47 protein-coding genes and 1 riboswitch are annotated in these 50,006 nt (G+C 68.9%); of the genes, 24 read left to right on the forward strand and 23 right to left on the reverse strand.

Going from position 1 to position 50,006, the window contains the following annotated elements:
• Nucleotides 1-115: 115 nt before the first annotated feature.
• On the reverse strand, nt 116-949 hold the full coding sequence (locus ACZ5ZX_RS13730; RefSeq protein ID WP_465502330.1) for an SGNH/GDSL hydrolase family protein: 834 nt from the start codon (nt 947-949) through the stop codon (nt 116-118).
• A gap of 273 nt (nt 950-1,222) precedes the next feature.
• On the opposite strand from ACZ5ZX_RS13730, the gene ACZ5ZX_RS13735 reads away from it, so the two are divergent.
• Nucleotides 1,223-1,942: a DUF3159 domain-containing protein gene (locus ACZ5ZX_RS13735; RefSeq protein ID WP_465502331.1), complete on the forward strand. Its 720-nt coding sequence runs from the start codon at nt 1,223-1,225 to the stop codon at nt 1,940-1,942.
• Nucleotides 1,943-2,050: 108 nt separating this feature from the next.
• Here ACZ5ZX_RS13735 and ACZ5ZX_RS13740 read toward each other — a convergent pair whose 3' ends face one another.
• Together ACZ5ZX_RS13740 and ACZ5ZX_RS13745 are read right to left on the reverse strand one after the other, a co-directional pair.
• Nucleotides 2,051-3,007: an N-acetylglucosamine kinase gene (locus tag ACZ5ZX_RS13740; protein ID WP_465502332.1), complete on the reverse strand. Its 957-nt coding sequence runs from the start codon at nt 3,005-3,007 to the stop codon at nt 2,051-2,053.
• A complete protein-coding gene (locus tag ACZ5ZX_RS13745; protein WP_465502333.1) occupies nt 3,004-4,047 on the reverse strand; it encodes an SIS domain-containing protein in 1,044 nt (347 codons plus the stop codon). Before ACZ5ZX_RS13745 ends, ACZ5ZX_RS13740 begins: the two co-directional genes overlap by 4 nt.
• Nucleotides 4,048-4,187: 140 nt before the next feature.
• On the opposite strand from ACZ5ZX_RS13745, the gene ACZ5ZX_RS13750 reads away from it, so the two are divergent.
• Together ACZ5ZX_RS13750 and ACZ5ZX_RS13755 are read left to right on the forward strand one after the other, a co-directional pair.
• Nucleotides 4,188-4,943: a GntR family transcriptional regulator gene (locus ACZ5ZX_RS13750; protein ID WP_465502334.1), complete on the forward strand. Its 756-nt coding sequence runs from the start codon at nt 4,188-4,190 to the stop codon at nt 4,941-4,943.
• A gap of 180 nt (nt 4,944-5,123) precedes the next feature.
• Complete coding sequence (locus ACZ5ZX_RS13755; protein WP_465502335.1) at nt 5,124-6,629, forward strand: MFS transporter; 1,506 nt, start codon at nt 5,124-5,126, stop codon at nt 6,627-6,629.
• A gap of 56 nt (nt 6,630-6,685) precedes the next feature.
• Here the strand turns inward: ACZ5ZX_RS13755 and ACZ5ZX_RS13760 are convergent, their stop codons facing one another.
• Nucleotides 6,686-7,627: a threonine ammonia-lyase gene (locus tag ACZ5ZX_RS13760; protein ID WP_465502336.1), complete on the reverse strand. Its 942-nt coding sequence runs from the start codon at nt 7,625-7,627 to the stop codon at nt 6,686-6,688.
• A 150-nt stretch (nt 7,628-7,777) separates the two neighbouring features.
• Here ACZ5ZX_RS13760 and ACZ5ZX_RS13765 point away from each other — a divergent pair, with 150 nt between their 5' ends.
• Nucleotides 7,778-8,491, forward strand: a complete 714-nt coding sequence (locus ACZ5ZX_RS13765; RefSeq protein ID WP_465502337.1) for a hypothetical protein — start codon at nt 7,778-7,780, stop codon at nt 8,489-8,491.
• Nucleotides 8,492-8,502: 11 nt separating this feature from the next.
• On the opposite strand, the gene thiE is transcribed toward ACZ5ZX_RS13765, so the two are convergent.
• Nucleotides 8,503-9,168: a thiamine phosphate synthase gene (gene thiE / locus ACZ5ZX_RS13770; RefSeq protein ID WP_465502338.1), complete on the reverse strand. Its 666-nt coding sequence runs from the start codon at nt 9,166-9,168 to the stop codon at nt 8,503-8,505.
• A gap of 30 nt (nt 9,169-9,198) precedes the next feature.
• A riboswitch (TPP riboswitch) is annotated at nt 9,199-9,306 on the forward strand.
• Here thiE and thiO point away from each other — a divergent pair.
• The 4 genes from thiO (at nt 9,300) to ACZ5ZX_RS13790 (ending at nt 11,878) form a co-directional block, all read left to right on the forward strand.
• Complete coding sequence (thiO, locus tag ACZ5ZX_RS13775; protein WP_465502339.1) at nt 9,300-10,373, forward strand: glycine oxidase ThiO; 1,074 nt, start codon at nt 9,300-9,302, stop codon at nt 10,371-10,373. (Overlaps the previous riboswitch by 7 nt.)
• Nucleotides 10,373-10,573 carry a sulfur carrier protein ThiS gene (gene thiS, locus ACZ5ZX_RS13780; RefSeq protein WP_465465270.1) on the forward strand — a complete coding sequence of 67 codons (201 nt, stop codon included), beginning with the start codon at nt 10,373-10,375 and terminating at the stop codon, nt 10,571-10,573. The genes thiO and thiS overlap by 1 nt, the downstream gene beginning before the upstream one ends.
• Before the next feature lies 1 nt (nt 10,574).
• Nucleotides 10,575-11,333: a thiazole synthase gene (gene thiG / locus ACZ5ZX_RS13785; protein ID WP_465502340.1), complete on the forward strand. Its 759-nt coding sequence runs from the start codon at nt 10,575-10,577 to the stop codon at nt 11,331-11,333.
• Nucleotides 11,334-11,443: 110 nt separating this feature from the next.
• Nucleotides 11,444-11,878 (forward strand): MarR family winged helix-turn-helix transcriptional regulator, encoded by a 435-nt coding sequence (locus ACZ5ZX_RS13790; protein WP_465502341.1) that lies wholly within the window; start codon nt 11,444-11,446, stop codon nt 11,876-11,878.
• Nucleotides 11,879-12,040: 162 nt separating this feature from the next.
• On the opposite strand, the gene ACZ5ZX_RS13795 is transcribed toward ACZ5ZX_RS13790, so the two are convergent.
• The 6 genes from ACZ5ZX_RS13795 to ACZ5ZX_RS13820 form a co-directional block, all read right to left on the reverse strand.
• Nucleotides 12,041-12,844 (reverse strand): ion transporter, encoded by an 804-nt coding sequence (locus tag ACZ5ZX_RS13795; RefSeq protein WP_465502342.1) that lies wholly within the window; start codon nt 12,842-12,844, stop codon nt 12,041-12,043.
• 26 nt (nt 12,845-12,870) lie between these two features.
• Nucleotides 12,871-13,701 (reverse strand): bifunctional hydroxymethylpyrimidine kinase/phosphomethylpyrimidine kinase, encoded by an 831-nt coding sequence (thiD, locus tag ACZ5ZX_RS13800; protein WP_465502343.1) that lies wholly within the window; start codon nt 13,699-13,701, stop codon nt 12,871-12,873.
• Between the two features lie 122 nt (nt 13,702-13,823).
• Nucleotides 13,824-14,249, reverse strand: a complete 426-nt coding sequence (locus tag ACZ5ZX_RS13805; RefSeq protein ID WP_465502344.1) for a hypothetical protein — start codon at nt 14,247-14,249, stop codon at nt 13,824-13,826.
• Nucleotides 14,250-14,458: 209 nt separating this feature from the next.
• Nucleotides 14,459-15,280 (reverse strand): bifunctional hydroxymethylpyrimidine kinase/phosphomethylpyrimidine kinase, encoded by an 822-nt coding sequence (thiD, locus tag ACZ5ZX_RS13810; protein ID WP_465502345.1) that lies wholly within the window; start codon nt 15,278-15,280, stop codon nt 14,459-14,461.
• Nucleotides 15,277-16,920 carry a phosphomethylpyrimidine synthase ThiC gene (thiC, locus tag ACZ5ZX_RS13815; protein WP_465502346.1) on the reverse strand — a complete coding sequence of 548 codons (1,644 nt, stop codon included), beginning with the start codon at nt 16,918-16,920 and terminating at the stop codon, nt 15,277-15,279. The genes thiD (ACZ5ZX_RS13810) and thiC overlap by 4 nt, the downstream gene beginning before the upstream one ends.
• Nucleotides 16,921-16,958: 38 nt before the next feature.
• Nucleotides 16,959-17,678, reverse strand: a complete 720-nt coding sequence (locus tag ACZ5ZX_RS13820) for a LysE family translocator (protein WP_465502347.1) — start codon at nt 17,676-17,678, stop codon at nt 16,959-16,961.
• Between the two features lie 155 nt (nt 17,679-17,833).
• On the opposite strand from ACZ5ZX_RS13820, the gene ACZ5ZX_RS13825 reads away from it, so the two are divergent.
• Nucleotides 17,834-20,008 carry a glycoside hydrolase family 15 protein gene (locus ACZ5ZX_RS13825; protein ID WP_465502348.1) on the forward strand — a complete coding sequence of 725 codons (2,175 nt, stop codon included), beginning with the start codon at nt 17,834-17,836 and terminating at the stop codon, nt 20,006-20,008.
• Nucleotides 20,009-20,084: 76 nt separating this feature from the next.
• On the opposite strand, the gene ACZ5ZX_RS13830 is transcribed toward ACZ5ZX_RS13825, so the two are convergent.
• On the reverse strand, nt 20,085-20,657 hold the full coding sequence (locus ACZ5ZX_RS13830) for a peptide deformylase (RefSeq protein WP_465502349.1): 573 nt from the start codon (nt 20,655-20,657) through the stop codon (nt 20,085-20,087).
• A gap of 158 nt (nt 20,658-20,815) precedes the next feature.
• Here ACZ5ZX_RS13830 and ACZ5ZX_RS13835 point away from each other — a divergent pair, with 158 nt between their 5' ends.
• Nucleotides 20,816-21,124 carry a DUF3263 domain-containing protein gene (locus ACZ5ZX_RS13835; protein WP_465502350.1) on the forward strand — a complete coding sequence of 103 codons (309 nt, stop codon included), beginning with the start codon at nt 20,816-20,818 and terminating at the stop codon, nt 21,122-21,124.
• The gene (locus ACZ5ZX_RS13840) at nt 21,124-21,777 is read left to right on the forward strand and encodes a LytR C-terminal domain-containing protein (RefSeq protein WP_465502351.1); all 654 of its coding nucleotides are present in this window, start codon (nt 21,124-21,126) and stop codon (nt 21,775-21,777) included. The genes ACZ5ZX_RS13835 and ACZ5ZX_RS13840 overlap by 1 nt, the downstream gene beginning before the upstream one ends.
• A gap of 369 nt (nt 21,778-22,146) precedes the next feature.
• On the opposite strand, the gene ACZ5ZX_RS13845 is transcribed toward ACZ5ZX_RS13840, so the two are convergent.
• The 4 genes from ACZ5ZX_RS13845 to ACZ5ZX_RS13860 all read right to left on the reverse strand — a co-directional run bounded on the left by ACZ5ZX_RS13845 (nt 22,147) and on the right by ACZ5ZX_RS13860 (nt 27,361).
• Nucleotides 22,147-24,426 (reverse strand): AAA family ATPase, encoded by a 2,280-nt coding sequence (locus ACZ5ZX_RS13845; protein WP_465502352.1) that lies wholly within the window; start codon nt 24,424-24,426, stop codon nt 22,147-22,149.
• Between the two features lie 461 nt (nt 24,427-24,887).
• The gene (pssA, locus tag ACZ5ZX_RS13850; RefSeq protein ID WP_465502353.1) at nt 24,888-25,859 is read right to left on the reverse strand and encodes a CDP-diacylglycerol--serine O-phosphatidyltransferase; all 972 of its coding nucleotides are present in this window, start codon (nt 25,857-25,859) and stop codon (nt 24,888-24,890) included.
• A 3-nt stretch (nt 25,860-25,862) separates the two neighbouring features.
• Nucleotides 25,863-26,591 (reverse strand): phosphatidylserine decarboxylase, encoded by a 729-nt coding sequence (locus tag ACZ5ZX_RS13855; protein ID WP_465502354.1) that lies wholly within the window; start codon nt 26,589-26,591, stop codon nt 25,863-25,865.
• 479 nt (nt 26,592-27,070) lie between these two features.
• Nucleotides 27,071-27,361 (reverse strand): GlsB/YeaQ/YmgE family stress response membrane protein, encoded by a 291-nt coding sequence (locus ACZ5ZX_RS13860; protein WP_465502355.1) that lies wholly within the window; start codon nt 27,359-27,361, stop codon nt 27,071-27,073.
• A gap of 188 nt (nt 27,362-27,549) precedes the next feature.
• Here ACZ5ZX_RS13860 and ACZ5ZX_RS13865 point away from each other — a divergent pair, with 188 nt between their 5' ends.
• Nucleotides 27,550-28,113: an ArsR/SmtB family transcription factor gene (locus ACZ5ZX_RS13865; RefSeq protein ID WP_465502356.1), complete on the forward strand. Its 564-nt coding sequence runs from the start codon at nt 27,550-27,552 to the stop codon at nt 28,111-28,113.
• Nucleotides 28,110-29,354: an MFS transporter gene (locus ACZ5ZX_RS13870; RefSeq protein ID WP_465502357.1), complete on the forward strand. Its 1,245-nt coding sequence runs from the start codon at nt 28,110-28,112 to the stop codon at nt 29,352-29,354. The genes ACZ5ZX_RS13865 and ACZ5ZX_RS13870 overlap by 4 nt, the downstream gene beginning before the upstream one ends.
• Nucleotides 29,355-29,368: 14 nt before the next feature.
• On the opposite strand, the gene moeA is transcribed toward ACZ5ZX_RS13870, so the two are convergent.
• Entirely contained in the window at nt 29,369-30,562 is a 1,194-nt protein-coding gene (gene moeA, locus ACZ5ZX_RS13875) for a molybdopterin molybdotransferase MoeA (RefSeq protein WP_465502358.1), read from the reverse strand.
• A 74-nt stretch (nt 30,563-30,636) separates the two neighbouring features.
• On the opposite strand from moeA, the gene ACZ5ZX_RS13880 reads away from it, so the two are divergent.
• The 5 genes from ACZ5ZX_RS13880 (at nt 30,637) to groL (ending at nt 35,663) form a co-directional block, all read left to right on the forward strand.
• The gene (locus ACZ5ZX_RS13880; RefSeq protein WP_061985035.1) at nt 30,637-31,314 is read left to right on the forward strand and encodes a TIGR00266 family protein; all 678 of its coding nucleotides are present in this window, start codon (nt 30,637-30,639) and stop codon (nt 31,312-31,314) included.
• Between the two features lie 3 nt (nt 31,315-31,317).
• The gene (locus ACZ5ZX_RS13885; protein WP_465502359.1) at nt 31,318-31,941 is read left to right on the forward strand and encodes an AIM24 family protein; all 624 of its coding nucleotides are present in this window, start codon (nt 31,318-31,320) and stop codon (nt 31,939-31,941) included.
• A gap of 114 nt (nt 31,942-32,055) precedes the next feature.
• Nucleotides 32,056-32,262 carry a cold-shock protein gene (locus ACZ5ZX_RS13890; RefSeq protein ID WP_005164266.1) on the forward strand — a complete coding sequence of 69 codons (207 nt, stop codon included), beginning with the start codon at nt 32,056-32,058 and terminating at the stop codon, nt 32,260-32,262.
• A 67-nt stretch (nt 32,263-32,329) separates the two neighbouring features.
• Nucleotides 32,330-33,784: a serine/threonine-protein kinase gene (locus tag ACZ5ZX_RS13895; RefSeq protein WP_465502360.1), complete on the forward strand. Its 1,455-nt coding sequence runs from the start codon at nt 32,330-32,332 to the stop codon at nt 33,782-33,784.
• Between the two features lie 250 nt (nt 33,785-34,034).
• Nucleotides 34,035-35,663 carry a chaperonin GroEL gene (gene groL / locus ACZ5ZX_RS13900; protein ID WP_125782140.1) on the forward strand — a complete coding sequence of 543 codons (1,629 nt, stop codon included), beginning with the start codon at nt 34,035-34,037 and terminating at the stop codon, nt 35,661-35,663.
• 554 nt (nt 35,664-36,217) lie between these two features.
• Here groL and ACZ5ZX_RS13905 read toward each other — a convergent pair.
• The gene (locus ACZ5ZX_RS13905) at nt 36,218-37,915 is read right to left on the reverse strand and encodes a hypothetical protein (RefSeq protein ID WP_465502361.1); all 1,698 of its coding nucleotides are present in this window, start codon (nt 37,913-37,915) and stop codon (nt 36,218-36,220) included.
• Between the two features lie 219 nt (nt 37,916-38,134).
• Nucleotides 38,135-38,359 carry a PspC domain-containing protein gene (locus tag ACZ5ZX_RS13910; protein ID WP_061985027.1) on the reverse strand — a complete coding sequence of 75 codons (225 nt, stop codon included), beginning with the start codon at nt 38,357-38,359 and terminating at the stop codon, nt 38,135-38,137.
• A gap of 130 nt (nt 38,360-38,489) precedes the next feature.
• Between ACZ5ZX_RS13910 and ACZ5ZX_RS13915 the strand changes: the two genes are divergently transcribed.
• From ACZ5ZX_RS13915 to ACZ5ZX_RS13930, 4 genes are all read left to right on the forward strand, one after another.
• Nucleotides 38,490-39,260, forward strand: coding sequence for a nucleotidyltransferase domain-containing protein (locus tag ACZ5ZX_RS13915; protein WP_465502362.1), 771 nt, complete (start codon nt 38,490-38,492; stop codon nt 39,258-39,260).
• Nucleotides 39,260-40,054: a transporter substrate-binding domain-containing protein gene (locus tag ACZ5ZX_RS13920; protein ID WP_465502363.1), complete on the forward strand. Its 795-nt coding sequence runs from the start codon at nt 39,260-39,262 to the stop codon at nt 40,052-40,054. Before ACZ5ZX_RS13915 ends, ACZ5ZX_RS13920 begins: the two co-directional genes overlap by 1 nt.
• 78 nt (nt 40,055-40,132) lie before the next feature.
• Nucleotides 40,133-40,738 carry an RlpA-like double-psi beta-barrel domain-containing protein gene (locus ACZ5ZX_RS13925; protein ID WP_465502364.1) on the forward strand — a complete coding sequence of 202 codons (606 nt, stop codon included), beginning with the start codon at nt 40,133-40,135 and terminating at the stop codon, nt 40,736-40,738.
• A gap of 110 nt (nt 40,739-40,848) precedes the next feature.
• Complete coding sequence (locus tag ACZ5ZX_RS13930) at nt 40,849-41,757, forward strand: M23 family metallopeptidase (protein WP_465502365.1); 909 nt, start codon at nt 40,849-40,851, stop codon at nt 41,755-41,757.
• 59 nt (nt 41,758-41,816) lie between these two features.
• Here ACZ5ZX_RS13930 and ACZ5ZX_RS13935 read toward each other — a convergent pair whose 3' ends face one another.
• On the reverse strand, nt 41,817-42,761 hold the full coding sequence (locus tag ACZ5ZX_RS13935) for an o-succinylbenzoate synthase (RefSeq protein ID WP_465502366.1): 945 nt from the start codon (nt 42,759-42,761) through the stop codon (nt 41,817-41,819).
• Nucleotides 42,762-42,828: 67 nt separating this feature from the next.
• Between ACZ5ZX_RS13935 and ACZ5ZX_RS13940 the strand changes: the two genes are divergently transcribed.
• Complete coding sequence (locus ACZ5ZX_RS13940; RefSeq protein WP_465502367.1) at nt 42,829-45,651, forward strand: AfsR/SARP family transcriptional regulator; 2,823 nt, start codon at nt 42,829-42,831, stop codon at nt 45,649-45,651.
• Between the two features lie 114 nt (nt 45,652-45,765).
• On the opposite strand, the gene ACZ5ZX_RS13945 is transcribed toward ACZ5ZX_RS13940, so the two are convergent.
• The 3 genes from ACZ5ZX_RS13945 to ACZ5ZX_RS13955 form a co-directional block, all read right to left on the reverse strand.
• The gene (locus ACZ5ZX_RS13945; RefSeq protein ID WP_465502368.1) at nt 45,766-46,581 is read right to left on the reverse strand and encodes a DUF72 domain-containing protein; all 816 of its coding nucleotides are present in this window, start codon (nt 46,579-46,581) and stop codon (nt 45,766-45,768) included.
• 52 nt (nt 46,582-46,633) lie between these two features.
• Complete coding sequence (locus ACZ5ZX_RS13950; protein WP_465502369.1) at nt 46,634-47,389, reverse strand: DUF4253 domain-containing protein; 756 nt, start codon at nt 47,387-47,389, stop codon at nt 46,634-46,636.
• Between the two features lie 128 nt (nt 47,390-47,517).
• A complete protein-coding gene (locus ACZ5ZX_RS13955; protein WP_465502370.1) occupies nt 47,518-49,164 on the reverse strand; it encodes a DNA repair helicase XPB in 1,647 nt (548 codons plus the stop codon).
• A gap of 84 nt (nt 49,165-49,248) precedes the next feature.
• Between ACZ5ZX_RS13955 and ACZ5ZX_RS13960 the strand changes: the two genes are divergently transcribed.
• A complete protein-coding gene (locus ACZ5ZX_RS13960; RefSeq protein ID WP_465502371.1) occupies nt 49,249-49,890 on the forward strand; it encodes an LppU/SCO3897 family protein in 642 nt (213 codons plus the stop codon).
• Nucleotides 49,891-50,006 lie beyond the last annotated feature (116 nt).

The raw sequence follows: 50,006 nt of genomic DNA on the forward strand, positions 1-50,006 counted from the left end.
CCTTGGTTGTTGACAGGGGGGCGGGGGCCGGGTCCGGGTTGGTTCGGTTTTGGCTTGAGGGCCGATTGGTTTTTTAACCCTTATCCCAAATCACGACCAGCGGTACCGACGCGGGTCAGCTCGCGTGGTGGTGGATCGTCCGCTCGGACGGCAGCGTGACGGTCGCCGTTTCGATCTGCTCCAGCGGAAGCAGCGGCGCGAGCTGCGGGCGCTTCGGGGACAGGCCGTCGCCCATCGACTCACCCTTGAGCTGACGCCGGATCCACGGCAGCAGGTGCGCCTTCGTCCATTCGAGGTCGGAGCGGCGGGAGGTGATCCAGGTACTCGGCTCGTCGGACGCCGGCCACGGCTCGCGCCAGTCGTCGGCGACCGGGACGCCGAGGACTTCGGCCGCGCGCAGCGCGATCCGCCGGTGGGCCTCGGGGGTGAAGTGCAGCCTGTCGTCGCTCCAGGCGCGACGGTCGTGCAGCGGGTCCATCGCCCACAGATCGACCATCTTCGCGCCGTGGCGGTGGGCGATCGCCCACAGATGCGCGTTGTAGATACCGACCTTGCCGCGCAGGACGTGCATCACAGACAGGTACTTGGTGTCCGGTCCGTTGAAGATGAGCACCGGGATCCCGGCCTCGCGCAGCTTGGCGACCCCCGCCTCCAGCCGCGCGGCGACGGCGTCCACGTCCGCGCCGGGCACGATGATGTCGTTCCCGCCCGCGCACAGGGTGACCAGGTCGGGTTTCACCGCCAGCGCGATGGGCAACTGCTCTTCGAGGATCTCGTCGAGCATCTTTCCGCGGAGGGCGAGGTTCGCGTACTGGAAGTCTGGCCTGCCTTCGGCGAGGATCTCGGCGAGCCGATCCGCCCAGCCCCGAAAGGTGCCGTCGGGCAGATCGTCGTTGAGTCCTTCGGTGAAGCTGTCACCGATCGCCACGTAGCTGTCGAATCCGTACACGTTGGGTCCCCTTCCGTCCGTGTGCCCCCGGTTGATACTTGTACACCACAACTAACAGCTGAGAGCGCCCCTGCAATCCCACCTTGCTGAAACCCATGGTTCAGTCCGTTGACACAGTCTCTTATTTTGTCGGACGTCCATGCATCTCCATTACTGGGATGTACACTCCTGGGCTGCCGAGATTCACCTCAAGCAGGCGTAAAACGGACAGTGTATGTGGCGAACATCTCCCCGACCGGGTGTCGATGCTCATAGATCCGGCAGGCTGTAAGGGTGACCTATCGACCCCCGCGTGAGTCGCTCGCCCAGATCCTCGGCGGGCGGCGTGGCGCCCTCGACGCGAGCATCCCGCCCGCGGCCTTCGTCGCCGGCTGGCTGATCGCCGGCCAGTCGATCGCCTGGGGCGCCGGGGTGGCCATCGGTGTGGCGGTGCTGCTCGGTGCCTACCGGGTCGCGCGCGGTGACAAGGCCCGCGCTGTCTTGGTGAGCCTCGCCGCGGTGATCGCCGCCGCGCTGATCGCACTGCACACCGGCCGCGCCGAAGACTTCTTCCTCATCCAGCTGCTGTCCAATGTGGCCAGCGCGCTGCTGTGGGCGGCCAGCATCGTGATCCGATGGCCGTTGCTCGGCGTCGTGGTCGGGCTGGTCATCGGGCAGAAGACGCGTTGGCGCCGTGATCCCGCGCTGCTGCGCGCGTATTCGCGGGCGAGCTGGGTGTGGGTGTTCCTGCAGTACACGCTGCGTGTGGTCGTGTACGGCTCGTTGTGGTGGAGCGGGCAGGTGGTCGCGCTCGGCATCGCGCGGACGGTGCTGTCCTGGCCGCTGGTCGCGGTGACGGTCGCGGTGAGCGGCTGGGTGCTGTATCGCACGCTGCCCCCGGAACATCCCGGTCTGCGGGTCGTGGAAGGCCGGGTCGTGGAAGACGGGGGCGACGCGGACGCGGCGGGCAAGAACCCCTCCGGCTCCGAGCCCGACGGGCTACCCAGGACATAAGGCGGCCCCCGGCGAGGGGGGAGGGTCCGGGGGCCGGGTCCTACGGTACCCGGACTTCGGGCCCGGAGTCGATGGTTTGGTCTTTTAGGGACCGTTTTCGGTGTTTTTTCATCCGGCCGCCGGACGTGGTGCCCCTTCCCCGTACGCGTCGACGGCGGCGAGCCAAGCGGCACCGAGTACCCCGTCGGTGCTGGTCAGAACCTCGATTCCGGTCAGCGCGGCGCGGACTTTCGCGCCGACCGGGCCTTCCGGGGACAGCACGCCACCCACGAGGACGACCGGCGTGGTCTCGCCGGGTTCGCGCGCCGCCATGACGTTGGTCACCAGAAGCCGTGCCGCTTCGGTGGTGATCCGGTCCGCCGCCGGGTCGTTCTCCCGGTCGGCTTCGCTGACGAGCGGGGCGAATCTGGCGAGCCGGATCGGCGCCTCGGAGTTGGCGCTCGTGATGAGCGCGCGCCACACCGCCGTCCTTGCTCCGGGATCGCTCACGTCCACTGCGGACGGTCCGAGCGCTTCGGCGAGGACGGCGGTCGCGAGCGGGCCGAGTTCGTCACCCCGGCCCAGAGCATCCAATGTGGAGCGAACGGCTTCACGGCCGAGCCAGTACGCGGAACCTTCGTCACCGAGCAACCAGCCGTAGCCGCCGAAGGTGGAGACCATCCGCCTGCCGCGGATCCGGCCCGCGATCGATCCGGTGCCCGCCACGAGCACCGAACCGTCCGGCGCGGAGGTGGCCGACGCGTAGGCGACCTCCGAGTCGGGGACCGTCCGCACTGGACTGATTCCCAGGTTCTGCCAAGTGGCCGCGAAGATCTCCCCGATCGCCGGATCGCTCAATTTGCTGACGCCTGCCATGCCGACGACGCACGCCGCCGTCTCCGCCGGATCGAGCCCGCCCAGCGCGCCGGTGATCGCGCTCGCGATCCGCGAGGCGGCCTCCCTCGGCGGATGGGAGTTGGGATTCGCGCCGCCCGCGTGTCCGGAACCGAGGACGGCGCCGGAGGCGTCGACGACGATCGCTCGCGTCGACGTGCCTCCGGCGTCCACTCCGATGACGTTGGTCACCGGGTCTTGGTCACCTTCAGCAGCCCTCGGGGGCTGTCCGGGTCACCGCCGCGCGCCAGCGAAAGCCCGAGAGCGATCCGCTGGATGGGCAGGATCTCCAGAATCGGGGCCACCTCTTCGGCCGAAGGAGCGACACCGATCCGCAGCGCGGCGGGGACGTCGGCCGCGGCGGAACCGACCGCGAGCACGTCCGCCCCGCGTTTGCCGACGGCCTCGACGACCTCCTGCATCGCGCCCACTCCGTGTCCCTTGCTCGTCACCGCGAGCACGGCGGTCTCGCCGTTGACGGCGGCGACCGGGCCGTGCAGCAGATCCGCCCCGCTGTACGCGCGGGCCGCGAGGTAACTGGTTTCGGCCAGCTTCAGCGAACCCTCCAGTGCCGTGGCGTAGGAGTAACCGCGACCGGTGGTGAGCACCCGGTCGACGAAGCGGTAGCGATCCACCGCGCGCTGAACACCTTCGTCGGCGCCGTCGAGGGTCTGCTGCGCGAGTTCGCCCAGCCGCTCCGCGTCCTCGCCCTTGCCGCCGCGAACCGCGTCGATCAGAAGGTAAAGCGAAAGCAAGGTTGCGGAGTACGTCTTCGTCGCGGCGACCGCTTTTTCCAGTCCCGCGCCGATGTCGACACCGAGTTCGGCGGCCGAGCGCAGCGGCGAGTCGGGGGTGTTGGTGACCGAAACGGTCAACGCTCCCTGGCGACGCGCCGTTTCGGTGACCTCGATGAGATCCGGCGAACCACCGCTTTGGCTTACTGTGATGAAGAGAACGTCCCGCAGATCGGGACGGGCACCGTACAAAGTGGCGGTGGAGGGTGAGACGAGACCGCAGGGGAGACCGAGGAGTACTTCGATCAGGTACTTCGCATACAGGGCGGCGTGGTCACTGGAACCGCGCGCGGCGAGCAGTGCGAACCTGGGCGGGCGCTTGGAGATGGCTTCGGCCACCTCGGCGATTTCGGCCTGTCGCTCCACGATTCCTGCCAGAATGGCGGGTTGCTGGGAGATCTCCGCGGCCATGTGCTCGCCGGGGCGCTGTTCGGTCATCTCGTTCCCTTCCACCGGGACGTACCTCGTCCCCCGAGTAGGTCTAGACCAATGCTAGCCCGAATGGACGTTTGTGGTGAAGGGTACGTTTCCTAGCGGGGCAGGTGCGCGTTTGAGTGGGAAGGCTTAGGGAGTCGGTCATGTTGGAGACAACCACCGCGGGTGAGGCGGGCGCTGCAGCAGGGATGCGCGGCCAGCGCGAACCCAAGTACTGGGCGCTGAAACAGCACCTGCTCGATCTGCTCGACGCGTTGCCGCCGGGCTCGCCGATTCCGACGGAACGGGCACTGGCGGGTGAATTCACCGTTTCGCGCACCACGGTCCGCCAGGCGCTCGCCGACCTCACCGCCGAGGGCAGGCTCCACCGCGTACAGGGCAAGGGCACCTTCGCCGCCGAGCCGAAACTCGCGCAGCGCCTGCAGTTGTCGTCCTACACCGAGGACATGCACAAGCAGGGCCTCAAGCCGTCGTCGAAGCTGCTGGAGATCGACGAACTCCCGGTGGAAGCCGATCTCGCGAAACTCCTCGGAATCCGGGTCGGTGCGAAGATCCTTCGCCTTCGCCGTCTCCGGCTGGCCGATTCGCAGCCGATGGCGCTGGAGACCACGCATCTCCCACTCGGCCGGTTCCGCGGTTTGCGCAAACACGTTTCCGCAGGTGGCTCCCTGTACGCCGTACTCAGGGAGCACTACGGCGTCGAGCTCGAAAGGGCCGAGGAAACGATCGAGACAGCGCTTGCCGGACCACACGAGGCCGAGATGCTCGGTGCCGACGTCGGGATGCCGATGTTGCTCCTTTCGCGGCATTCCTTCGCCACCGACGGAAAACCGGTCGAGTTCGCCCGCGCGATCTACCGGGGCGATCGTTACAAGTTCGTCACGACGCTCTTGCCTTGAGGCGCGCTGACGGAAACGTTTCGCAGGGCGCTGGACCGAAGTCAACTCGCGTGATCTTGAAGGGCGCCCTACAAAACGTTTCCGTGGCCTTCGGCCTTAAATCTCTGACGGGTCAGGTAAATCTGGCAACGTGGCGATTTCGCGGTGGCTTGGGGGTGGCGGGCGTGCTTCAGTCGTCGTATGAGTGACGGGGTGGCGGGGATTCGGTGGGGGACGCCGGTGGCGCGTGGCGTACTCGCCACGACCATCGTGGGCTCGGGCATGGCGATGCTCGACGGGACGATCATCAACGTCGCGTTGCCGAGGATCGGCGAAGAACTCGGCGCGTCCGTCGCGGGCCTTCAATGGATCCTCGACGGCTACCTGCTCGCGCTCGCCGCGCTGATCCTCGTCGCCGGTTCACTCGGCGACCGCTACGGCCGCCGCCGGATGTTCATCGTCGGCGTCGTCTGGTTCGGGATCGCGTCCGGGCTGTGCGCCGCCGCGACGTCGACCGAGCTGCTCGTCGCGACGCGGATCCTCCAGGGAATCGGGGGAGCTTTGCTCACGCCGGGCTCGCTCGCGATCCTTCAATCGTCCTTCGCCCACGAAGACCGCGCCCGCGCGATCGGCGCGTGGTCCGGCCTCGGCGGGATCGCGGCGGCGATCGGCCCGCTGCTCGGCGGCGTACTGGTGCAGGTGTGGTCGTGGCGGCTGGCGTTCCTGATCAACCTGCCCCTGGCCGCCGTCTGCGTCCTGCTCGCCAAGCGCTACGTGCCCGAATCCCGCGACGAAGAGGCGACCGGGCATCCGGACTTCGCCGCGGCCGCCGTCGGCGCGATCGGGCTCGCCGGGCTGACCGGCGCACTGGTCGAAGCACCCGGACGCGGCATCGGCGACGTGGTCGTCCTGGTCGCCATCGTGCTCGGCGTCGCGGGGCTGGGGGCGTTCCTGGTGATCCAGCACCGCTCGGCCGACCCGCTGGTGCCGCCGAAGCTGTTCCGCGACCGGACGTTCAGCCTCGCCAACGCGCTCACCTTCGTCGTCTACGCCGCACTCGGCGGCGTGATGATGCTGATGGTCATGCAGCTGCAGGTGTCGCTGGGCTATTCGCCGACCGCGGCCGGCCTCGCCGGGCTGCCGATCACCGTCATTATGCTGCTGTTCTCCGGCCGGTCGGGCGCACTGGCGCAGCGGATCGGCCCGCGCGCGCAACTGGTCATCGGCCCGATCCTGGTCGGCGTCGGCATGCTCCTGTTGATGCGCGTCGGGCCGGGTGCGTCGTATCTCGGCTCCGTGCTGCCCGCCGTCGTCGTGTTCGGGGCCGGCCTGGCGACGGTCGTCGCGCCGGTGACCGCGACGGTGCTGGCCGCCGCTCCGGACCGGTACGCCGGTGTGGCCTCCGGGGTCAACAACGCCATCGCCCGGTCCGGCGGGCTGCTCGCGATCGCCGTGCTGCCCGCCGTCGCCGGGCTCTCCGGCGCCGCCTACACCGATCCGGTGGCGCTGACGTCGGGCTGGCGGACGGCGCTGCTGGTGTGCGCGGCGCTGGCCATCGGGGGCGGCTTGATCGCGCTCGGCATCCACAACGGCGTCCTCGCGGCACCTTCGGAGGAACCCGCCGACGAGTCGCCGCATCCGGGTGAGTGCCTTCACTGCGGGGTCGACTCGCCGCCGACGCACGTCCGCCCTTCTGTCAGGCCGTGAAGGCCTCCTTGAGGGACTCTGATTCCCTCAAGGAGGCCTTCACGGACAGACATGGCCTACTCGCCGAGGATCTCCGTCAGCGTCGCCGGGTCCAGGTTCCCGCCCGAAACGACCGAAACGACCTTCCCCTCCGGCAGCTCACCTCGATGGAACAGGTACGCGGCGGTCGCGGTGGCGCCGCTCGGTTCGGCGATCAGCCTCGCGCGGTGAGCCAGTGTCCGGACGGATGCCCGGATCTCGTCCTCGGAAACGGTGATGACGTCGTCGAGCACCGTCTGGAGATGGGCGAAGGTCAAGTCCGACGGCTGGGCGCGCAGGCCGTCGGCGATGGTCCGTGCCCGCAGGTCCATCGGCCATTCGATCCGCCTGCCCGCGCGCAGGCTTTCGGCGGTGTCGGCCGCGAGTTCGGGCTCGACGCCGATGACCTTCGCGCCGGGGAGCAGTGCCTTGATCGCCGTGCCGACACCCGAGGCCAGCCCGCCGCCGCTGAGCGGGACGAGGACGACCCCCGCGTCGGGCAGGTCCTCGGCGATCTCCAGGCCGACGGTGCCCTGTCCGGCGATGACGTCGCGGTGATCGAACGGCGGGATCATGGTGAGCCCGCGTTCTTCGGCGACAGCGAGCGCGGAGGACTCCTGAGCGTCGATCGGGACCTCGATGACTTCGGCTCCGAGCGCTTTGGTCGCTTCGATCTTGGCGCGCGGTGCGACGTCCGGAATGAGGATCACCGCTTGGATTCCGAACCGCTTCGCCGCGTAAGCGACCGCTTGCGCGTGGTTGCCGCTGGAAAACGCGACGACACCGCGGGTGCGCTGATCTTCGTCCAGCGCCGCGATCGCATTGTACGCGCCGCGAATCTTGAAAGCGCCGATCTCCTGCAGGCTTTCGGGCTTGAGCCACAACGGCGCCCACGGCTGTGGCAGCAGCGGCGTGCGCACCGCGGCGCCCTTGATCCGGCTCGCCGCGTCGCGGATTTCCTCGATTGAGACCAGTTCCATATGCCTGATTATGTCAAGGAATTGTGAATATTTGAGAGTCCTTTTTGGACAGACAAGGTGGCGCTCCTCACGTGCGGACAACGAGGGGAGCATCCCATGCGCCTTATTCGTTAGGACCGGGTGAGGATCGACTAGCTGCAGAACGGGATCATGACCAAGGAGACTTCCGAGAAGGACACCGAAAAGACCGAAAAGCAGGGGCGGATCGTCCAGGTGCTGGCGGCCGCGATGGCCGCGATCACCGCCGCGCTGCTGGGCTCCACGCTCGGCGTCGCGGGAACGGTGGCGGGCGCGGGACTGGCGAGTGTCATCACGACGCTCGGCGGCGAGTTGTACCTGCGTTCGCTGCAGCGGACGCGCGACGCCGCGTTGAAGGCGCGTGTGGTGCTGACTGTGCCGGGACGGCGCCGGGTGCTCGACCCCGCCGAACAGGAGACCGTGCGGCTGAAGCCGTCCGAAGACGGCGAAGAGCCGTCCGGGCGGAAGTTCAAGCCGCGCTGGGCGGTGATCGCCGGTGTCAGCGTCGTGGCGTTCGCGGTGGCGCTCGTCGCGATCACCGGCTTCGAAGGCGCGACGGGGAAGACCTTCGGCGGCGGGACCGGGACGACCATAGGCAAGATCATCGGTGGCGGGCAGGCGCAGGAGCAGCCGCGGGAGAAGCAAGAGGCCCCGCCGTCGACGTCCCCTTCGCAGACCCGGGACAACCAGCCCGAGACGACGCCGACGACCACGCCGACCACTCCGGCGACGCCCACGACGCCGCCATCGACCACGACGTCGGCGCCGCCTCCGACGACGCCTTCGACCACTCAGGCGCCTCCGACGACTCCGTCCGCCCCCGCCTCCGGCACCCCCGCCCCCTGACCCTCAGAGGGTCAGGCGAGGGCCGACCGGAGGGTGCGAGCGGCCGCTTCGGGGTCTTCGGCCTCGGTGATCGCCCGGACGACGACGATCCGCGACGCCCCCGCCTCCAGCACCTCGGGCAGGCGTCCGGCGTCGATCCCGCCGATCGCGAACCACGGCCGTGACGTCCCGAAGGCCGCCGTCTCGCGCACCAGACCGAGCCCGGGAGCGGACCGGCCCGGCTTCGTCGGCGTCGGCCAGCACGGGCCGGTGCAGAAGTAGTCGACGCCGGGCTCCTCGGCCGCGGCCTTGGCCTGCTCGGCCGAATGGGTGGACCGGCCGATCACCACGTCGTCGCCGAGCACGCGCCGCGCCAGCGGCACCGGGATGTCGTCCTGGCCGAGGTGCAGCACGTGCGCGCCGACGGCGAGGGCGACGTCCGCACGGTCGTTCACCGCCAGCAGTTTGCCGTGCTTCTCGCACGCTTCCGAGAGCACTTCCAGCGCCGCGATCTCATGTTTCGCCTCGATCGGGGCACCGCCGGTCTTGTCCCTCAGCTGGATGATGTCGACCCCGCCGGCCAACGCCGCGTCGGCGAATTCGGCGAGGTCGCCGCGGGCGGACCGGGCGTCGGTGCAGAGGTACAGGCGGGCGTCCGCGAGCCGGGCGCGGATCTGCGAACCAGACAGGGTGGGCATGGCGGCGACGGTACCCGCGCGCTACGGTGGGGTGGTCCGCACGGGAGCCCGAGGACGGGCTGAGAGGGAGCCGAAACCGCTCCGACCGTGGAACCTGATCCGGGTCATGCCGGCGCAGGGAGCGAGCGTTCATGAGGGAACTTTCGGTAGTCGGCGGCGGGGTCATCGGCCTGTCGGTCGCTTGGCGCGCCGCCGCGCGCGGTCATCACGTCACCGTGTACGACCCCGATCCCGGACGAGGGGCGTCGTGGCTCGCGGGCGGCATGCTGGCCCCGGTCACGGAGGCCTGGCCCGGCGAAGAGGACGTCCTCACGCTCGGCGAGGCGTCGTTGCGGCGGTGGCCGGCTTTCGCCCGTGACCTGGCCGAAGAGGGCGTCGATCCGGGCCTTTCGCCGCACGGCACACTCGTCGTCGCGCTGGACAGCGCCGACGCGGGCAACCTCGAAATGCTGGCCGCGTACCTCACCGAACTCGGCCGCGAGGTCGAACAGCTGACGGGCCGTGCGGCCCGCCGCGCCGAGCCCGGCCTCGCCGGGTCTGTCCGAAGTGGACTGCTGGTACCCGGCGATCTGGCCGTGGACAACCGAAGGCTGCTGCACGCGCTCAAGTACGCCTGCGGCAGGCACGGCGTGGAGTTCCGCCGAGAGACGGTCAGGGATCTCGGAGCCCTCGAAGGCGACGTCGTCCTCGCCGCCGGCGCCTGGACCGGACGCCTGCATCCCGCGCTCGCGGGCTCCGTCCGCCCGCTGAAGGGTGAGATCCTCCGCCTGCGGCCGCGCCGGGGTTGCCTGCCGCCGCCGGTCAGGACCGTCCGCGCGATGGTCGAGGGCCGCCCCGTCTACCTCGTCCCGCGTGACGACGGCGAGCTCGTGCTCGGCGCGACCCAGTACGAGGCCGGTTTCGACGAGACCGTCACCGCACGAGGAGTCCGCGAGCTGCTCGAAGGCGCGGAGCGCGTCTTCCCGGGAATCGCCGAATACGAACTCGTCGAGATCGCCGCCGGGCTCCGCGCGGCGAGCGTCGACACGATGCCCTTCATCGGTGAGCTGAGCGAAGGCGTCTTCGCAGCTACGGGCCACCATCGCAACGGCCTCCTGATGGCCCCGGTCACCGCGGACGCCGCGGTCGCCTGGCTGGACGGCGCGCCGTTGCCGGACGAGGTCGCGGCGGCCACGCCGTCGCGGCGAAGCGAGGAGCGGGTGTGATGGAGATCCAGGTCAACGGCCAATGGCGCGAGTTCCCCGACGGGACCACCGTCGAGGGTGTCCTCGAAGCACTCGGCACCGCCGGACAAGGCGTCGCGGTGGCGGTGGACGGCGTGGTCGTCCGGCGCGGCGAATGGCCGGAAGCCGTGGTGCGCAAGGGCGCCAGCGTCGACATCCTGACCGCGGTCCAAGGAGGCTGAAATGGACGGAGACCACCTCGTCATCGGCGAGCACAAACTCTCGTCGCGACTGATCATCGGCACCGGCGGCGCGGCGAACCTCGCCGTGGTGGAACGCGCGCTGATCGCCTCCGGCACGGAACTGACCACCGTCGCGATGCGCAAGGCCGACGCCGAAGGCGGCTCCGGCGTGCTCGAACTGCTCCGGCGGCTCGGCATCCGCTTGCTGCCCAACACCGCGGGCTGCCGGACGGCCGCCGAAGCCGTCCTCACCGCCCAGCTGGCACGTGAGGCGCTCGACACCGACCTCATCAAGCTGGAGGTCCACGCCGACGACCGCACGCTGCTGCCGGATCCGTTCGAGACCCTCGAAGCGGCCGAGCGGCTCACCGCGGACGGCTTCACCGTGCTCGCCTACACCAACGACGACCCGGTGCTGGCGCTGCGGCTGGAGGAGGCGGGCTGCGCGGCCGTGATGCCGCTCGGCGCGCCGATCGGCACCGGTCTCGGCATCCGTAACCCGCACAACATCGAGCTGATCGTGGCGCGCGCGGGTGTCCCGGTGATCCTCGACGCCGGGATCGGCACGGCGTCCGACGCGACGCTGGCGATGGAGCTCGGCTGCGACGCCGTCCTGCTCTCCACCGCCGTGACCAGGGCCGCGGACCCGGAACGGATGGCGTCGGCGATGCGTGCCGCGGTCACCGCCGGGAGGCTGGCCGCCGGTGCGGGCCGGATTCCCCAGCGGTTCTGGGCACACGCCTCCAGCCCGCCTCGATAACCCTTTTGTACGGTTCACGGCCTTCACAGCGAGTACGCACGGGGAGCCCGTATGGTTGACGGCACTTTCCGGCAGGCGCACCCGCCGCCGTGTACCCAGAGGAGCCAGTGGTGACCACGTCAGCGGTCCAGGACGTTTCGGGCAGGTTGTTCCTGGCGGTGGGCCGGTTGTCCCGGTCGCTGCGCCAGGCGGGCGTACCCGGACCCGGCCACGGGGCGATCTCGGCGCTCGCCACGCTCGTGAACTCCGGCCAGCTCCGGCTGGGTGATCTCGCGGCGAAGGAAGGCGTCGCCGCGGCGACCATGTCGAGGATCGTCGCTTCGCTGGTCGAAGCCGGGTACGTCCGCCGGGAATCGGATCCGATCGACAGGCGAGCTTGGCTCGCGGAGGCCACCGAAGAGGGCGAGCGGCTGGTGTCCGGCGTCCGGTCGACGCGCGTGAACGAGCTGGGCAAGCGCCTCGAACGGCTGACTCCGGAGCATCAGGCCGCGCTGGCGGCGGCTCTGCCCGCCTTGGAAGCCCTGATCGCGGACGACGACCGCTAAGTGTTGGTACGTAAATCGTTGCTGGTGGGCCTCAGGAGGCTGGTGTGGCGTGCCGGCCGGGATGAAGGGAACCTTCCTTCCCCTGTGTCATGCGACGAAAGCGTCCTTCGCCGCGTCTGACGCGACGAAAGCGTCCTTCGCCGCGAGTGGGCGCGCCAGTGCCTATCCCACGTTCTGACGTAGCTCCGCGACTTCGGCACGAAGGGCGCGGAGCTCGTCGAGGATCTCCTTGTTCGCCACGGCTTGGGTCTCGGCCTGCTTCGCCTCTTCCTCGCGGATGTCCTGGCGAAGCTCGTCCTCCATCCCACTGACCACGACGGCGATGAAGAGGTTCAGCACCGCGAAGCTGGACACGAGGATGTAGACCACGAAGAACACCCAGGCCATGGGTGCTTCCTTCATGATCTCTTTGGCGATGTCCGGCCACGCCTCGCCCGTCATCACCTGGAACAGCGTGAACAGTGACGTGCCGAGGTCGCCGAAGTTGTCCGGAGAGATCGCGCCGAACAGCTTCGTCGCCATCACACCAGCGACGAAGATGATCAGCGCGAGGAGCGCGGCGATCGACGCCATCCCCGGGATCGCGGTGAGCAGCCCGGTGACGACCTTCCGCATCGAGGGCACGACCGAGACCAGCCGCAGCACCCGCAGGACGCGCAACGCCCGCAGCACCGCGAACGGGCCGGTCGCGGGAATCACCGCGATGCCGACGACGAGCAGGTCGAAGATGTTCCACGGGTCGCGGAAGAACTTCGTGCGATAGGCGTAGAACTTCGCGGCCAGTTCGAGCACGAAGATCCCGAGCGCGATGTAGTCGACCGTGTGCAGCAGCGACCCGTATTCCGCGACCATCCTGGGCGAGGTCTCCAGGCCGAGGGTGACTGCGTTGAAGACGATCACCGCGATGATGAAGTTCTGGAAGCGGCGGTCTTCGACGACCTTGGCCACCGTTTCGCGTGCGGTCACGGCGCAGATCGTAACCGGCCGGGTGCTCAGCGCTCCGGCGCGAGCCGCCAGAACGCCGAAACCGGGCCGACCTTCGCGCCCATCCGGTAGGCGTTCTGTACCGCGTGTGAAACGAACCACTTGCCGTACCGGGCGGCCTCCACGACCGACATCCCCTTGGCGAGGCCTGCGGTCAGCGCCGACGCCATGGTGTCCCCGGCGCCGTGCGTGTGCTGGGTGTCGAACCGCTCGCCGGGCAGTTCGACGAACGTGGAGCCGTCGAAGAGCACGTCGACGCATTCCGGGTCGGAGACCAGATGGCCGCTCTTCACGAGCACGTACTCCGGCCCGAGCCGATGCAGGACGACGGCCGCCTGGTGCATCTGTTCGCGGGTGGTCACGGTCATCCCGGTCAGCAGCCGGACCTCGTCGAGGTTCGGGGTGAGGACTGTCGCGCGCGGCAGGAGTTCGTCGCGCAGCGCCACCAATCCGGCGTCGTCGAACAGCGGATGTCCGTGCATCGACGCCGCGACCGGGTCGACCACGAACGGCACCTTCCGGCCGCGCCCGATCTCGGCCTTGTCGCACGCGGCGGCGACGGCGTGGATGATCTCGGCCGAGGCGAGCATCCCCGTCTTGGCCGCGTTGACCCCCATGTCGGCCGCGACGGCCTCGATCTGCCCGGCGACGATCCGCGCCGGGATGTCGGTGCGGTCGTGCACCCCGAGGGTGTTCTGGACGGTCACCGCGGTGACCGCGACCAGGCCGTGCACGCCGCAGGTGAGGAAGGTGCGCAGGTCCGCCTGCAGTCCGGCGGCGCCACCGGAGTCGGAGCCTGCGATGGTCAGCGCCGACGGCGGACTCGGGTTCTCGCTCATGGGTTCATCTTCCCCCGGCTCCTCGGCGGGCGAGTGACCACCGCCCTGCCTCAGGGGGTGGGGCCGTGAAGGCCTCCTTGAGGGCCCCAGAGTCCCTCAAGGAGGCCTTCACAGCCTGGCGATCAGCTGTACGGGGTCGCGGTCGCGCAGCTCTCGGTCTTCACGGAGCCGTCGGTCCTGACGAACCGGGCACACCACAGATCCCCGGTGTAGGTGGTCACGCTGATCGGCAGCGACAGCTTGGAGTAACGGTAGGTTTCCTCGCTGCCGCCCGCTCGCCACCCGCGCGGGCCCCAGGCCTGCCAGCTGCCCTGATCGGTGTGGGTGTTGCCACTTCGCGGAGCGGCGATGAAATGCATGACGGTGCAGCCGACGCCGGTCACGTACTGGTAATAGATGATGATGTCCTGCAGGGGCGTCACGTTTTCATCCGTCTGACCCTCCGAACAGGACGGCTGCATCGCTTTCGGCTGTTCGGCGGCCGCGGCCGTTCCGGACAGGCCGAGTACGGACAGCGCGATCAAAGCGGCAGTAAGCAGCTTCCTCATGGAACCCCCAGTTGATCGATTCGATTTTCTGAACACCACGGGCAGGCCGTCGCAACCCTCGGTGGATTCTGGTCCGGTTCGAGTCGCCGAAAGCGGAACAGCTTCTTCGACGGGGAATTCCCAGGGCGTCGGGGCCTTACCGGCCGACACCGTATTGTGCCGCGCTGTCATTTCGCTGCCACGAGGCGAAAAAAGCCGAAGGGGTCGTCTCAAGCCTCGCTGAGCCGCCAGAACGGCGAAACCGGGCCCACCCCGGCGCCCAGCGGGTACGACTCCGCCACGCACCGCTCGATGAACCGTTTCCCCTCGGCGACGGCGGTCGGCACATCCGCCCCCTTCGCCAGCGAGGAAGTGATCGCCGACGCCATGGTGTCCCCGCCGCCGTGCGTGTTCCGGGTGTCGAACCGCGGCCCGCTCAGCTCGACCAACGTGGTGCCGTCGGTCAGCAGGTCCACACAGTCCTGCGCCGCGTCGAGGTGCCCGCCCTTCACCAGCACCCACTCGGAACCGAACTCCAGCAACGCTTCCGCCGCTTCCCGCTGGGTCGCGGGCCCGGTCACGGAAACGCCGGTGAGCAGCCGCACCTCGTCGAGGTTCGGCGTGATCAGCGTGGCGCGCGGGAACAACTCGGTGCGGATCGCCTCCAGCGCCTCCTCGCGCAACAAGGCGTGACCGGTCATCGAAGCGGCGACGGGGTCCACGACGAACGGCGTCTCCGTGTTCCGTCCGATGTGGACCTCGTCGAGCGTCTTGGCGACGGCGTCGATGATCTCGGCGGTGGCGAGCATCCCGGTCTTCGCGGCGTCGACACCCATGTCGGTGGCGACGGCCCTGATCTGGCCGGTGACGACGTCGACCGGGACCTCGCTGAAGCCCTGCACGCCCAGCGAGTTCTGCACGGTGACCGCGGTGAGCGCGACCATTCCGTGCACGCCGTTGGCGAAAAAGGTACGCAGATCGGCCTGGATGCCCGCACCACCGCCGGAATCGGATCCGGCGATGGTGAGGGCGGTCCTGGGGGAGGACGTCACTGATTGACCACCGGCAGGTAGACCTTGTTGCCCTGCTCGGCGAATTCTTGCGACTTCTCCGACATACCGGCTTCGATCGCTTCCACTGTGGACAGTCCGTGTTCCTCGGCGTACTTGCGGACGTCCTGGGTGATGCGCATCGAGCAGAACTTCGGCCCGCACATCGAGCAGAAGTGCGCCGTCTTCGCCGGTTCCGCGGGCAGGGTCTCGTCGTGGAACGAACGCGCGGTGTCCGGGTCCAGCGACAGGTTGAACTGGTCGTTCCAGCGGAACTCGAAGCGGGCCTTGGAAAGCTCGTCGTCCCATTCCTGGGCGTACTGGTGCCCCTTGGCCAGATCGGCGGCGTGCGCGGCGATCTTGTAGGTGATGACGCCGGTCTTGACGTCGTCGCGGTTCGGGAGGCCGAGGTGCTCCTTGGGCGTGACGTAGCAGAGCATCGCCGTGCCGTACCAGCCGATCTGCGCCGCGCCGATGGCCGAGGTGATGTGGTCGTACCCCGGCGCGATGTCGGTCGTGAGCGGGCCGAGGGTGTAGAACGGCGCCTCGCCGGTCAGCTTCTCCTCGAGTTCGACGTTCTCCTTGATCTTGTGCATCGGCACGTGGCCGGGGCCTTCGATCATCACCTGGACGTCGTGCTCGCGGGCGATGTGGGTGAGCTCACCCAGCGTTTCCAGTTCGGCGAACTGCGCACGGTCGTTCGCGTCGGCGATCGAGCCGGGGCGCAGGCCGTCGCCGAGGGAGAAGGTGACGTCGTATTCGCGCAGGATCTCGCAGAGTTCGGCGAAATTGGTGTACAGGAACGATTCCTTGTGGTGCGCGAGGCACCAGGCCGCCATGATCGAGCCACCGCGCGAGACGATGCCGGTGACCCGGCGTGCGGTCAGCGGGATGTAGCGCAGCAGCACACCCGCGTGCACGGTGACGTAGTCGACACCCTGTTCGCACTGCTCGATGATGGTGTCGCGGTAGACCTCCCACGACAGCTTTTCCGGCTCACCGTCGACCTTTTCCAGCGCCTGGTAGATCGGCACGGTGCCGACCGGGACCGGCGAGTTGCGGATGATCCACTCGCGGGTCTCGTGGATCCGCTTGCCGGTGGAGAGGTCCATGATGGTGTCGGCGCCCCAGCGGGTGGCCCACACCATCTTGTCGACCTCTTCCTCCACCGAGGACCAGACGGCCGAGTTGCCCATGTTGGCGTTGATCTTCACCAGGAAGTTCTTGCCGATGATCATCGGCTCGCTCTCCGGGTGCTTGCGGTTGGCCGGGATCACCGCGCGGCCGCGCGCGACCTCGTCCCGCACGAACTCCGGCGTGCAGCGTTCTCGCGCCGCGATGTACTCCATCTCGCGGGTGATGACGCCCTGTTTCGCCCAGCCGAGCTGGGTGTTGTGCTCGCGTCCGTCGGCCCAGCCCGCGCGCAGCCGGTGGAGTCCACTGTGGACGTCGATCTTCGGGTCCGTTTCGGTGTACGGACCGGAGGTGTCGTAAACATCGAAATGCTCGCCGTTCGAAAGGTCGATCCGCCTCGCGGGGACCCGGAGACCGGATTCCGTCTGGTGATAGACCTTGTGGGAACCGGTGATCGGCCCGGTGGTCACGGTCGGCGTGATGTTCCGGGCGTTCTCAAGCGTCGTCAACGACGTTCACTCCCTACGCCGGCATTACCCGGTCAGGTTCATGCGGTCGGCGGCGCCGGGTCTTCCAGAAAAAAGACTCCAGCCGCCCTCTCAGCCCGCCATGGCGCGAGCTCCCGCGGTTGTTTGGTTGTGCCCCGACCATGCCACGCCGGGCCACGGACAATCAACCCTCCAAGGCGACGGTCACTGGAGAAGCCGACCAGAACACCGCCGGACGTGCGCTCCAGCCATCGCTTGACGCGATCGCGACGCAGCCACTCGCCCAGCCGGGTGACCAGCAGGGCGAGGGGCGAGAACCAGACGATGTCGACGGCGATCCACACCGCGACGCACAGCAGCAGCGGCCATGGTCCGGCGTCGGCGGGGACGAACTGGGGGAGGAACGAGATGGCGAACACGCCCGCCTTCGGATTGCTGACGTTGATCAGGAAGCCGGACCGGAAGCCGCGGGCGGCGGGCTCCTCGTCGTCATCGGCGGGCTTGTGGAAGAAGAGGGCCTTGATGCCGAGGTGGATCAGGAAGGCGGCGCCTGCGACGCGCAGGACGTCGTAGGCGATCTGCGAAGCGATGAGGAGCGCGGTGAGACCGAACACGGCCGAGAGGCCCCAGAACGCGATGCCCGCTTCGATGCCCGCGATAGTGGCGAACGCGTTCCGGCGCGAACCTTTCGCCGACTGCTTGATCAGCATCACCGTCGCCGGGCCGGGGACCATCGCGATGAGGAAGGCGGCGGGGATGAACGCCAGCAGGTTCGGCATCCCCCGATCGTTCGACACGGGCCTGCGCCGGGCAACGTATTTTCCTGAGTCGATATATCGACAGTGTTACCGGTTCACCGGTTTGGAGCATGTGTCCGCACGGCGTTCACGACAGAATGCGGAGGCTCTGCACCGTTACAGAACCTGGGGTTGATATGCGAAAGATCGTGCTCCCGGCACTGGCAGGCGTGCTGATCGCCGGGCTGGTCCCGGCGGCGGCGTCGGCACAGGGCGGTGAGGCGCCCGGTGCGCCCGGCGCCCATCCGAGCTGGCTCCCGGCGAACAAGACCGGCTTCGGCACCGCCCGTGACCGGGCGAGCAACATCTGGTTCACCCTGCAAGGCGGACGCCTCTCCGAGGTCTACTACCCGGATCTGTCCACGCCGAGCGTCCGCGCGCTCGACCTCGTCGTCACCGACGGGAAGAGCTTCGCCGCCGTCGATTCGTCGGCCAAGGCGCAGCAGGTGCGGCGTACCGGCGCCGACGGCCTGACGTATGAGCAGACCATCACCGACGACCAGCGCCGCTGGAAGCTCCGCAAGACCTACGTCACCGACCCGGCGCGCGCGAGCGTGCTGATCGACGTCGACTTCGTCTCGCTGACCGGCCGCCCGTACCAGGTGTACGCGGTCGCGGACCCCGATCTCACCAACGAGGGATCCGACGACTCCGCACGCACCGACGGGGTGAACGCGGTCGCATCCGACGCGAAGACGGCGGCCGCGCTGACCGCGGAACCGGCGTTCTCACGCACTTCCGTGGGTTACGCGGGTTCCTCCGACGGCCTCACCCAGCTGACGAAATCCTTCACACTCAAGGACTACGCGAGCGCGGCCAAGGGCAATGTGCTGCTCACCGGGCAGACGTCCGCCGACGGTGTCCGCTCACGGGATTTCACGCTCACGCTCGGTATGGGCGCGAAGGACTCCGACGCCCTCGCCAACGCGAAAGCCTCACAAAGGCGCGGATTCGCCGATGCCGCACGGGCGTACGACCGCGGCTGGAAGCAGTACCTCCGCCAGGTGAAGGACGTCCCGTCGTCCCTGAAGACCAAGCAGGAACGCGACCTCTACAAGGCGTCCGTGCTCATGCTCGCGGCGAGTGAGGACAAGCTCCATCAGGGAGCGTTCATCGCGTCGCCGAGCATGCCGTGGCGGTTCGGCGACAATGACCCGGAGTGGTCGCCGTCGGGCACGTATCACCTGGTCTGGCCGCGCGACCTCTACCAGATCGCGACCGGACTGCTCGCCGCCGGCGACCGGGACGCCGCGAACCGGTCGGTCGACTACCTGTTCGGCACCCAGCAGTTGCCGGACGGCCATCTGCCGCAGAACAGCCACGTCGACGGCACGCCGTACTGGACGTCCATCCAGCTCGACGAGACCGCGCTGCCGATCGTGCTCGCGCAGCAACTCGGCCGTACCGACGCCAAGACCTGGGAGCGGGTGCGCAAGGCGGCGGAATTCCTGTTGTCGTACAAGGCGGACAACGGGCACGCCTCGCCGTACAGCCAGCAGGAGCGCTGGGAAGAACAGGACGGCTACTCGCCTTCGACGATCGCCGCGGTGATCGCCGGACTGGTCTGCGCGGCCGACCTCGCCAAGGCGAACGGCGCCGCCGCCGACGCGAAGCGCTACCTCGACACCGCCGACGCGTTCAAGGCGAAGCTCGCCCAGTGGACCGTCACCACGAACGGCCCGCTGTCGAAGGACCCGTACTTCGTCCGGCTGACCAAGGACGGCAACGCGAACAACGGCACGAAGTACAACCTGGGCAACTCCAGCGTGACCATGGACCAGCGTGCCGTGACCGACGCCGGTTTCCTCGAACTGGTGAGGCTGGGCATCTACCGGGCCGACGACCCGGTGATCCGCAACAGCATCGAGGTCACCGACGCCGACATCGCCTTCACCACTCCGACGGGTCAGTTCTGGCACAGGTACACGAAAGACGGATACGGCGAGAAGGCCGACGGTTCGCCGTGGGACTACACGTTCCCGGCCGAAAGCCGGACCACTTTCGGGCGACTGTGGCCGCTGCTCGCGGGTGAACGCGGCGAGTACGACCTCGCCGCCGGCGACCGGGGTACGGCGGCGAAGCGCCTTCGCGACCTCGGTCGTGTCAGCAGTTCAGGGGACACCATGCCGGAACAGGTGTGGGACGAAAACGCGCCTTCGGGGCAGACGGGCTTCCCTGCCGGCACTCCGACGGCGTCCGCGACCCCGCTGGCCTGGACACACGCCCAGTATCTCCGGCTCGCGTGGTCGGTGCAGTCCGGGAAGGTGATCGAACAGCCGCGGGTGGTGCGCTGCCACTTCCTGGGCTGCTGACCCTCGCGTAGATGCCATGAAAGGTCCTTTCCTTGCAAAATTTGCGAGGAAAGGACCTTTCATAGCGCGCTGGAGGTCAGTCGTCGGCGGGTTCGGGCTGAGCCTCGGGGAGCCACGAGTTGCCCGGCACACCCCACTTGTTCGACTTGAGCATCTTCTTCGCGGCCCGCGCGTGACGGCCGACCAGCCGGTCGAGGTAGATGAAGCCGTCCAGGTGATCGGTCTCGTGCTGCAGGCAGCGCGCGAAGTAGCCGGTGCCCTCTACCTCGATCGGATTACCGTCGACGTCGAAGCCGGTGACCTTCGCCCACGAAGCGCGCCCTGTCGGGTACGACTCGCCGGGTGCCGAGAGACAGCCTTCCCAGTCGTCGTCCGGGTCCGGCATCGTCTCCGGGATCTCGGACGTCTCGAGCTTCGGGTTCACCACGACGCCCTTGTGGCGAGTGCCCTCGTCGTCGGGGCAGTCGTAGACGAACACTCGCAGGTCGAGGCCGATCTGGTTGGCCGCGAGGCCGACCCCTTCGGCGGCGTACATGGTCTCGAACATGTCGTCGATGAGCGTGCGCAGCTTGTCGTCGAACTCGGTGATTTCCCGAGTCGGGTTGTGCAGCACGGGCTCGCCGGCGATCACGATGGGATGGACGGTCACGGGCGCAGTTTAGTCGGACCCTTCTGGTAGACCCTTACCCATGACGCGCCGACGTCGATACCGAGGCCGGGCGCCGGATCCGTGGTCTAATGGCGCCGCGGAATGACAAGCCTGTGGTTTCACGCCCGCCGAGCACTGACCTGATTGCGAGGAGTCGGATGGACGCCGCGGAGTCGATGGCCGAGCCCGACCAGCCGTCCCCGTCGGAGACCGTGCACGGCCTCAGCGAGCGCGAGCTCGACATGCTCGCTTTCGAACGGCAGTGGTGGAAGTACGCCGGCGCGAAGGAACAGGCCATCCGCGAACGTTTCTCGATGTCGTCGACGCGGTATTACCAGCTGCTGAACCGGCTGCTCGAGAAGACCGAAGCCATGCAGGCCGATCCGATGCTGGTGAAGCGCCTGCGAAAGACGCGAGCGGCCCGGCAGCGCAATCGCGCGGCCCGGCGACTGGGGATCGATCTCTGATGAGTCTGTTTTCGGGTCTGTCCCGGCCGATGAAGGCCGCCGGATTGGCCTTGGTCGGTGTCGCCGTGATCGCCGCCGTGATCGGCGGGATCACCCTGGCCACCGGCGGTGGTGATTCGGACACCGCCACCCCGCCGGGGACCACCCCGACGACCTCGGACGGCGGGGTCTCGCCGTCGTCACCGGCACCGGGTTCGCCGCCCGCCAGTTCGCCGCCCGCCTCGTCGGCACCGCCGTCGAACCCGCCCGCGAGTTCGGCGCCGCCGTCGAGCCAGCCGGGGCAGCCAGGGCAAACGGGCCAGCCCGGTCAGCCGGGGCCGGGTCAGCCCGGCGGCGACCAGCAGGCCTCCCACAAATGGGTGACCGTGCGCGTCTACAACAACAGCACGATCCAGGGGCTGGGCGAGCAGGCCGCCAAGGACTTCCGCGCCTCCGGATGGAACGTGACCGACGTCCACGGCTACCAGGGCAAGCTGCCCGCGACAGCGGCCTACTACCGGCCGGGCACCGACGAGGAAGCGGCCGCGAAGGCCTTGGCGCTGGAGTTCGGTTTCCAAGCCCAGCCGAGGTTCGCGGAAATCCAGAACGCGGCGCCTGGCGTGATCGTCATCGTCACCAAGGACTACAAGGCCAACGACAAGAGTGGCTCTTAGAAGAACAGGAAGGCCCCCTTCCTTGCGCTACACGCAAGGAAGGGGGCCTTCCTGTACTTATTGAGGGCAAGGCAAATATGACGTGAGCTCCTCGTTGAGGCGGGGGGCGCGACTGTCCACAAGGGACACCGTTCGAAGAGTCGATGTCCGATTGATGTCGCCATGTGCGGTTCCGTGTGGGGGTCGTGAGTGGCGAATAGGGTTAGAACCCTCATCGTCACTCACGACCCCCACCAGGAACCGCACAAACCACTCAAGTCGGACAGTCTTCTTTGGGAAGGTGTCCCTTGTGGACGCTGGGGCGCGGCCTGGCTTCCGTCGGTCAGCCCGGTCCCGCGCCGGGGCACGCCATGTTTGCCTTGCCCCTACTTATGCCTGTGCCTGCGCGTAGGCCTCCAAAGCCGCCAGCTGGGCCGGGTCGAGTGACGGCCGCACCGCCTCCGCCGCCTTCGCCAGATGCGCGGCGGTGACCTCGCTGGCCTCCAGCGACTCCCGCATCGCGGTCAGCGCGGCCTCCCGGATCAGTGCCGCGCAGTCCGCCGCCGAGTAACCGTCCAAAGTGGCCGCATACGCCGCGAGGTCCACATCGGACGCGAGCGGCGTGTTCTTGGCGCTGGCGGCCAGGATCGCCTCGCGTGCGTGCGCGTCCGGCGGCGGGACGTAGACGCGGCGCTCCAGCCGTCCCGGCCGCAGCAGGGCCGGATCGACTAGTTCCGGCCGGTTCGTCGCGCCGAGGACGATGACCTCGCGCATCGGCTCGACACCGTCCAATTCGGTCAGCAGTGCCGCGACGACCCGATCCGACACGCCGGAATCCGAGGACTGGCCGCGGCGCGGGGCCAGCGCGTCGATCTCGTCGAGGAAGATCAGCGACGGCGCGGCCTCGGCGGCGCGGCGGAACAGCTCCCGCACCGCGCGTTCGGACTCGCCGACCCATTTGTCCATCAGTTCGGCGCCCTTGACCGCGAACACGTTCAGCGCGCCGGTGCCGGCGAGCGCACGCACCAGATACGTCTTGCCGCCGCCGGGCGGTCCGTACAGGAGCACGCCGCGCGGCGGGTCGACACCGAGGCGCGCGAACGAGTCCGGATAGCGCAGCGGCCACAGCACCGTCTCGGTGAGCGACTGCTTGACGTCGGTCATGTTGCCGACGTCGTCGAGGGTGAGGCCCCCGGTGGCGAGAGTGTCCGAAGTGGACATCGAGATCGGGCGGACGGTGGTCAGCGCGTCGAGCAGGTCCTGCTGGGAGATCCGCGGTTCGTCGGCTTCCCGTTGCCGCAGCGCGGCGCGAAGGGCGGCGTCACGGCGAAGAGCGATGAGGTCAGCCGCGACGAAACCGGGCGTGCGCTCGGCGATCGGGCCGACGTCGATGCCGGTCTCCAGCGGGGCGTCGCGCAGCAGGACACGCAGCAGTTCCGTGCGGGTCTTGGCGTCCGGGAGCGGCAGGCCGAGTTCGCGGTCGAGCAGGTCGGCCGCACGCAGCCGCGGATCGGTCGATTCGGCCCGGCCGGTGGTGGCGATGACGGCGAAACCCTTGCCGCGCAACGCTTTGCGCAGGTCATCGAGGACGACCGTCGCGAGCGGGGGCGGCTGGGACGCGGGCAGCAGGGCGTCGATGTCGGTGATCAGCAGGACGGCGGGATCCTCGTCGCGAGCAGCCTCCGCGATCGCCTCGCGCAGCCGCGCGGCGGCCACGTTCGGTTCGAGGACGGCGATGTTCGGCGCCGCGAGCGAGACCACCCGCACCTTTTCGGCCTGCGCCACGGCGCGGACCAGCGTCGCCTTGCCGACCCCTTCCGGGCCGGACAGCAAGACCCCGAGATGCGCCGACGCCCCCAGTTTGGCCAGCAGTTCCGGTCGGTGAAAGGCCAGGTCGAACCACTCGGCGAGCTTGCGCGCGGCCGACTCGGATCCGGCGAGGTCGGCCAGGGGCGGCACGGACTCCTCGGCCACTTCGTCGAGCTGCTCGTCCTCGACGATCTCGGCGTCGATGAAATCCTCGTGCGGGGTGGCGGGGGTGCTGCGCACCAGCGTGGTCCCGGCACGGGCCGGTGCGGCGGCCGGCGCGGCCTCGCCGGTGCGGGCGCCGTCGCGCCAGCTGACCACAGTGGACGGTCCGACGGCCACCGGGCCCGACGGTTCGGTCGCGGTGACGGTGAGCAGTTCGTTCGTCCACGTCATCCCGATGGCGCGGGAGAGCTGGCCGCGGACCGCGGAGACGTCGGAGCCAGGCGCGGGCGCGAGATCCTGCGGGAGCAGGGAAACCGCGTCGCCGACGGTCAGCACCTTGCCGATCAGGGCGAGCCGCAGCGTATGCGGGGAGAGGGACACGCTCGCCATCCGCGAGCCCGAGACGGTGACCGTCTTCGCCGCCGACACCTCCGCCGGCGCGACGACCACCTCCGACCCCTCGGTCACGCCGAGGTTCGACATCGTGACGTCGTCGAGGAGGATCACTCCCGGGACCCCCTCCGCGTCCGACGGGGCCGCCAGCGCGGAACTCACCCGCGCGCCGGTGACGCGGACGGCGTCCCAGGCCATCAGGCCGAGCGCGTCGAGGACTTCGGGGTGCAGCCGGACGACGCCGCGGCGGGAATCCAGGGCGGACGGGGTGTGCCGGACGGTCAGCGTGATCTGGGGTGCGCTCACCCCGCCACCTTATCGACGCGGGGCGGTGGCGGAGGCCTGCTGGCCACCGTGGTCGACCGGATGTCGCGAAAGCCTCTTTGAGGGACTCGTCTTTGTCTGCCTACTGGTGTGGAGCTTGTGCGGGTCGCCGGTCCACCGGTCGTGATCGAGAGGTGAGACCGGGGGCCGCCACCCTCGTCCAGGTCAGGCGTAGGTACCCAAATACGGGTTCCCCTTCGAGACGCCTGGTGTCCCAAAAGAAGCTTTCGCGACACCCTGCGTTCCTGGCGCCCCTCAAGTTGTCCACAGCTTCACCCACTTGTGGACAACTCCGGCCTCCGGCCCCCGTTTTCCCGGGTCCCGTCAGACACCCCCGATACGCTGGGCGCGGGGCCGTCCCCCAGGGACGGGCGGGGGGGCTGGGAGCGGGGCGATCACACCTGGGCAAAGGCCGAGCGCCTGCCTCGAGGTCCTGGCGCGGGTCAGCGTTTCCGCAGGCCCATCCGGCGCCATGAGCGGCGCCGCGGGCCTCGGCCGTTGTCCTGGTCCTTCTCGTGGGTGATGGTGCGCGGAGCGCGTGCGACGTGCTGTTCGCCCCGCTGCAGCCGGACGCGCTGAGCGGCACCGGCCACCACGCGCCGCAGCGGCGGGCGCAGGCCGAGACGGCGGCGGCTCGTGCTCCGCCGGATCGCCCGCCGTTCCCTCGGCGGCGCCATCCACGCCTCCGGGTGCTTGGCGAGCCAGCGCTGCCGGTACACCGAGTACGGGATGTGCGCCAGGTACAGGATCAGCGCGATCGCCAGCGCCACCAGCGGGAACTGAATGATCGCGGCGGCCAGCAGGCCCACCCCGACCAGCAGCGGCGCGATCGCCTTCGGCGGCGCCTTCACCGTCTTCAGCGAGAGCGTCGGGATCCGGCTGATCAGCAGCGCGGCGACGGCGATCGTCCACACCCACACCATGTACTGATGCGACCACCAGCCCTGCCCGAACTGCAGCTCCAGGATCAGCGGCAGCATCGCCAGCAGACCACCGGCGGGCGCGGGCACCCCGACGAAGAACTCACCCGCGTACGGCGGCTGCTCGGTGTCCTCGATCAACGTGTTGAACCGCGCGAGCCGCAGGATCATGCAGACCGCGAAGATCAGCGACGCCACCCAGCCGATCCGCTCGCCTTCGGCATGCCAGACGTAGAGCACCAGCGCGGGCGCGACACCGAACGAGATGCCGTCGGACAGCGAGTCGAGCTCCTGCCCCATCTTCGACGTCGCGTCCAGCAGCCGCGCGATCCGGCCGTCCAGGCTGTCGAGCACCGCGGCGATCCCGATCGACGCGATCGCCATCGGATAGTTGCCGATCAGCGCGAACTGCACCGAGGACAGACCGGCGCACAGGGCGAGCACCGTGATGGCGTTCGGCAGCAGCCGGACACCGGGAGTGGTCACACGGACCATGGATCAGCCTTCCGGGTGCGGCGCCGTGGGCAGCTCGGCGATCGGGGTCTCGCCGCCGATCGTGCGCTGGCCCTTCGAGACGAGGACCTTGCTGCCCGGCGGCAGGTACAGGTCGACTCGGGAGCCGAAGCGGATGATGCCGTACGTCGAACCGACGCCGACCTTGTCGCCCTCGCGGATCTCACAGAGGATGCGCCGGGCCACCAGCCCGGCGATCTGCACCACGACGAGCTCGTGGCCGTCTTCGGTGCGCATGAGCACGGAGTTGCGCTCGTTGTCGTCGCTCGCCTTGTCCAGGTCCGCGGACAGGAACTTCCCGGGCCGGTAGGCGACCCGCTCGATCACGCCGGACGCCGGGATCCGCTGGACGTGCACGTCGAACACCGACAGGAACACGCTCACCCGCATCCGCGGTTCGGCGGGCAGCCCCAGCTCGGGCGGCGGCACGGCCTCCTCGATCAGCGAAACCAGACCGTCCGCCGACGCGACCGCCAGGCCGGACTGGGCGGGCGGGACGCGCTTGGGCTCACGGAAGAACGCGGCCGTGGCGGCCGTCGCGAGCGCGCCGACGACGCCGAGGCGCTTGGAGAACTTCCGCAGCACCAGCGTCGCGGCGAGACCGCCGAACACGAACGGCCTGCCGGCCGGGTGCATCGGCGGGACGGTCTCGCGCGCCAGCTTCACGGCGTGCGTGAGTGGGTTTCCAGTGGCTTCCGGCCGGTTGCCGCTCATTGGTCGGGTTCACCGCAGTTCGTGTCGGGGGTGTGGGGTCTTGGAAGAGCCACCACGCTACCGCCCTGTCCAGGACAGGCCCGTGGCCTCCCCCGGAAGGGTTTCCCCGGCCTGGGTGGGCGGGACCACATCCCGGTAACGGAAGGTGGAAATACGCGATAACTCTAGGTAATTGATGCCGATCGCCGACCTTGAGGACCCGCGAATGCCCGCCAGTCCGGACCCCGCAGGCGAGCGACTCGCTGAGCTGTTCCGAGCCTGGAAGAGGGACATTTCGGCGACGCCGATGCCGTCACTCGTGGACCCCGTCCGCGCCGCCTCGATCATCGCCGAGGCGCGCGCGTCCGGATGCGTATGCCCCCCGACGGCACACGCACCCGGCCGCGTTCACTGGAACTGAGCGAAAGTCCCACTTTAGTTCGCCGGATACCGGTGATCACCGGTCGCGAGAAAACCGTTACCAACGGTTACTCCATCGGTCACCGCCGATAGGGCGGCCGCGAATCGCGCCGCCCGGAGCCGCGCACCAGCCGCAGCAGGGCCAGCAGCACGATCGAGCCCAGAATGGCGACGCCGAAACTGGGGAAGTCGAACTCGAAGCTCCGCTCGGTGCCCGTCGCGAGCCGGTAGATGAAACCGCCCAGCGCCGCCCCGAGCACGCCGATCAGGATGCTGAACAGGCAACCGCCCCGGCGGTCCGGGCCACCCACCACGACATTGGCCAGCCACCCGGCGATGGCGCCGAACACGATCCACGAGAAGAAACCCATACCCCGAGATTACGTGGATGGCGCGAGTCGAACCCGGTGGCGCCGTCGCTCGGACAGTTGACCGTTGCAGCGCGTGAAGGCCCCCTTCCCTCGGCTCAGCCGAGGGAAGGGGGCCTTCACGCGCTACACGGAGGCGAGTGCACAAGGAGACTTGTACAAGAGCTCTTGTGCAACTACTGTTGTGCGTTATGGCCGACCGTGAAGTTCGTGAAGTCCACGATTCGAAGGTGCTCGCCGCGATGTCCCATCCGCTGCGCCGCCGTCTGCTCGACGTCCTCCGCGTCGACGGCCCGTGCACCGCGTCCGTACTCGCCGAGCGGACCGGGCAGGCGGTCGGGAACGTCAGTCACCACCTCAAGGTGCTGGCGGCCAGCGAGCTGGTCGAGGAAGCGCCCGAACTCGCCCGCGACCGGCGCGAGCGCTGGTGGCGGAAGGTCGGGTACGCGGTTTCCTGGTCCCCGTCGGACTTCCCGGACGATCCGGTCGCGGCCGCCGCCGAGTCCCTCGCGCTCGAACGTCAGGTTTCCATGGCGCGGCAATGGTTCGCCGAACGCGACAGCTATCCCGAAGAGTGGCATCGGGCGGCTTTCGCCACCGACAGCTGGGCGAAGATGTCGGTCGCCGAGCTGGCCGAACTCGAACAAAAGGTCCACGAGCTGATCAAGTCCTACAGCGACCGCGCGATCCCCGACGACGGCCAGGAGCGCCGCCCCGTCTTCATCTCCACCCGCGCCGTCCCGGCCCGTCCGTGACCACCCGCGAACGCGGCGGGCTGCTGCGCTCCCGGGACTTCCGCCTGCTGTGGACCGGCGAGACGACCAGCGTCCTCGGCAGCTCCATCGCCGTCGTCGCGCTCCCGCTCGTCGCCGTGGTCACCTTGCAGGCGAGCACCTTCGCGGTCGGCCTGCTGACCGCGGTCGCCTGGCTGCCGTGGCTGCTGATCGGCCTGCCCGCCGGCGCCTGGGTCGACAGACGGCCGAAACGCCCGGTCATGCTGGTCTGCAACACCCTCTCCATGCTGGTGTTCCTGAGCGTCCCGGTCGCCGCGTGGTGCGGGCTGCTCACGATGACCCAGCTGATCGTCGTCGCGTTGGCGGGCGGCGTCGCGAAGGTGTTCTTCAACGTCGCGTACCGCGCGTACCTGCCTTCGCTGGTCGACAAGGAACAACTTCAGGAAGCCAACGAGAAGCTGCAGGGCAGTGAATCCGCCGCGCAGATCGGCGGACCCGGGCTGGCCGGTCTGCTGGCGCAGGGTTTCGGGGCGGTCAGCGGGGTGCTCGCCGACGCCGTCAGCTTCGGGATCTCCGTGCTGTGCCTGCGATCCATCCGCCACCGCGAGCCCGAACGCCCGGCGAAGACGCGTTCACGGCTGCGGGACGAGATCCGCGAGGGCCTCGCTTTCGTGGTCCACGACCGGTACCTGCTGGTTTTGGCGATCTTCGGCGCGGTCTCGAACGTCGCGCTCATGGGCTACCAGTCGATCGAGGTCGTCTTCCTCGCCCGCGACCTCGGCGTGGGCGAGGCGACCGTCGGACTCGTGCTCGCGCTCGTCGGCGCGGGTGGCGTCGCCGGTGCCGCGCTTTCGGGCAAGCTCGCCGCGCGGATCGGCACCGCGCGTGCCTTCGTGCTCTCCGAGGCCTTCGGGGCGCTGATGATGCTGCTGGGACCGCTCGCCCAAGGTGGCTGGGGGCTCGCGTTCTTCGTCGCCGCGGGATTCGCGCTCAGCGCCGGGGTCGTCGCCTCGAACGTCCTCAACGCCACCTTCAAACAGCGGTACGTCCCGGCGGCGATGTTCGGCCGGGTCACCGCGAGCATGTCCGTGCTCAGCTTCGGCGCGATCGCGCTCGGCGGCCTGCTCGGCGGGATCCTCGGCGAGACCGCCGGCGTGCGGCAGACGCTCGGCCTGATGGCCGGTCTCGAGGTCGTCGCCGTCTTCGCCCTGCTGTTCACGCCGATCGGCCGGTGCCGCGACTTCCCGGCGGGTCGCGTTTAGCCCGCTAAACGCGATCAGAGCAGGAGGACGTCGACCTCGTCGCCCTTCGCCACCGAGTCGACGTCCTCCGGCAGCACGATCAGGCAGTTCGCCTGCGTGAACGCCGCCAGCAGGTGCGATCCCGGCCCACCGCGGGGTCCGACGATCCCGGTGACCTCGCCTTCGGAGTGCGTGTAGAAGCCCCGCCGGAACTGACGCCGTCCGGCGGGGGAGGTCATCGACTCGGTCAGCCGGGCCCGCACCTTCTGCCGGTCGACGCCGGAATGCCCCATCGCCGCGAGCAACGCCGGCCTCAGGAACGCTTCGAAGGAGACGAGCACGCTCACCGGATTGCCCGGCAACGTCACCACCGGCACGCCGTTCCACCGCCCGCAGCCCTGCGGCCCGCCAGGCTGCATCGCCACCTTCCGGAACTCCACGCCCTGCCCGGTCAACGCGTCCTTGACGACTTCGTACGCGCCCGCGCTCACCCCGCCCGAGGTCATCAGCAGATCCACGTCGGCCAGCCGCGGCTCGATCACCGCGCGGAACTCGGCCACGTCGTCGACGACACTGCGCACGACTTCGGCCTCGCAGCCGAGCGCGCGGACCGCGGACGCCAGCATGATGCTGTTCGATTCGTAGATCTGCCCGTGCTTCAAGGGATTCGGCGCGTCGACGAGTTCGGTCCCGGTGGAGACGACAAGCACCTTCAGCGGCCTTCGCACCGGAACCTCGGCGAGCCCGACGGCCGCCGCGAGGCCCAGCTGCGCCGGCCCCAGCACGGTGCCTGCCGAAAGCGCCACCGTGCCTTCGACGACGTCTTCACCGAGACGGCGGATATGCGCGCCTGGGACAGCTGTCCTGAGAATCCGGACGTCTGTCACGCCGCCGTCCGTGTGCTCCACCATCACCACCGCGTCGGCGCCGGGCGGCAGCGGGGCGCCGGTCATGATCCGGTGCGCCGTACCCGGCTCCAGTTCGCCGATGTCGACGCGGCCGGCGGGGATGTCGTCGGCGACCGGCAGCGTCACCGGCGCTGCCACGACGTCTTCGGCGCGGACGGCGTAACCGTCCATCGCGGAGTTGTCGAACGGCGGCAGCGAAACCCCCGCGAGCACGTCCTCGGCCAGGACGAGCCCGGCGGCCGAAGCGAGCGGAAGACGGATGACGGGGGCGTTTCCGAGCAGGCCGGTGACGGTCTCACGGTGGGCGTCGACGGAGATCACGCGGACCATCCTTCCCTCTCTCCGCTCGCATGCAAGACTCTGCGCGTCACAACGACCACCGGGGAGACACAGACATGCAGGTTCAGATCCGTCACCAGCCATCGTTCGCGGTGGCCAGGCTCATGCTCGCACCGGGTGAACCGGCGCAGGTCGAGTCGGGCGCGATGATGGCGACGAGTTACGGCGTGCAGGTCCAGTCCCAGGCACAGGGCGGCATCATGAAGGGCCTCGGCCGCGCCTTCCTCTCCGGCGAGTCCTTCTTCATCTCCACCTACACCGCCCCGCAGAACGGCGGCTGGGTCGACGTCGCCGCGAACCTGCCCGGCGACATGCAGATCATCAACCTCGACGGCCGCACCGGCTGGTGTGTCACGCGCGGCTCGTGGCTCGCGTCGTCCCACGGCGTGCAGACCGAGACCAAATGGGGCGGGCTCAAGAACCTCGTCGGCGGCGAAGGCGGCTTCCTGACGCACGCGACCGGACAGGGCCCGCTGGTCGTGGCCTGCTACGGCGCGCTGGAGACGGTCACCCTGCAGCAGGGCGAGGTCATCACCATCGACACCGGGCACGTCGTCGCGTTCGCCGACACCGTGCAGTACCAGATCCGGAAGGTCGCCACGGGCGTCATCCAGTCGATGAAGAGCGGCGAAGGCCTCGTCTTCGACTTCGCCGGGCCCGGCCAGTTGCTCACCCAGACCCGCAACCCGTCGGCGCTGTCCGCCTGGGTGATCGCCCAGGTCCCCTCGCGCTGAGCCATGCGCGTCCAGACCAGGCACACCCCGAACTTCGGGGTCGCGCGCGTGCTGTTGTCCCCCGGCGAGGCCGTCCAGGCCGCCGGGGACACCATGCTCGCCAGCAGCTTCGGCATCACGGAAACCGTTCCGGCACGCGGGGGTTCCCGGGCGGGCAAGACCGCGCCGTCGGTGTTCAACGCGCCGGAGGGCGGCGGCTGGATCGACTTCGCGCCGCTGGCCGCCGGTGACGTCTACCCGCTGGAATTCGCCGGCGGGGCGGGCTGGTGCGTGAGCCGCGACGCGATCCTCGCCCGGCCGGCGACCGTCAGGCAGGATCCCGGCTGGGCGCCGCTGCAGAAGCTCTTCGGGGCCGACGCGGGTTTCCTGGAGCATTACAGCGGAAGCGGCCCGCTCGTACTGGCCGCGCAGGGCCCGGTCGACGCCTTCGAACTCGCCGCCGGCGAACTGGTCACCGTCCGGCCGGACTTCCTGCTGGCCTATCCGGACACCGTGCAGTGCCGCCTCCGCGCCGTCGACCAGTCCGGTCCGCAGTCGGTCCGGACCGGCGAAGGGCTCGCGCTGGACTTCGCAGGACCAGGACGCGTCCTTGTGCAATCGCGCAATAGGCGGCTTTCTCGCGGGTGACCTTGGGACGAATCGACCATTGCCGACGCCGGTAATTCGGGTAGCGTGAACTGCACTCGAAACCGCCGCCCGGGGCAGAGAAGGACGGCGGATCCCGTGCTGAGGGAGGGCGCCGTGGCAGTCGGCACCGTCAAGTGGTTCAACTCGGAAAAGGGCTACGGATTCATCGAATCCACCGAAGGGCCCGACGTCTTCGTCCACTACTCGGCCATTCAGGCCGACGGGTTCCGGACGCTCGACGAGGGTGATCGCGTGGAATTCGAAGTCCAGTCCGGGCGTGACGGGCGGAGTCAAGCGGCGGACGTGCGCAAGGTCTCCTGATCGGAGGAGACCTTGGTTCGGGCGAACCCCCGGCGGCCTCCGGAACTGGCGCGTTAGGCTGCGCTGCGTGACAGGCGATGAGTCGGGGGACCTGACCGGTCGCCGGCTGGGCAACTACCGCATCGACGGGGTGCTCGGCAAGGGCGGCATGAGCGTGACCTACAAGGCCACGGACGTGCGGCTCGGACGCAAGGTGGCACTGAAGGTCATCGGTGATCACCTCGGGGCCGACGCCGAGTTCCGCGAACGCTTCGTCGACGAGGCGCGGAACACGTCCGCGATCGACCATGCCAACGTCGTGCCCTTGTACGACTTCGGCGAGCTCGAAGGCATGCTCTACATCGCCATGCGGATGGTCGACGGCGGGGACCTCGCCGGCCTGATCTCCGGCGGCCCGATCGCGCCCTCCCGCGCGCTGACCATGCTCGACCAGGTCGCCGACGCGCTCGACACCCTGCACAACCGCGGTCTCGTGCACCTCGACGTCAAACCGGCCAACGTCCTGGTCACCAGCAAGGAGACCTCGCGCGAGCACGTCTACGTCGCCGACTTCGGCCTGACCCGGCGCGGCGCCACCGGGCACCGGACCCGCGGTGGCGACTTCCTGGGCTCGCCGACCTACGCCGCCCCTGAGCATCTGCGCGGCGAGCCGCTCGACGGCCGCACCGATCAGTACGCGCTCACCTGTGTCCTCTACGCCTGCCTGACCGGCAGCCCGCCCTTCAAGGGCGACGTGCAGACGGTCATCAAGGGGCACCTGAACGGCGAACCCCCCGCCATCTCCCGGATCGTCGGCCTGCCCGCGGGTATCGACGAGGTCATCCGGAAGGGAATGGCGAAGAATCCCGCCGATCGCTACCCGAACTGTGTTGAGATGATCGCGGCCGCCAGGCGCGCGCTGGGTCCGCTCGCGACCTCGAACGAGCCTCCGGGTCCGCCCGGGCAGGCGGCCGCCGCGACCGTCCAGCAGGCGGTACCGCATCAGGCGCCTAGGCAGAACACGCCGCCACAGGGAGAGGGGGGCCCCGTGCACCCGTATGGAGGACAGCAGCCGGGCTACGGCCAGCAGGGACCGGGGCCGCAGGGCCCGCCCCCGGGGCAGGGCCCGCCGCCGGGTTACGGCCCGCCGCCGCAGCAGGGTGGCTACCAGCAGCAGGGCGGGTTCCAGCAGGGTCCGCCGCCGGGCTACGGCCCGCCGCCGCAGCAAGGCGGGTTCCAGCAGCAGGGTGGCTTCCAGCAGGGTCCGCCACCCGGTTACGGTCCGCCGCCGCAGCAGCAGGGCGGCTTCCAGCCCAAGAAGAAGGGCGGCGGCGCCAAGTGGATCTGGATCATCGTCGGCGTCCTCGTGGTCGCCGGCGCGATCGTCGCCGCGATCTTCGTCTTCAGTGACTCGAGCGGCGGCAACGGCCCGCAGACCACCGCGCCGAACATCCCGGTCGGCCCCGGCGGCTCGCAGTCGCAGTCCCCGCAGTCGTCGCTGAAGGCCCCGCCGACGTCGATCTCCATCAAGCCGAGCAACTGAATACCACCGCGCTGACCTGCGGTTCTTGCACTCGACCCCGGAGAGTGCTAAACACGGTGTTGGCACTCGACGCCGTCGAGTGCCAGACAAGCGGTCACCGACCGCTCGTCTGAAGGTCGGGACGGTGAGGCCGCACCCTTCACGGGGTGGGTCGTCCGTCGCGGGCACCGAGCCTGGCCGAGGAAGAGTCCTGCTGCCGCCGCTGACCACAGCGCGGCGGTGGCGCCCAATACCGGAGGACCACACCGCAATGGCCAAACTGATCGCGTTCGACGAGGACGCCCGCCGCGGTCTAGAGCGCGGCTTGAACATCCTCGCCGAAGCCGTCAAGGTGACCCTCGGCCCGCGGGGCCGGAACGTCGTGCTCGAAAAGAAGTGGGGCGCGCCGACGATCACCAACGACGGTGTCTCCATCGCCAAGGAGATCGAGCTCGAGGACCCGTGGGAGAAGATCGGGGCCGAGCTCGTCAAGGAAGTTGCCAAGAAGACCGACGACGTCGCGGGTGACGGCACCACCACCGCCACCGTGCTCGCCCAGGCTCTCGTCCGCGAGGGTCTGCGCAACGTCGCCGCCGGGGCCGACCCCATCAGCCTGAAGCGCGGCATCGAGGCGGCCGTCGAGGCCATCACCGAGCAGCTGCACAAGATGGCCGTCCAGATCGAGACCAAGGAGCAGATCGCTGCTACCGCCTCGATCTCGGCCGCTGACCGCACCATCGGTGAGCTCATCGCCGAGGCGCTGGACAAGGTCGGCAAGGAAGGCGTCGTCACCGTCGAGGAGAGCAACACCTTCGGGCTCGAGCTCGAGCTCACCGAGGGTATGCGCTTCGACAAGGGCTACATCTCCGGTTACTTCGTGACCGACCCGGAGCGTCAGGAAGCCGAGCTCGAGGACCCGTACGTCCTCCTCTTCGGTTCCAAGATCTCCACCGTCAAGGACGTGCTGCCGCTGCTGGAGAAGGTCATCCAGTCCGGCAAGCCGCTGCTGATCATCGCCGAAGACGTCGAGGGCGAGGCTCTCGCCACCCTGATCGTCAACAAGATGCGTGGCACCTTCAAGTCCGTCGCCGTCAAGGCGCCGGGCTTCGGTGACCGCCGCAAGGCGATCCTGCAGGACATCGCGATCCTGACCGGTGGCCAGGTCATCTCCGAGGACGTCGGCCTCAAGCTGGAGAACGCCGACCTTTCCCTGCTGGGCAAGGCGCGCAAGGCCGTCATCACCAAGGACGAGACCACCATCGTCGAGGGCGCGGGCGACGCCGACCAGATCCAGGGTCGCGTCAACCAGATCCGTGCCGAGATCGACAACTCGGACTCGGACTACGACCGCGAGAAGCTCCAGGAGCGGCTGGCGAAGCTGGCCGGCGGCGTGGCCGTCATCAAGGCCGGTGCCGCCACCGAGGTCGAGCTGAAGGAGCGCAAGCACCGCATCGAGGACGCGGTGCGCAACGCCAAGGCCGCCGTCGAAGAGGGCATCGTCGCCGGTGGTGGCGTCGCTCTCATCCAGGCCGCCGAGGCTGCCTTCGCCGGTCTGAAGCTCGAGGGCGACGAGGCCACTGGTGCCAACATCGTCAAGGTCGCCGTCGAGGCGCCGCTCAAGCAGATCGCGATCAACGCCGGCCTCGAAGGCGGCGTCGTGGCGGAGAAGGTCAAGTCCCTCCCGCAGGGTCACGGCCTCAACGCCGCCACCGGTGTCTACGAGGACCTGCTCGCCGCCGGCGTGCCGGACCCCACGAAGGTCACCCGCTCCGCGCTGCAGAACGCCGCTTCCATCGCGGCGCTGTTCCTGACCACCGAAGCCGTCGTGGCGGACAAGCCGGAGAAGGCCTCGGCCGCTCCCGCCGACCCGTCCGGTGGCATGGGCGGCATGGACTTCTGAGTTCGAGCCTGTAACACCGGAAAGCCCGGACGCGCCTCGCGCGTCCGGGCTTTTCTTATGTCGCGAGTGCGCCTTAAGGCGTCGGTCAAGTCCGTGAAGGCCTCCTTCCCTACCCTCAAGGTAGTGAAGGAGGCCTTCACGGACTGGCGACAGGCGAGAGGCTCCCCTTGAGGGCGGTCGCGGCCGTGACTGTCCACAAGAGACATTCCCTGTCGGCTCGATGTCTGGTCGATGCCTGAATGTGCGGTCCTGAATGGGGTCGTGAGTGGCAATGAGGGTTCTAACCCTATTTGCCACTCACGACCCCACGCGGAACCGCACATAGCGTCATCAACCTGACATCGAGTCCTCGAAAGGTGTCCCTTGTGGACAGTCGCGCGACGCGCCCCGCCTCGGCGCGGAGCTCCTCGCCTGCCGCCAGGCAGCGAGCCGATCGCACCATGTTTGCCTTGCCCCTCAATAGAACACGAATCGCCACTCACGACCCACTGTGCCGACGCCGCGCGAACTAGCCAATCCGGGCCCGTGTCGTGGCGAGCCCGGTGAGCGTGGGCCTAGTTTTGACCGTCCACTATGTACTTCCCGCCTTGCTGAAGGCGGTCCTTCTCGTACGGGTCGGTGGATGTCGGCTCCGCAGGCTTCCTCGGTTCGAGGCCCGTCCGGTCGGTTTTGCCCGCCTCCTCGGCCGCGCCTTCCACTTCCACCGTCTCGGGATTGGGGTCGATCTTTCCCCGGTTCTTGTTGGCGCTTTCCCAGTCGGCGAACAGCTTCTTGAGATCGTCCGAAAGTTCGCCGTCCGTTTTCGCGTAGGCTTCGGCCGCCTTCCTGAGCTGCTCACCGGCGAGGAGGAATCGAGCACAGCTCGTCCTCATGAACTGTTCGACGGCGTCGCGGATCTCCAGCGTCGAGTCGTCGCCCGTGCAGGTCTGCTCGTCACGGCCCGCGAGGTGCCGGTCGGCGACATCGGCCTGGGCGAGAATCCGCAGTTGTGCCGAATAGGCGTCGGCCGCTTCGAAGCAGGTTTGCGCCACCCTCAGCAGGAAATGGACCTCGACCCTGATCCCTTTGTATTTCGCGCGGTCGGTCTGGTTCGGCAGCGTGTTCGCGGTGAGGTCGTAGAGTTCGAGGTTGTAGCTGTGCACCCCCGCGATCGCCTTTTGCAGTGTCAGCACGTCCTCGCCGAAGTCGGCTTCGAGGCCGGTCAGCGCGTTGTGTTCGTCTTGGATCGAGGTGGTGAGGCTCTGCAGGATGTCCTGGAGGGACATGGCGTTCCGCTCGAAGGTACTGTCCCTGATGATCCCGCCGACGAAACCGACCAGGGTGAGGACGGCGCCTGCCGGGCCGAGGACCTGCCCTGCCGCCTTGTTGACGGTACCGACGGCCTTGCTGAGTTTCGCCCCCGCGGCCAGCAGATTGGTCACGACCCCGTGGACCGCTTGCACCCGGTCGACCTTCTCCAGGATCGAGTCCGCGGTGAAGGTCTTGAGGGTGATCTTTTCGTCCATCTTCTTGGTGGCCCAGTTGAGCCGTTTGATGGTGTTGAGCCGGGTCACCTGGATCGTCGTGGCGCGCGTGGAGTAGAGGGTGGACAGGCTGGCGAGGATGAGTGCCTGGTTCAGGATGGTCGGCGCGATCGAGGCGAAGAATCCGTCCCGGAAGGCCTTGGCGGCGAGTCCGGTCCACTCGACGAACCATTCCTCGTTCGCGCTGGTCGTCCCGTCCAGCCACTCGACGTTCCGGACGACCTCACCCTGCCCGAGCAGTTCGGTCACCCGCCCGTTCTTGTCCTGGAAGCCGAGGTTGCCGGCGACGTTCAGGAACGTGTTGTGGGCGGCCTCCAGCTTCGAGAGGTCGGGGCCCTCCAGCTGCGGGACGAACTTGACGACTTCCTGGCGCCGGTTCCAGGCCAGCCGCTCGATCTGGGCCAGGTTCCGTTCGACATGGCACTCGACGTACTTCTGGGTCTGCGGATTCCAGCCCTGGCAATGGACGTCCTTGTAATGGCCGAGCATGCCGTCCTCGACCCAGGTCAGGTAGCCGCAGACATCGTCGGCGCCCGAGAGGTGGCCGTACGATTCGACCGGCCACTGCCAGGCCCAGGGCTCCGTCGAGCACGGGACGGTGGTCGAGAGCCGCGTCATGGCGTCGACGGCGTCTTCCATCCAGCGCTTGGTGAGCGCCTTGTGGAAGTCGTCGATCGCGTCGTCGAGCATCTTCTTGTACTCGCTGAGGCTCAGATACCTGTCGGCCATGGAGGCCCCCGCTTCCCGCTCCCTGTGACAAAGTCATGGGGAGTGTAACGGTGGTCGCGCGATCGCGCGGCTGAAAAGCGAAAAGCCCGGACATCCCCATGTCCGGGCCCCTCACCTGATCCCCCTGTTCCCCTGCACCCCCGGCCCCCGGATCGCGTTTAGCCCGCTAAACGCGATCCGGCTGCCGCCGCGTCCCCTGCGCGCGGCGGCAGCCCGCGTTCAGGAGTCTTCGGCCTGTTCCGGAGTCAGCAGCCACGCGGCGGCGTAGACCGGGATCGCGAATCCGGCGGTGAAGAAGACGCTCGCCACGAGGGCGATCCGCAGGATCGCGGCGTCGACGCCGAGGTAGGCGGCCCAGCCGCCGGCGACGCCCGCGAGCATCTTGTCGGTGCGGCTGCGGTAGAGCTTCTTGGTGGCCTGGGGGGTGTACACGCTGTTCGTCATGGCTCAATGTTCGCCTCGGAACGCCCCTTGGCACATCGGGGAACGGCCCGGAGCCGACCCTGGAATCGGACCCCTGAGGGTCGGTAAAACCGGATGCCCGACGGGCGGCCTCGCGGGTACAACTTGTCCGGTGAAACACGACAGCCCCGAATTCGCCGCCATCGCCGAGCAGGGCACGATCCTGCGCTGCCAGGTCGGGTCCGGGCTGCACGGCACCGCCGTGCTCGGCCAGGACGACCGGGACGAGCTCGGCATCTGCGTCGAGCCGCCGGACCACGTGATCGGCCTGAAGCGGTTCGAGCAGTACATCTTCCGGACGCAGCCCGAAGGCGTCCGGTCGGGTCCCGGTGACCTCGACCTGACCGTCTACTCGCTGCGCAAGTGGATCCGTCTCGCGCTCAGCGGGAACCCGACCGTGCTGCTGCCGCTGTTCGTACCGGAATCCGAGATCGTGGCGATCGACGAACTCGGCGCCGAGCTGCGTGAGAACGCGCACCGGATCGTCTCGCGCCGCGCGGGCCTGCGGTTCCTCGGCTATTCGCGTGCGCAGCGCGAACGGATGCTGGGGCTGCGTGGCAAGACCGGGCGGCCGGAGCTGATCGAGAAGTACGGTTTCGACACGAAGTTCGCCATGCACATGGTGCGTCTCGGCGTGCAGGGGGTGGAGCTGCTGGAGACCGGGCGGATCTCCTTGCCCGTCGCCGAACCGTGGCTGAGCTGGCTTCGCGATCTGAGGCAGGGCAAGAAGACCCGCGAAGAAGCGTTGGAAGCGGCCGAGTCCCTTGAGCGACGGCTGGACGAGCTGGTGCGCGGTTCGTCGCCGCTGCCGGAGCTGCCGGACACCGAATGGGCCGACGCTTGGCTGGTGCACGCTTACCTCAGGGCGTGGAAAATGCCTTGATGACGATCAAGGCGAAGACGCTCACCTTCGGAATCGCGGTGCTGACCGTGCTGGGAATCGGCACGGCCAGTGCCGCGCCCGAGGGGTATGGCGCACAGAGCAGGCTCGACGTCGTCCAGGCCCGCGGCGAGCTCCGCGTGTGCTCGACGGGGGACTACCGCCCGTTCACCTACCGGGACGCGGCCGGTGCGTGGAGCGGGATCGACATCGACCTCGCCGGTGACCTCGCGCAGCGGCTCGGGGTCCGCCTCCAGTTGGTCCAGACCACTTGGAAGGCGATCGCCGACGACGTCGGCCGGAAATGCGATCTGGCGATGGGTGGTGTTTCGGTCACGCTGGATCGCGCCAAGAAAGGCTTCTACACGGCTCCCTATCTTCGTGACGGCAAGACGCCGATCACCTTGTGCGAGAACGAAAAGCGGTTCGCGACTCTGGAGCAGATCGATCGGCCGGGGGTGCGGGTGATCGTGAATCCGGGCGGTACCAACGAACAGTTCGCCGATGCCGAGCTCAAGCAGGCGACCATCGTGCGGCATCCGGACAACAACACCATCTTCGCCGAGATCATGGCGGGCCGCGCCGACCTGATGATCACCGACGCGACCGAAACCCGTTGGCAGGCGAAGCAGAATCCGCGACTGTGCGCGGTGCACCCCGACGAGCCGTTCACCTTCTCGGAGAAGGCGTACCTCCTGCCGCGCGACGTCGTCTTCAAGGAATGGATCGACCAGTGGCTGCACCTGGCGCTGAACGACGGCACCTACGCGCGGATCGCGAAGCCGTGGCTGGGCTGAAATCGGTTTGAACCACTTCCGTTATCCGACCGTATCTCCAGATGTGGGTGAGGAGGAACCGGACCGGAGGAAACACGGATGACGAAGAGCGCCGGGAAACACCGCAAGCGCGCGACGATCGGCTTTGCGTCCGTACTCGGGGTGGCCGCCATCGCCGCGGTGATGTTCGCGGTGAGCACCCCGGACGGGCAAGCGGCGGAAAGCTGTCAGGGACTGGACGCGGCCCTCCGGAACAACCTGAACTTCATCGACGGGCAGCAGTCGAACCCGGACGCCCTCTCCGAGGCGCGGATCGCGAACCGGCGGGCCGTGGTCGACCTCATCCAGCAGCGTCGCCAGACGGCGGGGTGCACCGAGGACGTGCGGGCCGACGGTGGGAAACAGGAGCGGAACCAGGCCGCCGAAGACGAGGCTGTCGAGCAGGGCGCGGCAGGCGGCGAGGTCGTCTGCCAGGGTTCCACGGTGACGCTGTCCGGCGAGGGCGGCGCGCCGGCCGCGTCCAGCAGCGAGTTCCCGGCCGGTACCAGGCTGAAGGTGACGAACCTGGACAACGACAGGTCCACGACCGTCGAGGTCACCGGTGTCTCCGGCAGTTGCGCGCTGCTGAACGACGCGGCCTTCGAACAGGTCCGCGAACCAGGGAAGTTCTTGATCCGCCGCGCGGTCATCGAGCGGATCGGCTGAGACACGAGTCCTCCTGGCGGCCCCTCGGCCAGGAGGACTCGTGTTCGTTTGTATCTCACTTGTACGCCCTTTCGGGACGCTTCTCACGAAACGCCGAGAAAGGACATCCGATGAGATTCAGACGAGTGGTCACCGCGGCCGCCACCGCGTTGCTTGGCATGGCCGGGCTGGCGATCACCGCGACGTCGGCCGAAGCCGCCGTCGGGCCGCGTCCCAACTTCCAGCTCCCGTTCCCCTGCAACCAGGTGTGGAACGGCGACAACGACAACAGCAGCGCGCACCGGGCGTACGAAATCGACTTCAACCGCGGCGGTTCCGCGGACGCGGACCTCGGCGACCCCGTCGTCGCCGCGGCCGCGGGCAAGGTGGTCACCTCGGCGCACCAGGGTTCGGCGAACGGCTTCGGCAACCTGGTGAAGATCGACCACGGTGGGGGGTGGTCGACCTACTACGCGCATCTGAAGGTCCGCTCGGTCGCGGCGGGCGCGCAGGTCGCGCAGGGCCAGAAGATCGGCGAGGTCGGCAACACCTCCAAGCCGGGCAACAACATCAGCCCCCACCTGCACTACGAAGTCCGCACCAACGACGCCTCGTGGCCGGACAACATCAAGCCCGCGTACTTCAACGGCGTGAAATTCGGCTACCCCAACGCCAACGTGACTTCGAAGAACACCTGCAGCGGCACCGGGAACCCCAACCCGTATGACGCCGTCGAGGTGTGCGGCGACGACTACAAGGTGATCGACTCGCAGGCCCTCGGCAGCGCCGCGACCACGTACCTGCTGTACAACGGCACGACCAAGGCCAACTGCGTCACCACCATCAAGGCGACCTCGGTCGGCACCGGCAGCGCGGTTTCGGCCTTCCTCGAAGTGGAGGGTTCGGCACGGAAGACCGACTCCGGCAGCTTCGAGTACTACGCCGGTCCGGTGAGCGCGGCCGCCGGCGCCAAATGCGTCAGGTGGGGTGGCTCGGCGGGTTCCGCCAGCTACGAATCCCCGCTGGAGCACTGCGGCTGACCCTGCGCCGAGCGCCATGAAAGGTCCTTTCCTTGCAAATTTTGCAAGGAAAGGACCTTTCATGGCGTCGGGAGGTGGGCGCGGACCCGGGTGAAGCGGGCTTCCCAGGCCGCGCGGACGTCCGAGGTGGCGGCGTGCGCGGAGAGCAGATCCGGTTCCGGCGCCTGGCGTGGCACCGGCAGGTGACCGTCCACAGGGGACAGTGAGGCGCCGCAGACATCCCCGGTCAGCAACGACATCGTGCCAAGCCCGCACGCGAAGTCCAAAGTGGGCAGTGCGCCCGCGAGCGCCAGTCCGGCGGCGAGCCCGACGCTCGTCTCGACGGCGGAGGACACCACGCACGGCAGGCCGCAGGCTTCGGCGACCTCCAGCGCGCGCCGGACCCCGCCCAGTGGCGCGACCTTCAGCACCGCCACGTCGGCGGCTCCCGCCACGGCCACCTTGAGCGGGTCTTCGGCCCGGCGGATGGATTCGTCGGCGGCGATCCGGACCTCGACCCGGCGCCGGACGTGGGCCAGTTCCCCGATCGACGGGCACGGCTGTTCGACGTATTCCAGGCCGCCCGCCGCGCGGTCCAGTTCACCGATGGCCTTGACCGCGGTGTCCACGTCCCAGGCCATGTTCGCGTCGACGCGGACCGCGCCCGACGAGCCGAGCGCGGCACGCACCGCCTCCACCCGGGCGCAGTCCTCGGCGAGGCTCACCCTCGGGTCGGCGACCTTCACCTTCGCGGTGCGGCAGCCCGACGCGGAGACGAGTTCGTACGCCTTGTCCGGCGACACCACCGGGACGGTCGCGTTCACCTCGACGCTGTCCCGCACCGGTGAAGGCCATCCGCGCTCGCTCGCCTCCAGCGCGGACGCGAGCCACGGCGCGCTTTCGGCGTCCGAGTAGTCGGAGAACGGGCAGAACTCGCCCCAGCCCGCTTCACCGTGGATCAGCAGTCCTTCACGGACCGTGATGCCGCGGAACCGCGTGCGCAAGGGGATCGCGTAGACGTCCATCGACGCCGATCATGTCACCGCCTTCAAACGCGTGCCGTTTCACCCGATCCCGGCCAGAATGAGCGACGTGGCACTCGACTTTCGCGTGCTGGGGCCCACCGAGGTCACGGCGGACGGGCTGCCGGTGCCCCTTGGCGGCAGCAGACCGCTCATCGTGCTGGCCGGCCTGCTGCTGCGCGCGAACAGCGTGGTGCCGGTCGAGGAACTGAGCCGCTGGCTTTGGCCCGACGACCGGAGACGGTCCAAGGGCGCTTTGCAGACCTACATCCTGCGGGTCCGGCGCGCGCTCGGCGACGAGGTCACCATCCGCACCGAACGCGGCGGCTACCTGCTCGAACTCGACGAGAACCTGCTCGACCTCGCCCGCTTCCGCGCGCTCGCCTCGGCGGGTGCGGACTCCGCGCGAGACGGCGACCTGCGTCAGGCCGCGGCGAAGTTCGCCGCCGCGCTGTCCGAATGGCGCGGTCCGGCGCTGCAGAACGTCCATTCCGAAGCGCTGCTTCGGGACGAAGCCGACCAGCTGAGCGAGGAGCGTCTTCGCGTCCGTGAGCAGTGGGCCGACGCGCTCCTCGCCCTCGGCGATCACGCCACCGTCGTTCCCGAGCTGACCAGGCTGTGCCGCGAGCATCCGTTGCGGGAGCGGCTGCACGAACAGCTGATGATCGCGCTGTACCGCTCGGGCAGGCAGGCCGAGGCGCTGAACGTCTACCGCCGGATCGCCGCGGTGCTCGCCGAAGAGCTCGGCCTGGACCCCGGCGCCTCGCTGCAGCGCGCGCACGAGGCGATCTTGACCGGTGAAGAGTCCGTCGAGACCACATTGGACTCCGAACTGACGCGGTATCGCCTCGGCGCCGAACCGCTGATCCCGCGCCAGCTTCCGACGGATCTCCGGGTCTTCTCCGGCCGTCAGCGCGATCTCAAGGCACTTCACGAACTGGTCCCGGAGGCGCTCGACACCGAGAGATCGACGCCCATCGCGTCGATCGAGGGCATGGGTGGCGTCGGCAAGACGACGCTCGCCGTCCATTTCGCGCACGAGGTCGGCGAGCGGTTCCCCGGCGGGCAGGTGTACCTCAACCTGCGCGGATACGGCCCCGGCGACCGGGTCGAACCCGCCACCGCGCTCGAAACGATGCTCGTCTCCGTCGGTGTCCCCGCCGACCGGATCCCCGCCGATGCCGACGGCCGCGCGGCCACCTGGCGCACCTACAGCGCCGGCCGCCGGATGCTGATCCTGCTCGACAACGCCGCGAGCACCGAGCAGGTGCGGCCGCTGCTGCCCGGTCCCGGTTGCCTGGTGGTGGTGACCAGCCGCTGGCAGTTGCAGGCGCTCGTGGCGACCCATGGCGCGCGCCGCGTCGCGCTGGAGGAGCTGCCGGACGAGGACGCGATCGCCCTCGTCGCTTCGACGATCGGGCTGGACCGGGTCACCGAGGATCCCGAGGCCGCCGAACGGTTCGTCCGGTACTGCGGCGGACTGCCGCTGGCCATCCGGATCCTCGCCGTACGGGCGGCGCAGTTCCCGGACCTCGCACTGCGGGAGTTCGTCCGGCTGCTCGACACCGAACAGGACAGGCTGGGCTCGTTCGACCTCGCCGACGGCGACGAGACGAACATCCGGGCCGTCTTCTCGTACTCGTACCGCGCGCTCGACGAACGCGCCGCGCGGATGCTGCGGCTGCTCGGCCTGCTCACCGGCGGCGACTTCAGCGCGCCCGTGGCCGCGGCGGTGGCCGGGGCCGACATCGCGGAAGCCCACGAGGATCTGGCGAAACTGGCTTCCGCGCACCTGATCGCCCGGTCCCGGCCCGGCCGGTACCAGTTCCACGACCTCATCCGGGCGTACGCGGCCGAACTTTCGGCGAAGGTGGACGGGCCCGAGGTGCGGGCTGAGGTGCTGGACAGGCTGCTCCACGCGTCGCTGGCGTCGGCGCTGAACGCGTCCCGGCTCTTGCGGCCGGAACGGCACTACCGGGTCATCGAGCCCGAGCGGTTCGACGGCGCGGGAGTGAAGTTCGGGCATTACGAACAGGCGCTCGACTGGTTCGACGAGGAGGCGGGGAACCTCATCGCCGCGGTGAACGTCGCGTATCGGGAGCGGCGGCACCGGGAGTGCTGGCAGCTGGCGTGGCTGCTGCAGTCGTACTTCATCGTGCGATCCCGGCTTGAGGACTGGCGTTCGGTGTTCGGCGTGGCGCTCCGCGCCACCCGTGACCTGGGAGACCGCTCCGGTGAGGCCGCCATCCTCAGCGGACTCGGAGTGGCCTGTGGGGTCGCCCGCCACTACGAGGCCAGCATCGCCTACCTGAAGCAGGTCGTCGAACTTCAGCGACAGGTCGGTGACCGGCAGGGCGAGGCGCGGGCCCTCTACAACCTCACGCTGGCCAGTCAGGACTTCGAAACGGCCTGGGAATACGGGACGCGCGCGTTGCGGCTCATCCGGGAGAGCAACGTCGGCGCCGGCATGGAGGCCAGTGCGTTGCAGGCCCTCGGCGACATCTGCGCTCACGCCGGCCGCTTCGAGCAGGCGCTCGGCTATGCCGATCAAGCCTTGGCGCTGGAGGCGCACGGGCTCCCGGACGAGGCCCGTTTCACCCTCCACACCAAGGGAGTCGCCCTCGTCGGACTGGGCAGGAGCGACGAGGGCATCGCCTGCATGCGGCGGGCCGTCGAGATGTTCTTCGCCCACGGCGAGCTCTACGAGGCGGCCGACGTGCTGGCCCAGCTCGGCGGAATCCATCTGCGGCACGGTGATCCCTCGGCGGCGCGTGAATGCTGGCTGCGTTCGGTCCGGGTGCTGACCGAACTGTCGCATCCGGACGCCGAGGACGTCCGGACGAAGCTGGCCTCGCTCGTGGGCGACGAGGTCAAAACGGAGCAGGCTTGGTGAGGCACGGGCGCCCGGCGTGCCGACCCCCAGTCGCAGCACGCGAGTACGCCCGTGCCTCCTGGCTCACTTAACAGCACACCGCTCACTGTGCGCTGACTGTGCAGCGTGCGCGGCTCACGCCAGGAGTTTCGCGAGCGTGATCGCGTTCTTCGGTGCCTCGACCTTGACGTCGTTGTCGAAGTAGACGTACGTGTCGCGATCCCAGCGTTCGATCTTGCGGGCCCACTCTTCGAGAGACTCGTCGCTGTACCCGCTGACGTACAGTTCCTCGTCGCCGTGCAGGCGGACGTAGGCGAATTCGTCACTCGTCATCTCTTCGACGAACGGGAATTTGCCCGCGGTGTCGGCGACCACGAGCGCGATGCCGTGCGCGCGGAACAGCTCGAGGCTTTCCGGCTCGGCGAAACTCGGATGCCGTACTTCGACGGCGTGCCGGAGCTTCCGGCGCGGCTTCGAGTCGGTGTGCGCTTCGCCCTTGAGTTTGTCGTCGTGCTTGCTCGCGAGTTTGGCGGCGGCGTGGCTGGTGCGCGGCAACAGCTTGAAGAACTTCTCGACGCGTTCGGCGTCGAACGCCAGCCGCGGCGGCAGTTGCCAGAGAAACGGCCCCAGCTTCCGGCCGAGCGCCAGCACCCCGGACGCGAAGAAGTTCGCCAGCGGCGTCTCGACGTCGCGCAGCTGCTTCATATGCGTGATGAAGCGGCCGCCCTTCACGGCGAAGACGAAGTCGTCCGGAGTCTGCTCGACCCACGCGCGGTACCGCTCGGGCCGTTGCAGGGAGTAGAACGAGCCGTTGATCTCCGCTGAGTTCATCCGGCTGGACAGGTATTCCAGCTCGCGCCGCTGCACCAGGCCGCGAGGGTAGAAGTCCCCGCGCCACGGCGGATAGCGCCAGCCCGAGGTGCCGATCCTGATCTCGGCGACGTCGATCACCACCTTTCCGCGCTGCGGTGATTCCCCCTCTCGATCCGGCGCAAACGCCCGCTCAGGCCCACGAGAACCGCCACCGGCGGGTCTGGACGAGACTGGAGGCGAACTCGCGCAGATTGCCCGGCTGACCCGCGAACGAGGGCAGGCAGAACGAGCGATGCTCGGCGGCGACCGTGAGCGCGCGGCCCTGGGTGCGCGGCGGCGCGGCCACCGACAGCTCCATCGAGTCGAAGCCCAGCACCGTGAGCGTCGCGCCGAAGCGGTCTTCCCAGCTGCGCAGGACCGCGGAGAGCTCGTGGACCTGGTCGGTCGCCTTGATCATGCCCGTCCAGCCCAGGATCGCCGGGATGTCGGCCGGGCGTTCGGTCTGCACCAGCGCGAGCCGGTGCGGGGCGCGGGCGGCGAGGATCGACCCCGTGTTGCCCGCCTCGGCCAGCGGATCCGCCCGGCGCGAGGGGCGGCGGGCGAGACCGGGGAACTTCGCGCCGAACGGGCGAAGGCAGGCGCCGTCGCAGCACGACGTGTCCCACCAGCGGGCCAGCACCTCGGCCGGGTCGACCGAGGAGATCCGGTGGTCGGCCGGGGCGAGCCTGCCGCGGTCGTCGATCCAGTCCTCGCCGTTGACCGCGAATCGCTGATCGTGCGGGATCAGCACCGGCCACAGCCCGGAGCGGTCGAACTCCGCGACACAGCCGGTGTAGCGCTCTGGCCTGGCCAAAGGCAGATCCGAAACCCAGATCCGGCCATGCCATCGGCCGGGCGGCAGGGTCTGGACGGGCGGCGTGCCTTGGCGGAACGGTGCGATCGTCATCGGCTTCCCCTCGAACTGGTGTTCGGTCAACTCTACCCGAACACTAGTTCGAAGCACCGACAGTTTTCGATACCCCGTTCGCGGGACCCCGCCCTCAGGATCGCGTTTAGCGGGCTAAACGCGACGCGTCACAGGGGGCGAAGCAGGTCGTCCGCGTCCACGATCCGGTACGCGTAGCCCTGTTCGGCCAGGAACCGCTGCCGGTGCGCCGCGTACTCCGTGTCGACGGTGTCCCGCGAGACGACCGAGTAGAAGTGCGCCTGCCGTCCGTCGCCCTTCGGCCGCAGCAGCCGTCCGAGGCGCTGTGCTTCCTCCTGCCGCGAACCGAACGTGCCGGAGATCTGGATCGCCACCGAAGCCTCCGGCAGGTCGATCGAGAAGTTCGCGACCTTCGAAACGACCAGCGTCTTGATCTCCCCGCGCCGGAACGCGTCGAACAGCTCCTCGCGCTCCTTGTTCCGCGTCGCGCCCTGGATCACCGGCGCGTCCAGTTCGTCGCCGATCATCTCCAGCTGGTCGAGGTAGGCGCCGATGACCAGCGTCGGTTCGCCGGGATGCCGGTCGACCAGTGATTTGATCACCTTGGTCTTGGTGTCCGCGGTCGCCGCCAGCTTGTACCGCTCCTCGGCCTCGGCCGTCGCGTACGCGAGCCTCTCGGCGTCGGTCAGCGTCACCCGGACCTCGGTGCATTCCGCCGGTGCGATCCAGCCTTGCGCCTCGATGTCGCGCCAGGGGACGTCGTACCGCTTCGGGCCGATCAGGGAGAACACGTCACCCTCGCGTCCGTCCTCGCGCACCAGGGTCGCGGTCAGCCCGAGCCGCCGTCGCGACTGCAGGTCCGCGGTCATCCGGAAGACCGGCGCGGGCAGCAGGTGGACCTCGTCGTAGACCACCAGGCCCCAGTCGCGCGAGTCGAACAGGTCGAGATGCCGGTACTCGCCCTTGGTCTTGCGCGTGACCACCTGGTACGTCGCGATGGTGACCGGCCGGATCTCCTTCTTCTCGCCGGAGTACTCGCCGATCTCCTCCTCGGTCAGCGAGGTCCGCGCGATGAGTTCCCGTTTCCATTGCCGTCCGGCGACGGTGTTCGTCACCAGGATCAGCGTCGTCGCCTTCGCGTGCGCCATGGCCGCGGCGCCGACCAGCGTCTTGCCCGCGCCGCAGGGCAGCACCACGACGCCGGACCCGCCGGCCCAGAACGCCTCCGCGGCCTTGCGCTGGTAGTCGCGCAGCTCCCAGTCGGCTTCGTCGAGTTCGATCGGGTGGGCCTCACCGTCGACGTAACCGGCGAGGTCCTCCGCCGGCCAGCCGACCTTCAGCAACGCCTGCTTGAGCCGTCCGCGTTCGGACGGATGCACGATGACGGTGTCCTCGTCGATCCGCGCGCCCAGCATCGGGCTGATCTTCTTGTGCCGGAGGATCTCCTCCAGCACCGCGCGGTCGATGGTCGACATGACCAGGCCGTGCGCCGGGTGGTTGGCGATCTGCAGCCGCCCGAACCGGCCCATCGTGTCCACGATGTCGATGAGCAGGGGCTGGGGGACGGGGAACCGCGAGTACGTCGTCAGCGCGTCGACGACCTGCTCGGCGTCGTGGCCGGCCGCACGGGCGTTCCACAACGCCAGCGGCGTGATCCGGTAGGTGTGGACGTGCTCGGGCGCGCGTTCCAGTTCGGCGAACGGCGCGATGGCGATCCGCGCGTCGTCGGCCTGGCTGTTGTCGACCTCGAGGAGCACGGTCTTGTCGGACTGGACGATCAGCGGGCCATCGGTCACCTTCCCTTTATACGTTCCGGCCACACCGGCTCCCGTCGCGGCACCGCTGGTGGAAGGATGTACTACAGGTGACTGGAGGGGACCTTGACGACTACACCGACCGGCGGCGCGCCCGAATACGACCCGTTCACCGCGCCAGCCCTGCCGCAGGCGCCCTCGATGCCGGAGGCGGGGCCGCCGACGCCGTTCCCCAAGCCGCCGCCGATCAGTGTCCTGGCGAGGGTCTCGATCGTGCTGGGCGTCGTCGCCGCGCTGGGCCTGGGGAGCCTGGCCGCATGGGGGATCTCACAGGCGGGCAGGTACTCCTCGGTGGAGGCGGGCAAATGCCTGTACCTGACCGACGAGGCAGGCGGTGCCCAGAGCTACACGACGGCCAGCTGCACGTCGAGCCGCGCGACCTTCCGCATCGACGACGTCCGCACCGGCTCGTCCGAATGCCGTGGCTCGGACTACGTCCAGTTCGAGCTGTACGGCGGTTCTTCCAGCCGGAAGGCCGAAAAGACGCTCTGCCTGGCGCTGAACGTCGAGACCGGGGACTGCCTGCGCGACGTCGTGCACGAGACGCGGATCGCGAAGGTCCGCTGCACCGACATCGGCGCGGAGGCACGGGTGCTCGTGATGCGGGGATCGTCGGAGAGCGTCTGCTCTTCGGACGACACCGCCCTGCACTACGCCGGACCGCCAGAGCGCACCGTATGCCTGCGGCCGACCGGGGAGAACATCTAGCGCCGGACCGCCTGCTGGTCGTGAGTGGCGGTTGGGGGGTGATCCCGCAAAGGCGATCACGCACCGCCTGCCGAGAACGCGGCTCCTTGGCGGGGGGGCGGGCGCGGCGGCCGTCG

This window comes from Amycolatopsis sp. NPDC033938 (assembly GCF_055575975.1).

Excerpts from the sequence above, each read along its gene's own strand:
- ACZ5ZX_RS13745 (WP_465502333.1), bottom strand. The coding sequence starts at position 4,047 with ATGACCGAACAGCGCCCCGGCGAGCACATGGCCGCGGAGATCTCCCAG.
- ACZ5ZX_RS13750 (WP_465502334.1), top strand. The coding sequence starts at position 4,188 with ATGTTGGAGACAACCACCGCGGGTGAGGCGGGCGCTGCAGCAGGGATG.
- ACZ5ZX_RS13755 (WP_465502335.1), top strand. The coding sequence starts at position 5,124 with ATGAGTGACGGGGTGGCGGGGATTCGGTGGGGGACGCCGGTGGCGCGT.
- ACZ5ZX_RS13760 (WP_465502336.1), bottom strand. The coding sequence starts at position 7,627 with ATGGAACTGGTCTCAATCGAGGAAATCCGCGACGCGGCGAGCCGGATC.
- ACZ5ZX_RS13765 (WP_465502337.1), top strand. The coding sequence starts at position 7,778 with ATGACCAAGGAGACTTCCGAGAAGGACACCGAAAAGACCGAAAAGCAG.
- thiE (WP_465502338.1), bottom strand. The coding sequence starts at position 9,168 with ATGCCCACCCTGTCTGGTTCGCAGATCCGCGCCCGGCTCGCGGACGCC.
- thiO (WP_465502339.1), top strand. The coding sequence starts at position 9,300 with ATGAGGGAACTTTCGGTAGTCGGCGGCGGGGTCATCGGCCTGTCGGTC.
- thiS (WP_465465270.1), top strand. The coding sequence starts at position 10,373 with ATGGAGATCCAGGTCAACGGCCAATGGCGCGAGTTCCCCGACGGGACC.
- thiG (WP_465502340.1), top strand. The coding sequence starts at position 10,575 with ATGGACGGAGACCACCTCGTCATCGGCGAGCACAAACTCTCGTCGCGA.
- thiD (WP_465502343.1), bottom strand. The coding sequence starts at position 13,701 with ATGAGCGAGAACCCGAGTCCGCCGTCGGCGCTGACCATCGCAGGCTCC.
- ACZ5ZX_RS13805 (WP_465502344.1), bottom strand. The coding sequence starts at position 14,249 with ATGAGGAAGCTGCTTACTGCCGCTTTGATCGCGCTGTCCGTACTCGGC.
- ACZ5ZX_RS13820 (WP_465502347.1), bottom strand. The coding sequence starts at position 17,678 with ATGCCGAACCTGCTGGCGTTCATCCCCGCCGCCTTCCTCATCGCGATG.
- ACZ5ZX_RS13825 (WP_465502348.1), top strand. The coding sequence starts at position 17,834 with ATGCGAAAGATCGTGCTCCCGGCACTGGCAGGCGTGCTGATCGCCGGG.
- ACZ5ZX_RS13835 (WP_465502350.1), top strand. The coding sequence starts at position 20,816 with ATGGACGCCGCGGAGTCGATGGCCGAGCCCGACCAGCCGTCCCCGTCG.
- ACZ5ZX_RS13840 (WP_465502351.1), top strand. The coding sequence starts at position 21,124 with ATGAGTCTGTTTTCGGGTCTGTCCCGGCCGATGAAGGCCGCCGGATTG.
- pssA (WP_465502353.1), bottom strand. The coding sequence starts at position 25,859 with ATGGTCCGTGTGACCACTCCCGGTGTCCGGCTGCTGCCGAACGCCATC.
- ACZ5ZX_RS13855 (WP_465502354.1), bottom strand. The coding sequence starts at position 26,591 with ATGAGCGGCAACCGGCCGGAAGCCACTGGAAACCCACTCACGCACGCC.
- ACZ5ZX_RS13860 (WP_465502355.1), bottom strand. The coding sequence starts at position 27,361 with ATGGGTTTCTTCTCGTGGATCGTGTTCGGCGCCATCGCCGGGTGGCTG.
- ACZ5ZX_RS13865 (WP_465502356.1), top strand. The coding sequence starts at position 27,550 with ATGGCCGACCGTGAAGTTCGTGAAGTCCACGATTCGAAGGTGCTCGCC.
- ACZ5ZX_RS13880 (WP_061985035.1), top strand. The coding sequence starts at position 30,637 with ATGCAGGTTCAGATCCGTCACCAGCCATCGTTCGCGGTGGCCAGGCTC.
- ACZ5ZX_RS13885 (WP_465502359.1), top strand. The coding sequence starts at position 31,318 with ATGCGCGTCCAGACCAGGCACACCCCGAACTTCGGGGTCGCGCGCGTG.
- groL (WP_125782140.1), top strand. The coding sequence starts at position 34,035 with ATGGCCAAACTGATCGCGTTCGACGAGGACGCCCGCCGCGGTCTAGAG.
- ACZ5ZX_RS13905 (WP_465502361.1), bottom strand. The coding sequence starts at position 37,915 with ATGGCCGACAGGTATCTGAGCCTCAGCGAGTACAAGAAGATGCTCGAC.
- ACZ5ZX_RS13910 (WP_061985027.1), bottom strand. The coding sequence starts at position 38,359 with ATGACGAACAGCGTGTACACCCCCCAGGCCACCAAGAAGCTCTACCGC.
- ACZ5ZX_RS13920 (WP_465502363.1), top strand. The coding sequence starts at position 39,260 with ATGACGATCAAGGCGAAGACGCTCACCTTCGGAATCGCGGTGCTGACC.
- ACZ5ZX_RS13925 (WP_465502364.1), top strand. The coding sequence starts at position 40,133 with ATGACGAAGAGCGCCGGGAAACACCGCAAGCGCGCGACGATCGGCTTT.
- ACZ5ZX_RS13930 (WP_465502365.1), top strand. The coding sequence starts at position 40,849 with ATGAGATTCAGACGAGTGGTCACCGCGGCCGCCACCGCGTTGCTTGGC.
- ACZ5ZX_RS13935 (WP_465502366.1), bottom strand. The coding sequence starts at position 42,761 with ATGGACGTCTACGCGATCCCCTTGCGCACGCGGTTCCGCGGCATCACG.
- ACZ5ZX_RS13950 (WP_465502369.1), bottom strand. The coding sequence starts at position 47,389 with ATGACGATCGCACCGTTCCGCCAAGGCACGCCGCCCGTCCAGACCCTG.